46 protein-coding genes, 4 pseudogenes and 1 riboswitch are annotated in these 54,543 nt (G+C 39.2%); of the genes and pseudogenes, 33 read left to right on the forward strand and 17 right to left on the reverse strand.

What is annotated here, in order from left to right:
• The first annotated feature begins 346 nt into the window (after nucleotides 1–346).
• On the forward strand, nucleotides 347–2,269 hold the full coding sequence (locus tag ACOMA9_RS09165) for a beta-glucoside-specific PTS transporter subunit IIABC (RefSeq protein WP_330945332.1): 1,923 nt from the start codon (nucleotides 347–349) through the stop codon (nucleotides 2,267–2,269).
• 157 nt (nucleotides 2,270–2,426) lie between these two features.
• Entirely contained in the window at nucleotides 2,427–3,692 is a 1,266-nt protein-coding gene (locus tag ACOMA9_RS09170) for a CapA family protein (protein ID WP_330945333.1), read from the forward strand.
• A 90-nt stretch (nucleotides 3,693–3,782) separates the two neighbouring features.
• On the opposite strand, the gene ACOMA9_RS09175 is transcribed toward ACOMA9_RS09170, so the two are convergent.
• The 3 genes from ACOMA9_RS09175 to ACOMA9_RS09185 all read right to left on the reverse strand — a co-directional run bounded on the left by ACOMA9_RS09175 (nucleotide 3,783) and on the right by ACOMA9_RS09185 (nucleotide 6,135).
• Nucleotides 3,783–4,619 (reverse strand): C39 family peptidase, encoded by an 837-nt coding sequence (locus tag ACOMA9_RS09175; RefSeq protein ID WP_421425295.1) that lies wholly within the window; start codon nucleotides 4,617–4,619, stop codon nucleotides 3,783–3,785.
• A gap of 86 nt (nucleotides 4,620–4,705) precedes the next feature.
• Nucleotides 4,706–5,251 (reverse strand): HXXEE domain-containing protein, encoded by a 546-nt coding sequence (locus ACOMA9_RS09180; protein ID WP_070670151.1) that lies wholly within the window; start codon nucleotides 5,249–5,251, stop codon nucleotides 4,706–4,708.
• A 14-nt stretch (nucleotides 5,252–5,265) separates the two neighbouring features.
• Complete coding sequence (locus ACOMA9_RS09185) at nucleotides 5,266–6,135, reverse strand: AraC family transcriptional regulator (protein ID WP_022525336.1); 870 nt, start codon at nucleotides 6,133–6,135, stop codon at nucleotides 5,266–5,268.
• A gap of 111 nt (nucleotides 6,136–6,246) precedes the next feature.
• Here ACOMA9_RS09185 and ACOMA9_RS09190 point away from each other — a divergent pair, with 111 nt between their 5' ends.
• Nucleotides 6,247–7,686, forward strand: coding sequence for a glycoside hydrolase family 1 protein (locus tag ACOMA9_RS09190; RefSeq protein ID WP_106083229.1), 1,440 nt, complete (start codon nucleotides 6,247–6,249; stop codon nucleotides 7,684–7,686).
• On the forward strand, nucleotides 7,676–8,062 hold the full coding sequence (locus tag ACOMA9_RS09195) for a VOC family protein (protein WP_022525334.1): 387 nt from the start codon (nucleotides 7,676–7,678) through the stop codon (nucleotides 8,060–8,062). Before ACOMA9_RS09190 ends, ACOMA9_RS09195 begins: the two co-directional genes overlap by 11 nt.
• 288 nt (nucleotides 8,063–8,350) lie before the next feature.
• Here the strand turns inward: ACOMA9_RS09195 and ACOMA9_RS09200 are convergent, their stop codons facing one another.
• The gene (locus ACOMA9_RS09200) at nucleotides 8,351–9,496 is read right to left on the reverse strand and encodes a cobalamin-independent methionine synthase II family protein (RefSeq protein WP_330945335.1); all 1,146 of its coding nucleotides are present in this window, start codon (nucleotides 9,494–9,496) and stop codon (nucleotides 8,351–8,353) included.
• Between the two features lie 358 nt (nucleotides 9,497–9,854).
• On the opposite strand from ACOMA9_RS09200, the gene ACOMA9_RS09205 reads away from it, so the two are divergent.
• The 6 genes from ACOMA9_RS09205 to spxB all read left to right on the forward strand — a co-directional run bounded on the left by ACOMA9_RS09205 (nucleotide 9,855) and on the right by spxB (nucleotide 18,966).
• Nucleotides 9,855–10,688 (forward strand): Cof-type HAD-IIB family hydrolase, encoded by an 834-nt coding sequence (locus tag ACOMA9_RS09205; protein WP_049534143.1) that lies wholly within the window; start codon nucleotides 9,855–9,857, stop codon nucleotides 10,686–10,688.
• A complete protein-coding gene (locus tag ACOMA9_RS09210) occupies nucleotides 10,685–11,317 on the forward strand; it encodes an SGNH/GDSL hydrolase family protein (RefSeq protein ID WP_330945336.1) in 633 nt (210 codons plus the stop codon). The genes ACOMA9_RS09205 and ACOMA9_RS09210 overlap by 4 nt, the downstream gene beginning before the upstream one ends.
• Before the next feature lie 147 nt (nucleotides 11,318–11,464).
• Nucleotides 11,465–12,337, forward strand: a complete 873-nt coding sequence (locus ACOMA9_RS09215; protein ID WP_070670159.1) for a helix-turn-helix domain-containing protein — start codon at nucleotides 11,465–11,467, stop codon at nucleotides 12,335–12,337.
• 404 nt (nucleotides 12,338–12,741) lie between these two features.
• On the forward strand, nucleotides 12,742–13,281 hold the full coding sequence (locus ACOMA9_RS09220; RefSeq protein WP_037613391.1) for an SH3 domain-containing protein: 540 nt from the start codon (nucleotides 12,742–12,744) through the stop codon (nucleotides 13,279–13,281).
• 259 nt (nucleotides 13,282–13,540) lie between these two features.
• Nucleotides 13,541–16,534, forward strand: coding sequence for an LD-carboxypeptidase LdcB/DacB (gene ldcB, locus ACOMA9_RS09225; protein ID WP_330945337.1), 2,994 nt, complete (start codon nucleotides 13,541–13,543; stop codon nucleotides 16,532–16,534).
• Between the two features lie 656 nt (nucleotides 16,535–17,190).
• Nucleotides 17,191–18,966 (forward strand): pyruvate oxidase, encoded by a 1,776-nt coding sequence (gene spxB, locus ACOMA9_RS09230; protein ID WP_247937433.1) that lies wholly within the window; start codon nucleotides 17,191–17,193, stop codon nucleotides 18,964–18,966.
• A 38-nt stretch (nucleotides 18,967–19,004) separates the two neighbouring features.
• On the opposite strand, the gene ACOMA9_RS09235 is transcribed toward spxB, so the two are convergent.
• Nucleotides 19,005–20,837, reverse strand: a complete 1,833-nt coding sequence (locus ACOMA9_RS09235; RefSeq protein ID WP_330945338.1) for a reverse transcriptase domain-containing protein — start codon at nucleotides 20,835–20,837, stop codon at nucleotides 19,005–19,007.
• 441 nt (nucleotides 20,838–21,278) lie between these two features.
• Between ACOMA9_RS09235 and ACOMA9_RS09240 the strand changes: the two genes are divergently transcribed.
• The 5 genes and pseudogenes from ACOMA9_RS09240 (at nucleotide 21,279) to ACOMA9_RS09260 (ending at nucleotide 26,383) form a co-directional block, all read left to right on the forward strand.
• On the forward strand, nucleotides 21,279–22,541 hold the full coding sequence (locus tag ACOMA9_RS09240; protein ID WP_330945339.1) for an RNA-directed DNA polymerase: 1,263 nt from the start codon (nucleotides 21,279–21,281) through the stop codon (nucleotides 22,539–22,541).
• A 186-nt stretch (nucleotides 22,542–22,727) separates the two neighbouring features.
• Nucleotides 22,728–22,961, forward strand: a pseudogene (locus ACOMA9_RS09245) (hypothetical protein).
• A gap of 235 nt (nucleotides 22,962–23,196) precedes the next feature.
• A complete protein-coding gene (locus tag ACOMA9_RS09250; protein ID WP_330945347.1) occupies nucleotides 23,197–24,636 on the forward strand; it encodes a 6-phospho-beta-glucosidase in 1,440 nt (479 codons plus the stop codon).
• 200 nt (nucleotides 24,637–24,836) lie between these two features.
• The gene (locus ACOMA9_RS09255; protein WP_330945340.1) at nucleotides 24,837–25,514 is read left to right on the forward strand and encodes a response regulator transcription factor; all 678 of its coding nucleotides are present in this window, start codon (nucleotides 24,837–24,839) and stop codon (nucleotides 25,512–25,514) included.
• 2 nt (nucleotides 25,515–25,516) lie between these two features.
• Entirely contained in the window at nucleotides 25,517–26,383 is an 867-nt protein-coding gene (locus tag ACOMA9_RS09260; protein WP_421425304.1) for a sensor histidine kinase, read from the forward strand.
• 50 nt (nucleotides 26,384–26,433) lie between these two features.
• Here the strand turns inward: ACOMA9_RS09260 and ACOMA9_RS09265 are convergent, their stop codons facing one another.
• The 6 genes from ACOMA9_RS09265 to ACOMA9_RS09290 all read right to left on the reverse strand — a co-directional run bounded on the left by ACOMA9_RS09265 (nucleotide 26,434) and on the right by ACOMA9_RS09290 (nucleotide 31,624).
• Nucleotides 26,434–27,192: an ABC transporter permease gene (locus tag ACOMA9_RS09265; RefSeq protein ID WP_330945342.1), complete on the reverse strand. Its 759-nt coding sequence runs from the start codon at nucleotides 27,190–27,192 to the stop codon at nucleotides 26,434–26,436.
• A 13-nt stretch (nucleotides 27,193–27,205) separates the two neighbouring features.
• Nucleotides 27,206–28,114: an ATP-binding cassette domain-containing protein gene (locus ACOMA9_RS09270; RefSeq protein WP_059221527.1), complete on the reverse strand. Its 909-nt coding sequence runs from the start codon at nucleotides 28,112–28,114 to the stop codon at nucleotides 27,206–27,208.
• 127 nt (nucleotides 28,115–28,241) lie between these two features.
• Nucleotides 28,242–28,868, reverse strand: a complete 627-nt coding sequence (locus tag ACOMA9_RS09275) for an alpha/beta fold hydrolase (protein WP_106083134.1) — start codon at nucleotides 28,866–28,868, stop codon at nucleotides 28,242–28,244.
• A 209-nt stretch (nucleotides 28,869–29,077) separates the two neighbouring features.
• On the reverse strand, nucleotides 29,078–29,731 hold the full coding sequence (locus tag ACOMA9_RS09280; protein ID WP_247905955.1) for an energy-coupling factor transporter transmembrane component T: 654 nt from the start codon (nucleotides 29,729–29,731) through the stop codon (nucleotides 29,078–29,080).
• Nucleotides 29,728–31,062: an ABC transporter ATP-binding protein gene (locus ACOMA9_RS09285; RefSeq protein WP_330945343.1), complete on the reverse strand. Its 1,335-nt coding sequence runs from the start codon at nucleotides 31,060–31,062 to the stop codon at nucleotides 29,728–29,730. Before ACOMA9_RS09285 ends, ACOMA9_RS09280 begins: the two co-directional genes overlap by 4 nt.
• Before the next feature lies 1 nt (nucleotide 31,063).
• A complete protein-coding gene (locus ACOMA9_RS09290) occupies nucleotides 31,064–31,624 on the reverse strand; it encodes an ECF transporter S component (protein WP_270737010.1) in 561 nt (186 codons plus the stop codon).
• Nucleotides 31,625–31,707: 83 nt separating this feature from the next.
• A riboswitch (TPP riboswitch) is annotated at nucleotides 31,708–31,795 on the reverse strand.
• 264 nt (nucleotides 31,796–32,059) lie between these two features.
• Between ACOMA9_RS09290 and metE the strand changes: the two genes are divergently transcribed.
• From metE to ACOMA9_RS09320, 6 genes and pseudogenes are all read left to right on the forward strand, one after another.
• On the forward strand, nucleotides 32,060–34,309 hold the full coding sequence (gene metE / locus ACOMA9_RS09295; RefSeq protein ID WP_330945344.1) for a 5-methyltetrahydropteroyltriglutamate--homocysteine S-methyltransferase: 2,250 nt from the start codon (nucleotides 32,060–32,062) through the stop codon (nucleotides 34,307–34,309).
• Between the two features lie 338 nt (nucleotides 34,310–34,647).
• Nucleotides 34,648–35,502 carry a methylenetetrahydrofolate reductase [NAD(P)H] gene (gene metF / locus ACOMA9_RS09300; RefSeq protein ID WP_270207613.1) on the forward strand — a complete coding sequence of 285 codons (855 nt, stop codon included), beginning with the start codon at nucleotides 34,648–34,650 and terminating at the stop codon, nucleotides 35,500–35,502.
• Between the two features lie 196 nt (nucleotides 35,503–35,698).
• A pseudogene (locus ACOMA9_RS09305) lies at nucleotides 35,699–37,168 on the forward strand (glycoside hydrolase family 1 protein).
• 12 nt (nucleotides 37,169–37,180) lie between these two features.
• Nucleotides 37,181–38,023, forward strand: a complete 843-nt coding sequence (locus ACOMA9_RS09310; protein ID WP_421425312.1) for a Cof-type HAD-IIB family hydrolase — start codon at nucleotides 37,181–37,183, stop codon at nucleotides 38,021–38,023.
• Nucleotides 38,024–38,034: 11 nt separating this feature from the next.
• Nucleotides 38,035–38,628: a histidine phosphatase family protein gene (locus tag ACOMA9_RS09315; RefSeq protein WP_330945345.1), complete on the forward strand. Its 594-nt coding sequence runs from the start codon at nucleotides 38,035–38,037 to the stop codon at nucleotides 38,626–38,628.
• On the forward strand, nucleotides 38,629–39,231 hold the full coding sequence (locus ACOMA9_RS09320) for a histidine phosphatase family protein (protein WP_003030549.1): 603 nt from the start codon (nucleotides 38,629–38,631) through the stop codon (nucleotides 39,229–39,231).
• Between the two features lie 234 nt (nucleotides 39,232–39,465).
• Here ACOMA9_RS09320 and ACOMA9_RS09325 read toward each other — a convergent pair whose 3' ends face one another.
• From ACOMA9_RS09325 to ACOMA9_RS09335, 3 genes are read right to left on the reverse strand one after another with little or no spacing between them, the layout of a single operon-like run.
• Nucleotides 39,466–39,876: a hypothetical protein gene (locus ACOMA9_RS09325; protein WP_070670199.1), complete on the reverse strand. Its 411-nt coding sequence runs from the start codon at nucleotides 39,874–39,876 to the stop codon at nucleotides 39,466–39,468.
• A complete protein-coding gene (locus ACOMA9_RS09330) occupies nucleotides 39,851–40,756 on the reverse strand; it encodes a phosphodiester glycosidase family protein (protein ID WP_421425316.1) in 906 nt (301 codons plus the stop codon). The genes ACOMA9_RS09325 and ACOMA9_RS09330 overlap by 26 nt, the downstream gene beginning before the upstream one ends.
• The gene (locus ACOMA9_RS09335) at nucleotides 40,753–41,796 is read right to left on the reverse strand and encodes a GtrA family protein (RefSeq protein ID WP_421425319.1); all 1,044 of its coding nucleotides are present in this window, start codon (nucleotides 41,794–41,796) and stop codon (nucleotides 40,753–40,755) included. Before ACOMA9_RS09335 ends, ACOMA9_RS09330 begins: the two co-directional genes overlap by 4 nt.
• A 267-nt stretch (nucleotides 41,797–42,063) precedes the next feature.
• Between ACOMA9_RS09335 and rpsF the strand changes: the two genes are divergently transcribed.
• The 3 genes from rpsF to rpsR are packed head-to-tail and all read left to right on the forward strand — an operon-like array spanning nucleotide 42,064 to nucleotide 43,133.
• Nucleotides 42,064–42,354 (forward strand): 30S ribosomal protein S6, encoded by a 291-nt coding sequence (gene rpsF, locus ACOMA9_RS09340; RefSeq protein ID WP_003026325.1) that lies wholly within the window; start codon nucleotides 42,064–42,066, stop codon nucleotides 42,352–42,354.
• Nucleotides 42,355–42,365: 11 nt separating this feature from the next.
• Nucleotides 42,366–42,857, forward strand: coding sequence for a single-stranded DNA-binding protein (locus ACOMA9_RS09345; RefSeq protein WP_003039831.1), 492 nt, complete (start codon nucleotides 42,366–42,368; stop codon nucleotides 42,855–42,857).
• Between the two features lie 36 nt (nucleotides 42,858–42,893).
• Nucleotides 42,894–43,133, forward strand: a complete 240-nt coding sequence (gene rpsR, locus ACOMA9_RS09350; protein WP_000068664.1) for a 30S ribosomal protein S18 — start codon at nucleotides 42,894–42,896, stop codon at nucleotides 43,131–43,133.
• A gap of 180 nt (nucleotides 43,134–43,313) precedes the next feature.
• Here the strand turns inward: rpsR and ACOMA9_RS09355 are convergent, their stop codons facing one another.
• Both ACOMA9_RS09355 and ACOMA9_RS09360 read right to left on the reverse strand, forming a co-directional pair.
• Nucleotides 43,314–43,991 (reverse strand): DUF1129 domain-containing protein, encoded by a 678-nt coding sequence (locus ACOMA9_RS09355; RefSeq protein ID WP_003039764.1) that lies wholly within the window; start codon nucleotides 43,989–43,991, stop codon nucleotides 43,314–43,316.
• Between the two features lie 15 nt (nucleotides 43,992–44,006).
• A complete protein-coding gene (locus tag ACOMA9_RS09360) occupies nucleotides 44,007–44,951 on the reverse strand; it encodes a magnesium transporter CorA family protein (RefSeq protein WP_003026319.1) in 945 nt (314 codons plus the stop codon).
• A gap of 122 nt (nucleotides 44,952–45,073) precedes the next feature.
• Between ACOMA9_RS09360 and uvrA the strand changes: the two genes are divergently transcribed.
• Complete coding sequence (uvrA, locus tag ACOMA9_RS09365) at nucleotides 45,074–47,899, forward strand: excinuclease ABC subunit UvrA (protein WP_421425340.1); 2,826 nt, start codon at nucleotides 45,074–45,076, stop codon at nucleotides 47,897–47,899.
• A 37-nt stretch (nucleotides 47,900–47,936) separates the two neighbouring features.
• On the opposite strand, the pseudogene ACOMA9_RS09370 reads toward uvrA, so the two are convergent.
• A pseudogene (locus tag ACOMA9_RS09370) lies at nucleotides 47,937–48,692 on the reverse strand (hypothetical protein).
• Nucleotides 48,693–48,839: 147 nt separating this feature from the next.
• Here ACOMA9_RS09370 and ACOMA9_RS09375 point away from each other — a divergent pair.
• The 8 genes and pseudogenes from ACOMA9_RS09375 (at nucleotide 48,840) to ACOMA9_RS09410 (ending at nucleotide 54,096) form a co-directional block, all read left to right on the forward strand.
• On the forward strand, nucleotides 48,840–49,901 hold the full coding sequence (locus tag ACOMA9_RS09375) for a M24 family metallopeptidase (RefSeq protein ID WP_151380093.1): 1,062 nt from the start codon (nucleotides 48,840–48,842) through the stop codon (nucleotides 49,899–49,901).
• Nucleotides 49,902–49,959: 58 nt separating this feature from the next.
• Nucleotides 49,960–50,520: an elongation factor P gene (gene efp, locus ACOMA9_RS09380; RefSeq protein ID WP_003026309.1), complete on the forward strand. Its 561-nt coding sequence runs from the start codon at nucleotides 49,960–49,962 to the stop codon at nucleotides 50,518–50,520.
• Nucleotides 50,521–50,630: 110 nt separating this feature from the next.
• Nucleotides 50,631–51,020, forward strand: coding sequence for an Asp23/Gls24 family envelope stress response protein (locus tag ACOMA9_RS09385; RefSeq protein WP_006269324.1), 390 nt, complete (start codon nucleotides 50,631–50,633; stop codon nucleotides 51,018–51,020).
• The gene (gene nusB, locus ACOMA9_RS09390; protein ID WP_003037723.1) at nucleotides 51,013–51,438 is read left to right on the forward strand and encodes a transcription antitermination factor NusB; all 426 of its coding nucleotides are present in this window, start codon (nucleotides 51,013–51,015) and stop codon (nucleotides 51,436–51,438) included. The genes ACOMA9_RS09385 and nusB overlap by 8 nt, the downstream gene beginning before the upstream one ends.
• 216 nt (nucleotides 51,439–51,654) lie before the next feature.
• Complete coding sequence (locus ACOMA9_RS09395) at nucleotides 51,655–52,128, forward strand: sigma-70 RNA polymerase sigma factor region 4 domain-containing protein (RefSeq protein ID WP_151379785.1); 474 nt, start codon at nucleotides 51,655–51,657, stop codon at nucleotides 52,126–52,128.
• A 192-nt stretch (nucleotides 52,129–52,320) separates the two neighbouring features.
• Nucleotides 52,321–53,139 (forward strand): annotated as a pseudogene (locus tag ACOMA9_RS09400) (HAD family hydrolase).
• Nucleotides 53,140–53,164: 25 nt separating this feature from the next.
• Complete coding sequence (locus tag ACOMA9_RS09405) at nucleotides 53,165–53,668, forward strand: LacI family DNA-binding transcriptional regulator (RefSeq protein ID WP_247906263.1); 504 nt, start codon at nucleotides 53,165–53,167, stop codon at nucleotides 53,666–53,668.
• A complete protein-coding gene (locus ACOMA9_RS09410; RefSeq protein WP_247906262.1) occupies nucleotides 53,647–54,096 on the forward strand; it encodes a type 1 periplasmic-binding domain-containing protein in 450 nt (149 codons plus the stop codon). The genes ACOMA9_RS09405 and ACOMA9_RS09410 overlap by 22 nt, the downstream gene beginning before the upstream one ends.
• Nucleotides 54,097–54,543 lie beyond the last annotated feature (447 nt).

A 54,543-nucleotide genomic window follows, 5' to 3' on the forward strand; every position in this document is an offset into this window, starting at 1 on the left:
GATTTGAACAAGGCTTTATATAATATCAATCACCGACCACGAAAATGTTTAGGTTACAGAACTTCTTGTGAAGCTCTAGAGGATGAGTTCGAATAAATGTTGCACTTATTCTTGCAATTTATCAAATTTTAAAAAAACTTTTAGAAACCGCTTGCATTTTTAGAAACTTGTGTTATACTTAATTCATGGATTGTTACTGGTCATGCAGGCAAAACCTAGACAAATACGAGATATGAAGTAGGGGAACTACTTTCTATTTGGTATGTGTTTAGGTTTTTTTGTTATCGTTGTTCTATATTTATATGTGCAACAACACAGCTGACCTAAAAAATAAAGGAGGTCCATTATGGCAAAAGATTATACTGACTTAGCTCAGGATATTGTTGCTCACGTTGGTGGCAAGGAAAATATCATCAAGTTAGTGCACTGTGTGACGCGTTTGCGTTTTTCTCTGAAAGATGAGAGCAAGGCAGACACGGAATACTTGAAAAATAGAGACGGTATTGTAACGGTTGTAAAAGCTGGTGGACAATACCAAGTGGTGATTGGGAACCACGTGCCAGATGTGTATGCGGCGGTCATTAAGGAAGCAGGTATTTCTGGTGAGGATAGTATTGATGTGGATGAAGGAGATGTTCCGCAAGGAAATCTATTTGACCGATTTATCGCTTTGGTGTCAGGACTTTTCCAACCAATGCTGGGAGCTCTTTCTGCAGCTGGTATGATCAAAGGTGTAGTTGCCATTATGGCAGCTTGTGGTGTTAAGTCGACAGACGGTGCTTATGTCATCTTAAATGCCGCTGGTGATGGATTCTTCCAATTCTTACCATTGATTCTGGCTTTGACTGCTGCTAAGCGGTTTAAAATGGAAAAATTCACAGCGCTTGCGATTGGCTTTGCCTTGGTCTATCCAAATATCGCAGCTAGCTTTACAGCTGCTAAACCACTCTACACGCTATTTGCAGGAACTTTTATTGAGTCAAAAATCTACGCAACTTTCTTAGGTTTGCCGATTATCTTTCCTGCTTCTATTTATCTATCAACTGTATTGCCAATCATTCTAGCAATTTGGGTTGGCTCAAAAATTGAAAAATTCTTTAAACGAATTATTCCAGATGTTGTCAAAGTCTTTGTTGTTCCATTCTTTGTTATCTTAATCACGGTACCGTTATCATTTCTTGTTATTGGACCAGTCATGACATGGGCTTCTGATATAGTCGGTGCTATTTTCACAGGTATTTATAGCTTCAGCCCAATTATTTATGGAATTATTCTGGGTGCTTTGTGGCAAGTGTTGGTTATGTTCGGTCTCCACTGGGGATTGGTGCCGCTTGCAATTTTGGAATTACAAAAAGGACCAGGTGTCATTCTTGTAGCTTCTATTGCTATTTGCTTTGCGCAAGCAGGAGCATTGCTCAATATCTTCTTGCGTACAAAAGAAGAAAAAGTCAAACAGTTGGCTATTCCAGCTTTTATCTCAGCTTTGTTTGGAGTAACAGAACCAGCTATTTACGGGATTACCTTGCCAATGCGAACACCATTTATTATGACTTGTATTGCTGGTGCAGTTCAAGGGGCTTATCTCGCTTTCTTTAATGCCAAAATGCAAGTAATGGGTGGAATGGGACTCTTTGCGATTCCGTCTTTCATTGATCCAAAAGACTCACTATTACTCATTCACTTCCTTGTAGCAATTGCAATCAGCTTTGTTCTTGGATTTGTATTGACCCAATTTACAAAGATTCCAACTCTTTATGGTGGGGCACAAGAAGTCGCTGCTGAAGAAATCAGTCAGCCAGTTGAAGAGATTGCTCCTGAGCAAGTCATCACAGCTCCGCTTAGCGGGAAAGTGGTCGCACTCGAAGATACGCCTGATGCTGTTTTTGCAAGTGGCGCAATGGGTCAAGGTGTAGCAATTGAGCCTAGCGTTGGCGAAGTTGTCGCTCCTGCTGACGGTGTGATTCGTCTGCTTTTCCCAACCAACCATGCGATTGGCTTAGCGACTGATGATGGCGCTGAAATCTTGATTCACGTGGGCATGGATACAGTCGCTCTTGAAGGAGAAGGCTTTATGGCACATGTTACTCAAGGCTCAAAGGTCAAGGCGGGTCAATTATTGCTAAGCTTTGATATAGATGCTATCAAGAAAGCAGGTTATCCTGTTACAACTCCAATCATTGTAACCAATACAGCTGATTATAAGACAGTTGAAGCATTAGCTGACGGCGATGTGAAACTAGGCGATGATTTGCTGAAAGTAAGTAAATAATCTAAGAAAAGGACAAGCAAAACTTGTAGAGTTCTAAACAGTTGGTCGAAAAATCAACTAGAGCTACTACAAGCATGCTTCGTCCTTTTTATTATTTATCATTTCCTGCGTCATGTCTGCTTCTTTGTGCTACAATAGAGCTATAGGAGAGCAGGAGATGAAAAGATCAGAACGGAAAATACAGTCAGCAACTAATTGGCAGTTTATTTTAGGCTTGCTTTGTGTAGTGTTTTTAGTAGCAAGTGTGATTTTAGTAGCTGAAAAAATAAACGATAGCATTACGATTAAGGGAAAGTCGGCAAAAACAGGTGTTGTACAAAAGAAAAAAATGTCTTCTTCCTCAAATGGTGTACAGATGGCTCGTATCATGGCAAATGGAGATTTGCTGTATCATGACCTTCTATATATGAGTGCCTTACAGTCAGACGGGACATATGATTTCACAGAGAATTATCAATATGTCAAACCTTGGTTGAAAAAAGCGGACTTGGTATTAGGAGACTTTGAAGGGACGATTCGACCAAATTATCCTTTGGCGGGCTACCCGCTGTTCAATGCGCCAGAGTCGGTGGTATCCGCTATCAAAGACGCTGGTTATCAAGTCGTGGATTTGGCACACAATCACATTTTAGATTCCCAATTAGAAGGTGTTACCACAACAGTGGAGGCTTTTGAAAAACAAGGCATTACACCAATTGGGGTTTATACTCATAAAAATCGGGATAAATCATCACTTGTCATTAAAAAAGTAAATGGGATTAAAATTGCACTTCTAGCTTATTCTTATGGATTTAATGGCTTGGAAGAAAACCTCTCTCAGGCAGACTACAATCATTATTTGTCAGATTTAAATGAAGAAAAGATGAAAAAAGAAATTGAGCGAGCCGAAAAAGAGGCAGACATTACCATTGTCATGCCTCAGATGGGGGTTGAATATCAATTGGAACCGACACAGGAGCAAAAAACTCTTTATCATAAGATGATTGAGTGGGGAGCGGATATTATTTTCGGCGGGCATCCGCATGTCGTTGAACCATCAGAAGTCGTCGAACAAAATGGACAAAAGAAATTCATTATCTATTCTATGGGTAATTTCATCTCCAATCAGCGAATCGAGACGATGGACGGTGTGGAAAATAAAAAATGGACAGAACGCGGCGTGCTCATGGACGTGACAGTTGAGAAATCACAGAAAGGGACGATTATCAAGAAAGTACAGGCGCATCCAAGTTGGGTTAGTCGTGTGGCGAAAGGAACGTATTCACCAGAAGGCTATCCTCTCTACACCTATCAGACCTATATTTTAGAAGATTTCATTGAAGGTGGAAAATACCGTAATCAATTAGTCCAAGCCACCAAAGAACGAATTGACACTGCTTATCAGGAAATGAATGAGCATGTCAATTTGAAATGGAACGAATAAGTTTATTCCTTTAGAAAAAAGACCAGAGATTCTTGCGTTGAGAATTTCTGGCTTTTTGTTTTTGGTAAAATTCAATAGTATAGAGGATTTTTACCATGCATAGTTTGGCTCAGTACAACTTACCATTGCATTTAGCAATTCTTCTGGACTCACAATTTTCAACCCTCCATAAACAGAATCTTGGACTAAATAAGATGGATCTAAATAATAGACATAAGCAACATCTGAACCATCTTCTGTTAAGACATATCCTACACCGATAACATTATGCTCTCCACTTTTGCCGGGATATATTTTGCTATTATTGAAAGTGTAGTACATTGGATAGCCGCCATTGATATTTTGAATCAGGCGTTTTTTGAATAATCTCATATCTTCTGAATCAGAATTAGGATTGGTTACAGTTGCTAAACGATATCCTGCTTGATTTCCTGATGGTACATCGTAGCCAAACAAATGGCGATTTAAAACTTTTATAGCATTGCTATTATGAGTTCCAAAAGTTTCATCTGTTCCCATTTCATTGGCTAGCTGGGCTTGGTCAACCTGAAGACCTTGACTTGCCAGTATCATAGATACGGTTGCTGGTGCGCAGTAATTCCACCGTCGTTGGACAATTGTAGAGATATTTAGTTGGACCTTTTCCCCTCCTACATGACTTTTTGAGTCGGTACTATCTATAGATTCAGAGGGGACTGTTTTATTAGTAGCTGAAGAATTGTTTTCTCCAGCAGTTGAGGTTTGAGAAGAACTTGTCTGGCTTGAACTAGAAGAATTTTGTTGAGAGGCAGAAAAATGAGAACGTTGTGTTTGCTTGGCTTTAACAGTATCTGATGGTTTTGCTGGTGCTGTGTTTCCATGAACACACGCAGTAATCACAATGAAGGCTAATAAGAAAACAATTGACGAGTATATGACTTTTTTCATAATTCTTCCCCCCTTATTTCTCAAAACTATAATGCCGTATTTCTAATTTTTGTGAATTCGTTTACATTTTTAGTGTACCATTTATGTTAAAGTTTTTCAATTTTTTCCGAGTTGTAAAAAATCTTATTCAGCCACCCAGAAAACTGCCTCCCTAACCAGAGTGCAAAAAAGAGATTACTGATGAGAATGAGAATACCAATGAGACTGAAAAAGAGGAGTTCAACTGTGTTGACATGAAGTAAAGTGCTTGCTTTCCAAATGATGATACTGCTAACTGGTAAGCACAGGATAGAGGTCGCAAGAGCTGGGATATAGCGTCTAAGCCAGATAGCTTGCAGGATATGAACCACCAGATGAAGAGCGAAAGCGACAAATCCGCCCAGCCAGATGAGGTAAAGTAGGCGAGTGTGGCAAATAAGAGCAAAGAACGAGACGAGGAGCACCACGACAAATTCCTCTGCCACAGCTAGCGCGAAACCTTCTGTGGATAAGCCTTTGTGGGTATTTAGAATGAAGACGGCTTTTTTTGCCAGCAGTTTTTCATTTCGCTCTATCCACGGCATGAAGCCAATGATTTCTTCCAAATCATGAAAAATGAATAGCAGCGGAAACAACCAGATAGTATCTTTCATTGAATGTCTCCTTGTTATTTTTTCCGATATTGACTAGGAGTTATTTGGTAATACTTTTTAAACTGACGATTGAAGTTAGAGAGATTGTTAAAGCCAGACTGTGTAGCAATTTCTAGGATGGGCAAGGTAGAGTGTTGCAAGAGTTCAGCCGCTTTTCGCAAGCGAAATTGAATCACGTATTCCATGCAAGACACACCCAGATGTTTCTTAAAGAAATTCATGAAATGTGTATCGCTGTAACTACAAATTTGAGCAAGCTGATCAATCGTGAGCTCCTCTTGATAATGACTACCGATGTAGTCAATAATGGTACGGATTTTTTCTTCCTTGCGATAGCCTTCTAAAGATTGCTCTTTTGAAATCACATAGCCATTTTCAAATAAGAGAAAAAAGAGTTGGTTGAGCTGGGCTTTGAGCTGAAATTCAAAATACTCTGTACGATAATAGCCTGTTTTCATGGCATCAAGTAAACACTGCCGAATGTCTGCATAGGCTGGCTGATTGGGCTTGATGACACGAACAAAATCCAGCTGACCATTATAAAGTGGCTGCAAATATTCAATACTAGCTTGATCCATAGCAGAATAGCCCATTAAGTCCAAATGAAAGTTAATCGCATCCATATAGTGGCGTTGATTTTCAATCGGGTGAATGGAGTGAAGAGCGTTGGGACGAATCAGGATAATATCACCTGCTTCACTATTAAAGTAATCATAATCAATGTGAAACTGCGCAGTTCCCTCATGAACATAAACCAGTTCAACATCCGTATGCCAATGAAAGAGAATGTCCGGCTGACCGTTTTTTGTAATGGTTCGTGTGAGAGAATAAGGAGTGCCTTGATTTTTGTAAACGATATCTTTGTGTAATGTTCCCAGATCCATAAGTGTTGCCTCTTTCGTAGAATAATACCAATTTATAAGAGAATTGTGTTAGAAAATACTCTTGTCTAAGATTATAATATAATTAAGTGAAAAATAAAAGAGGTAAAAGTCATGAGTAAATTTCCAGCAGATTTTCTTTGGGGCGGTGCAACAGCTGCCAATCAATACGAAGGAGCTTACAATGTGGACGGGAAAGGTCTTTCGGTTCAAGATGTGACACCAAAAGGCGGCATGCCAGCTAAAGCAGGTGATCTCAATCCTTTGATTACAGATGAGCCAACACTAGACAATCTTAAATTAGAAGGGATTGACTTTTATCATCGTTACAAAGAAGACATTGCCCTTTTTGCAGAAATGGGCTTCAAGGTTTATCGTACTTCCATTGCTTGGTCACGGATTTTCCCAAATGGTGATGAAGCGGAGCCAAATGAAGCAGGTCTAAAGTTTTATGATGATCTCTTTGATGAATTGGCAAAATATGGCATTGAACCTTTAGTGACTTTGTCGCACTATGAAACACCGCTACACTTGGCACGCAAGTACAATGGTTGGGCAAATCGTGATTTGATTGGCTTTTATGAGCGCTATGTTCGTACTGTCTTTACTCGCTACAAAGACAAGGTGAACTATTGGTTGACCTTTAATGAAATCAACTCCGTTCTTCATGCGCCATTTATGAGTGGAGGGATTGCAACACCAGTAGAAGAATTGTCCAAGCAAGACCTTTATCAAGCAGTTCATCACGAACTAGTGGCATCAGCTCTTGCAACGAAGATTGGGCATGAAATCAATCCAGACTTTAAGATTGGTTGTATGGTACTAGCCATGCCAGCTTATCCGATGACGCCAAAACCAGAGGATGTACTGGCTGCCCGTGAGTTTGAAAATCAAAACTATCTCTTTTCAGATATTCATGCGCGTGGTAAATACCCAGCATATATGAACCGTTTCTTCAAGGAAAATGGAATCGAGATTCAATTTGCACCGGGTGATAAGGAATTGATGGCAGAACATACCGTGGACTTCATCTCCTTCTCTTATTATATGAGTGTGGTTGCTGCCCATGACCCAGAAAGTTATTCTTCTGGTCGTGGAAATGTTCTAGGTGGTCTGCAAAACCCTTATCTGGCAAGTTCTGAATGGGGTTGGCAAGTTGACCCAATCGGTCTGCGTCTAGTTCTCAATGTTTTCTATGACCGCTACCAGTTGCCACTCTTTATCGTAGAAAATGGTCTCGGTGCTAAAGATGTCTTGGTAGATGGTCCTAATGGTCCGACTGTTGAAGATGATTATCGTATTGATTATCTTAAACAACATTTGCAACAGGTCGGCGAAGCAATTGAAGATGGTGTTGAACTCTGGGGCTATACCACTTGGGGCTGTATTGACCTCGTGTCTGCTTCAACAGCTCAGATGAGCAAGCGTTACGGATTGATCTATGTTGACCGAAACGACGATGGAACAGGGACTTTGGCTCGCTACAAGAAGAAATCATTTGACTGGTACAAAGAAGTTATTGCAACGAACGGAGAAAAACTCTATGAAGATTGAGCATGCAGCCCTTTATGTTCGAGATTTAGAAGGGGCGAAATGCTTCTTTGAAACATATTTTGAAGCAAAAAGTAATCAGCTCTACTATAATCAGAAAACAGGTTTTCAGTCTTACTTCCTCAGCTTTGACGAAGGAGCAAGATTGGAAATCATGACCCGAAAGGAAGGTTTAGTGGAGAACAACCAAGAACTTCTCTTTTTGGGCTATCATCATTTGGCTTTCAGTCTAGGAAGCAAGGAAAAGGTAGATGAATTGACAGCTAGACTCCAAGCAGACGGTTATCAACTTTTAAGCGGTCCACGTTTGACAGGCGATGGTTACTATGAAAGTTGTATTCTAGTTTTGGAAGGTAATCAGATTGAGTTGACCGTATGAGTAGCTAAATTTGCTCCTTATAAGCATGACCGAGTCGAAAGACTCGGTCTTTTTCAGATTACACAAATGAACTGAAGAATTGTAACAGAGGGGCAAGGGAAAATGGTTGAAGTGTAAATTGTTATAGTTTTATCTTCAAAAATTTCTCAATAGAGAAATCATTTTAATAGTATTCTTTTTCAGTGGTATTTATTGCTGGAAATCAAAAAGACAAACCTCAAAAAGAAGTTTGTCTCGCATTTTATAAGGGATCACTAAATAGTCACAAGAGCTGTTGTCGCGTACAACTTAATCCCAAAACTTTTTAGCGATTTCTTGACCTTGTTTTATTTTAGCCCATTGTTGTGGAATAGCTAGTTCATTACCTGAATCGCAGGAAGCAAAACCGCATTGATGTGACAGCAGGAGACGTTCCTTAGGAAGGATGGTGCTGGCTTGTTCTAATAAACGAAGCACACGTTCTTCATCATCCAGATCAGTTGTCTTACTAGAAAGAAGTCCAAGAACAACTTCGGCATCTTTATCTTTCAGAGAAGCAAGAGCCTTCAAGTCACCAGATACATCACTGTCCCATTCCAAGAAAAAGCGGTCATAGTGTTGATCACGTAAGAATTTTTCCGCAATCGCTTCATAAGTTCCGCCTGAGGCAGAACGGCTTTCATAATTTCCGCGGCAGTTATGTGTCCAAACTTTGAGTCCTAATTGATGCCCGTAATCAGCTACCTCGTTATTGATCGCAATGAATTCATCAGCTAAATCAGCCAGCGCAGCATTACCGTCGGCAAAAAATGAAGCAGGATTTGATTCGTCAAAAAGTTCCCAAAGGCAATCATCAAACTGGATGATGGCCCCGCCAACTTCTTTATATTCTGTCAAGAATTCTTTGTAGGCCTTGATAAGACCGGCCTTTAATTCTTCATTTGTTTTGTAAACTTGATCATCGCCAGCCAGCCCGTCAAAGATAGCCAGTTCAGTATAAGCATGCGCAGGTCCCCAAATCGTTAATTTTGTTTGCGTATCACCAGCTTCTTCCTTGAGCAATTTGTAAATGTCTAAGAAATGATGATTCTTCCCTGAAAGAGGTTCAGTGATACGGATACCAATGTCTTTGCGAGTCTCATACTGTCCGCCGTCGTGATCCTGGAAAGTGTAACCGTGGTCTGCAATATAGCGTTCAATACCTTTAAGACCCCAAACAAAGTCTAAATGCCACATTGATTTCGAATATTCGCCGTCTGTCAGAATATCAATACCGTTTGCCTTTTCATCAGCAATCACTTTTTTGATTTCTGCTGTCTCTGTCTCATGATAACCAGGAAAATTATCGTAAAATGGATAGCGAATATCATCACGATGTTCGATTTTATTTTTGTAGGCAAGTAGGTTGGCTGGGCGAAGAAGAGAGCCAACAAGCTGAAATTTTGATTGTGTCATGTCAAAAGCCTCTTTCTAAATTTCTTACTTTTTATTGTACACAAGCTAAGCACTTTTGAAAAATAGTTAATTTAGAGGAAGGGATATAGTTTAAAACTATATCTGAAAAGACCAGTCCTTACTTGAATACAATTGTTTCCTCTTCAACTCTCTTTTTGGTAAAATAAAAGAAAAACTTTGTTTACTGGGATATATTTAGACGTAATATAATCCTTTTGAAATAAGATGTAAATGTAGCAAATAATGTTTTGCATTATCCAAGCGGAATTACAGAAATGGCAAAAGGATAGTCATACATTATGAAATAAATGAACGATGAGATTTAAATTTGAAATGAATAATTGTTAGAGGTGATAACATGCCAATTAAGATGATTGTGACTGATATGGATGGCACGCTCTTAGATGAAAAAGGGGAATTCGATCGAAGTCGGTTGAAAAATATATTGGATGAGCTGGACAAGCGGGAGATTCGGTTTGTGGTGGCAACGGGCAATGAAATTCACCGAATGCACTTGTTATTTGGTGATTTGTTGGAGCGCGTGACCTTGATTGCTGCAAATGGTGCGCGGATTTTTGATAAAAACGAGGTACTGCTGGGTACATGTTGGTCTCCAGACCTAGTGGCACAAGTCTTGTCTTACTTTGAAGGGAGAGAACGTGATGTGCACCTCGTTGTCACAGCTGAAAATGGCGCTTTTGTCAAAACGGGAACGATTTTCCCTATGATTGAAAAAGTCATGACAGCAGAAATGGCGCAAGAATTTTACCGAAAGATAAACTTTGTCGAAACATTACGTCCAGACGATTTTCCGCAAGTTCTGAAAATGAGTATGGTGGTAAACGAGCAAGTAGCAGTTCAGGCTACTCGACAGCTCAATCAGGATTTTGCAGACACATTAAATGCAGTCACAAGCGGCTATGGAGCGATTGACATTTTGCAAAAAGGGATCCATAAAGCTTGGGGATTGAAACAACTGATGCAGAAATGGAAAATTCAAGAGCAGGACATCATGGCCTTTGGAGATAGTGAAAATGACATTGAAATGCTGCAATTAGCAGGGATTTCCTATGCTATGGAGAATGCTGATCCGAGAGTAAAAACAGTTGCCGATCACCTTGCACCAGCCAATACAGAGGCAGGAGTCTTAAAAATATTAGAGAACTATTTGAGCAAAGGAGCGTGTATATGACAGTTCAATTACTAGACCAATGGCTTTTAAATGAACAAGAACAAATTAGAAAAAAATACCAAGACTTGAATTGTATATCCATCAAAGATCCCGATGTACTTTTTCTAGGAGATTCTATCGTAGAGTATTTTCCCTTACATGAGTTATTTAAAACGTCAAAAACACTAATAAACCGTGGAATTCGAGGTTATCGATCCGATTTGTTGCTAGAGCATTTAGAATCTCTTTTATTTGGGCAGGCAGTTGATAAGGTCTTTCTCCTCATCGGCACCAATGATATTGGCAAGGAAATCCCGCAGCAAGAAACAGTAAAAAATGTGGAAAATATCATCCAAACGATTACTAGGAATTATCCTCTTGCAGAAGTTTGTCTTTTATCTGTCCTACCAGTAAATGAAACTGCTACTTACAAAAAGCGCGTTCATCGAAGAAGCAATCGAAAAATTCAAAGTCTCAACCATGTCTATCAAGAGTTAGCTTCTGCTTATATGAGTGTGACCTTTGTGAATGTCTATGACAACCTGCTAGACGAAACAGGACAATTAAAAGAAGCATTTACCACCGACGGATTGCATTTGACCGTTGCGGGATACCAAGTGTTGGCAGAGCGAATAGCAGAACAGTTGTAATCTTTGAGTCAACTATAGATTGGCAATTTTGAACTCGTTTCAATAGATATAATACCCAAAAATTATTATTGTCATAAAAATTTAATGTTATATACTTTAACTCATATGATATAATGAAAAATAATTATAAAATGTTGAAGGAATAGTATGAGTACATTATTAGCTACAAGATTAAAAAGTAAGCGATTGGAATTAGGGTTATCTCAAAAAGAATTAGCAGAAGGGGTATGTGAGCAAGGTCAGATTAGTAGAATGGAAAAAGGCAAGTATATGCCTGGTTCGGATCTTTTATATTCATTATCAAAAAAAATGAATGTAACAATGAACTATTTTTTTGATGATAGTGTACTTGGTGAGACATCTAAGTTGGTACAATTCAAAGAGCTGGTAGAATCCTTTCTAGTAAAGCGTGAGTATGATTCATTAAAATATTTATACAGTTTAGAAGTTGATAAACAACATAGATTGCCATTATCAGACCAAAATTATCTTGAATGGATAGGGGCAATTGTTTCATTTCATTGTGATAATAAAAGAGAAGAGGCTATTAAAAAATTAGAACAAATGCTTGTGCGATTAAATAAAGATGAGTTAATGTACCTTCGTATCTCTAATACCTTGCTTAATTTCTTTTTAGAAGAAAAAAATAATGATGAATTTGAAAAATGTTATCAAGCAGTACTACCTAAATTTCAAAGTATTGACTTTACTCATATAATAGAGTTGAAAATTTATATTAAAATTAGATATAATTTTTGTCGCTATCTTTGGAAAAGCTCTCAGATTGAAAAGGGAATAGAGGAAACGCTTGATGTTATTGAAAAATGTAATGAATACAGTTGTAGTTATTTATTAGCAGATTTATACTGTATATTAGCAAATATTAGCGAGGATTTTTCTAGTCAAAGTATTGTAAAACAATATTTTACGCTTTCGCAAGTATTATATAAACTAAGCGGCAATGAAAAAATGGCATTGACGCTTGAAAAGTATCTTCGTGATAATTTTCAAAAAGTGTAAGTTAAAGATAAATTGTAGAAAAACACGAATAATCTTATGTCCAGTTAATTATGGGGATAATTTTATTCGTGTTTTATTTTTGAAACTGCTACCTTAAAACTAAGGGAATATATCCAAGCGCAGAAGATAATTATAGTTATAATTATAAAAAAAATGACTATTTTTATAAAAATCTATTGAAATAGTTTATTCAAAGGTATATAATGTGTACCTAGAAAGGAGATTTAATTCTGTTAAAAATATGAAGAATGTTATCAAAAATTTTTTGTTTCTATCAGGAATATGAGAATAAAGAAAATGTTACAAAAAAATTACAAATATTTCTAAAATGTGTTGATTTTTACAAAACAAAGTTATATAATGACTTTGGAATTTAAAGATTCCTGAAAAAGAAAGGAAATACAATGAAAAAATCATATAAATTGGCAAGTGTAACCATGTTATGCTCCTTGCTTTTACTTGGTGCTTGTCATAAAAATGAAGTCAAAAGTGGGACAAATGGACATTCAGTAAAAACAACGAAAACAACAAAAAGTAGTAGCTCTAAAAAGACAAAAGCTTCTCAAAATAACAAAATGTCTACTAATGATAATAAAACAACTGATAAAGAGCAAGACAATTCGGTTACAAATGCTCAATCATCAGAGATTAGTAATTCAAATAGCCAAAATAGTGCAAGTAGCCAGCAATCTTCGACTCCTTCAATTGTTCAATCTCAAGGAGGAGGTACTCAAGTGACCTCTGGAACTCTTGAACTGTACCAAGACACGCCAGTTTATGCTTCACCAGATAAATCAAGCGAAGTTGCCTATACTTATCCTAAAGGAAATGTTGATTGGGATCAGTATGTTTTTGAAAACGGTGAAAATTGGTATAGTTTTGTAGTTTCTAATGGAACAGAGTCTAAGCGTTACTACATAGCCTATTCAGATGTAAAACACTAAGGATATTGTTGACTTTTCCTCCTCAGGTAATAGAAATATTACAAATAAACTACAAGTGTTTCTATAATATGTCCATTTTTACAAAATAAAACTGTATAATGATCTTGGAATTTAAAGATTCCTGCAGGTATAGCTGATCCTATTACAGGAAATGTCTCTAATACAGATCATATTTTGATTGGGCAAGATGAAAATGCCAATGCACATCCCTTTTATAGAAATTAAGATGATAAACATAAATTAGAAAGTAGGACAAGTGATGAAAAAAAGAATGTTTGATCACGAAGAACAACGTTTTTCCATTCGTAAATATTCGTGCGGTGCGGCTTCTGTTTTGATTGGATGTGTCCTCTTTATGGGCGGTCAAACCGTGTTAGCTGATGAACAAGCCACGACTGGAACAGTACCAGAAGCGGCTCAAGTTGGCACAGTAAATAAGACTCAAAACACAATTGAATCAACTGATGTGTCTTCTCAATCAGCAGCAACTCAAAAAGAAACTGCTGTAACAACAACTGCGCCAACTAGTTCTTCAGCGGATAAAGCTGTTTCTGTAGCTACAGAGACGACACCTTCTCAACCAACGACTGTTGATGCAGCGACACAGACAGAAGACGAAACAACAAATTCATCTGTTGATGCAACAACAAACACAGCTACCCCTTCAACAACTGCAAAAATTGAAAAGAGTCCTGTCGAAAAAGAAGCAGGAAAAGAAGAAATTGATGTTGCGAAATTGATGGATAAAACGCAAACAGCGCACGAAGCACGTCTGGCAGAATCCAAAGTAGCGCAAAGTGTACCTTCTTTACCAAGTCAGGGCTATTACACTTATACGAAACGTACGGAAGTGAAGAATGAACCAAAAGCAAGTGCAGCATTGCAATTTTATGTGAATGCGGGGGATCGCGTTTTTTACGACCAAGTTTTGATTGCAGATGGATACCAATGGCTGAGTTACCGCTCTTATAGCGGAGCTCGTCGCTATGCGGCTATTAATAAGTTGGTAACAGAACCAGTTCAACCTGCAAAGCCAACACCTTCTTCAACAGGAACACTCCCTTCTAGAGGAAGATATGCTTTCTCTAGAACGACAGAGGTTAAGAATGAAGCTAAATTGTCAGCTCCGACACAATTTACCTTTAATAGGGGTGACAGTGTCTACTATGATAAAGTACTGGAAAATGATGGCTATCAATGGATTAGCTATGTTTCATATAGCGGAGTGCGTCGTTATGCAGCTGTTACAAGGTTAGCTCAGCCAGCACCTCAAAAACCAGCTCAAAGTCAAGTGACAGGTACGATTCACATTGAAAACAAGACTTCCCAAGGTTTTGATGTGGTGGTGACAGATGTTAGTTCAACCAAAGGTGTTAAAACGGTGAAGCTGCCTGTTTGGTCCAGTCAAGGCGGTCAAGATGACATCATCTGGTACGATGCAGCCAAGCAAATAGACGGCACCTACAAGTTGAGTGTGGATATACGTCGCCATAAAAATAATCGAGGCGAATACAACATTCACATGTATTACGTTCAGTCAGATGGTAGCTTGCAAGGTGTAACGGGTACCACGACGAAGGTGGAAGAGCCCAAATACAGCGTAACAGGTACTATTAACATTCAAAATAAGACATCTCAAGGCTTTGATGTCCTGATTACAAATGTGTCAGACAGCAATGGAATTTCTAGAGTGAAAGTTCCTATCTGGACAGATAAGGGTGGTCAAGACGATATTATTTGGTATGATGCCACTAAGCAAAGTGATGGAAATTATAAAGTTTCTGTCAATGTTGATAAGCACAAGGGTGAACGTGGCACCTATAATATTCATCTTTACTACATTGAATCAAACGGTAAAGTAAGAGGTGTTAGCGGCACTAAGACAACTGTAGCTGAGCCAAGTTCTGCGAGAGAAATCATTCCGTCTCAAGGAGTTTATACTTTTAAAAAAGAGGTTGAAGTCAAAAATAGTCCCGCAATGGCAGCTAAGACTGAATTTACCTTTGCAAAAGGAGAACGGATTCGCTATGATAAGGTATTAGACGCAGATCATCATCAATGGATTAGTTATGTTAGCTACAGTGGTACACGTCGTTATATCCCAATTGCAACCTTAACAAATGAAGAAGCTTCCAAACCTGTTCAGGTGACTGGTACGATTCACATTGAGAATAAAACTTCGCAAGGTTTTGATGTGGTGGTGACAAATGTCAGCTCGACCAAGGGTGTGAAGACAGTGAAGTTGCCTATTTGGTCCAGCCAAGGCGGTCAAGATGACATCATCTGGTACGACGCTGCTAAGCAAAATGACGGCACCTACAAGTTGAGTGTAGACATTCGTCGCCATAAAAATAACTATGGTGACTACAACGTGCACATGTATTACGTTCAGTCAGACGGTAGCTTGCAAGGTGTAACGGGTACCACGACGAAGGTGGAAGGCCCTCAAACAGGTGCAAAAGAAGTACAATATAATGGCTCCTACTACTTTATCCAAGGTAAATATGATGAAATTGTAGTGGCAAACAAAAAGCATCCGATGGCTGCTAACTACAATCCTGGTGAAAATCCAACTGCAAAAGCTGCCTTTCTTCGATTAAGAAATGATATGATTGTGAAAGGCTATAATGTTGGATATGCTTATAGTGGCTTCAGAACTTATGATTATCAAAAAGTTTTGTATCAAAATTATGTGAATAAAGATGGACAAGCTGCTGCGGATCGTTACTCTGCACGTCCCGGTTATAGTGAGCACCAAACAGGTCTTGTCTTTGATTTAACGGATAAAGCGGGCAATCTTTTAGAGGATACTGCTGCAAGTAATTGGTTGAAGAATAATGCACATCGCTACGGTTTTGTAGTCCGTTACCAACCAGGGAAAGAAGCTTCGACAGGATACATGCCAGAAGCATGGCGTATTCGTTACATCGGTAAGGAAGCTGATGAAGTTTATCATTCTGGTTTGAGTTTAGAGGAATATTATGGCTTTGAAGGTGGAGATTACGCTTCATCAGTAACTCCGTCAAAACCAACGACTCCGTCACCCCAAACACCAGCTATCCCTGCTCAAGGTGTCTATCGTTTTACAAAACGCTCCTCTATCAAAGCAGAAGCTAGAATGTCAGCCCCTGAATTGGCTTATTATGACGCCGGGCAATCGGTCACTTATGATAAGGTTTTAAATGCAGATGGTGCGACATGGATTTCTTACATTGCTTTTAGCGGAAAGAGACGGTATATTGCTATCAGCTGATTCAGCAATCTATAAAGCGAGTTTGGCTTTATTGCCAGACTCGTTTTTTTCTATTTACTAAGAAACTAGTGCAAGCAAATGCTAATAATTGGATAGATTAAGTAGTAGTTTCATAAACTTTCTAGCTATTTTCTTAACAACGTAAGGTATTCTGTAGCATGTCTTCTTCCTCTAAAGCATTGATGTGTTAGTTCATTTTCTACCAAAATGCAGAGCTGTAGTTTCTTTATGGAATTTGAAATCACGATGCAAATATAAAAAGTGATTTTCTCGTCAGCAAGATTTACGACAATGCGATAACAAAAACAATTTCTTAAAAAATTCATGATGATTGTCTTTTGAAATTTATACGCCTCTGGATAAATAGATTCCAATTTTGTGAAAATGCAAACAATATGAAAATATAGTTGAAATTTTTCTGCCCAATAAACTTTATTTCAAGCCTTTTCTGAAATCTATTATAAAATACATTGCAGAATTTTGAAAAATTTAGATATTTTGTTATGTAATAGTTATCAAAGATCTATGAGCATATCCTTATACAAGTCCAGACAAACGTGATAAATTGGTAGAGTAAAGTTTATTAAAACGTTTTCATGATATTGTCTGAAAATTGTTTTACTGAACAAGAAAACATATATTGAAGGAGAGTTATGATGACTCAAGGGAAAATCACTGCTTCTGCAGCAATGCTCAACGTTTTGAAAACATGGGGTGTGGATACCATCTACGGTATCCCTTCTGGAACCCTCAGCTCACTCATGGATGCTTTGGCTGAAGACAAAGACATCCGCTTTCTGCAGGTGCGTCACGAAGAAACCGGTGCTCTGGCTGCGGTTATGCAAGCAAAATGGGGCGGTTCTATCGGGGTAGCTGTCGGCTCAGGCGGACCAGGTGCCACTCACTTGATCAACGGTGTTTACGATGCAGCTATGGACAATACGCCATTTCTGGCGATTCTGGGCTCTCGTCCAGTCAATGAGCTCAATATGGATGCCTTCCAAGAGCTCAACCAAAATCCAATGTACAATGGTATTGCGGTCTACAACAAGCGCGTGGCTTACGCAGCGCAATTGCCAAAAGTCATCGACGAAGCCTGCCGTGCTGCTGTTTCTAAAAAAGGTCCAGCTGTAGTGGAAATCCCTGTAAACTTTGGTTTTGAAGAAATCGATGCGGACTCTTACTATGGATCAGGCTCCTACGAGCGCAAATTTATCGCGCCAACCCTCAACCAAACTGAGATTGACAAGGCTGTTGAAATCCTCAACAATGCTGAACGCCCAGTCATTTATGCTGGTTTCGGTGGTGTCGGTGCTGGTGATGTCATCACAGAATTGTCTCGTAAGATCAAAGCACCAATCATCACAACTGGTAAAAACTTTGAAGCCTTTGAATGGAACTACGAAGGATTGACTGGTTCTGCTTACCGTGTTGGTTGGAAACCAGCCAACGAAGTAGTCTTTGAAGCAGACACAGTTCTCTTCCTTGGATCAAACTTCCCATTTGCAGAAGTTTATGAAGCTTTCAAGAACACTGAAAAATTCATCCAAGTGGACATCGATCCTTACAAGCTGGGCAAACGCCATGCTCTTGATGCTTCTATCCTTGGTGATGCTGGTCAAGCCGCTAAAGCTATCCTTGACAAGGTAAACCCAGTTGAGTCTACTCCATGGTGGCGTGCTAACGTCAAGAACAACCAAAACTGGCGTGATTACATGAACAAGCTTGAAGGTAAAACTGACGGCGAATTGCAATTGTACCAAGTCTACAATGCTATCAACAAGTACGCTGATGAGAATGCTATCTACTCTATCGATGTCGGTAACTCTACTCAAACATCAACTCGTCACCTCCACATGACACCTAAGAACATGTGGCGGACATCTCCACTCTTTGCGACCATGGGAATTGCCTTGCCTGGTGGAATCGCTGCTAAGAAAGATAACCCAGATCGCCAAGTATGGAACATCATGGGCGACGGTGCCTTCAACATGTGCTACCCAGATGTGATCACCAACGTTCAATACGACCTTCCAGTCATCAATGTTGTCTTCTCAAATGCTGAGTACGCCTTCATCAAGAACAAATATGAAGATACTAACAAACACTTGTTTGGTGTGGACTTTACTAATCCTGACTATGCGAAAATTGCAGAAGCACAAGGTGCAGTTGGCTTTACAGTAGACCGTATCGAAGACATCGATGCTGTTGTCGCAGAAGCTGTGAAACTTAATAAAGAAGGTAAAACAGTTGTTATTGATGCTCGTATCACACAAGATCGTCCATTGCCAGTAGAGGTATTGGAATTGGATCCAAAACAACACTCTGAAGAAGCAATAAAAGCATTCAAAGAAAAATACGAAGCTCAAGAACTGGTGCCATTCCGCCTCTTCCTGGAAGAAGAAGGGCTGCAATCACGCGCTATTAAATAAGTTCTGTAAAAAATAGCTTGAAATTTTCAAGCTATTTTTTAATATGTAGATGAGATATTTTCACGTTGTTGTAGTAGTTTATTGATGATGAAGAGTTCAAAATCATACTTATTCAAATCCCAGTTGAAATAAGATGATCTAGTGATATCAAGAAAAATTGGTTCTAGTTTACCAGTTTCTTTAATTTGATTGTCTAGTTTATTTTTTAACTTTTTGTATAACTCATTATTATTTTTTTCGATAAGTTTATAATGTGAAAAATCATTTAAAAAATAGAAGTAGTTTGCATCTAATAGTGGAGATTTCCCATTCATTGAATTAGGAGGGGTAGAAATTAGGCTATCTAATTTGGAAGAAAGTTTCTTCAATACAATTTTGTATCTAGGATTCAAATCATTTTTTCTTTTTTTATCTTGTATATCTTGTATATAATGAGCAACACTGCAAATAGTAAAATAATCTTTAGAATGAAGTTCAAGAATTTCACACAAAAACTGAGAAGATAATTTTTTTTTGAAAGACTCTAAGAATAATATTAAATCGGTTAAGTTATTCAAATTATGCTTGTTTTGTTTTAATATTCTATAGATATGTTCAAATATTTTATTTTCAATATTTAATACTTCTTCTTGATTTACGCCGCTATCTTTTTCTAATACATTGAGACTATTTTTTATTTTTAGCAATATTCTAATATAAGCGTGAGTTGTATCAAAATCTAGATGAGTTGAGTATATAGCAGTAAGAACTTCTAAAGCAGTATATAAATTTTTTATATATGAGAACGAATTAGTTTTTTTGAGTGAAGTAGGATCAATGTCTAACTCTATTGCTTTTAATATGTATAATACAATTTTTCTTGTTGTAGCCGACTGTTTATTTTCCGTTGTTATACGTGAAAAATCGTGATAGAAATTTATCCAGTAACCCGATTTTCCAACAATATGTTCAAATTCTCTCTCAGTAACAGTTACATTTTTAAATTTCGTGGCTAATAATTTTTCTCTGTGTGAATTTAAAATCTCTAAAGCTATCTTTGTATCATCAATCGCAGGTTCTCCGATATAATAAGGAGTTTCATGGATTTCTTTTTTGGAGTGATTTAAAGTGAGATTATACTTTGCTAAATTTTTACTTATGGTTTTTTCAATTTCCTCGACAATCTCTTTTGAAGTAGCAAAGATAAAATAATCATCAATAAATCTAAATATTTCGTAATCTTTTTTGTGTTGAAATTGAATTAAATCATTTTTTATATCAACATCAATAGTTGTTAAAAGAATATCAGAAATTATTCTATTTATTTCAGGTCCAAGTAACATACCGTTTGTTTCATTATTGTTACTTTTCTGTAGCAATCTATCAGTACTTGAAGCAAAAGTACTAGAAAATTTATTGTTACTTAAAGTTTTCCCAAAATCTTTTTCACCAATAATTGCCCATACTAAAGAATGAGTATAGATACTTCCAAAAAAATTTTGGATATCAAGTTTTAAATAATAACGATACTTATTTCTTGAACGTATAAAACTAGGATTTGATATAATGCCCAAGAGCCTGTGGTGTTTAGAATAAGCAAAATATTTTTTTACTACTTTATCAAGATCTTCGTTCGTGATAGTAGAACCAGACTTTTGAATACCATAATCTTGTTCCAGTTTCAGTCGTTTACTATGTAGATTTTTTTTGTCATTGAATGTCAAGTTATTAAATTTTATAGCTTTTCTAATGTTGAAACTAGATTTTTTTAAATGATTTAAAATCAAAAATTCATATTTCATGATGTAAATCATGTTTTCTATTTGAGACAGCGGATGAAGTAAAGAAATTGTTCTTGCTGAAGTGTTGTTTTTAGGGATTTGATAATTCAATGGTATTGTATAATTATTCTGAGATTCTATAGTTGGTATTTTGTCTAAAATGTTGTTAAGATTATCAATAATTGGATAGTTTGAAAAAAAAAAGAGGTATTTCTTGAGGTAGTAGTTCAGTTCTCAAAAAACATGTTTGCTTAAAAAAATTATTCATCATAAACCTCATAGAGTATTGCTTATTATTATATTTTATTGTAACATAGAATTAGTAGGCATGGAAGTGAGATTTAATATTAATTTATATGTCTCGGTATAAAAATAGAATCATTTGCTATATTTTATACCCCACTACACACAAAAAGTCTAAGACATAATTCCGTCGGGATTTATCACACTATAAGTAGGGCATTCTAGATGCTCAGCTTAATGTGAATATCTGTTTTATTACTGTAAAACACAGGTTTGCACCTGTGTTGCCTACTTTAAAAAGGGTAAGGTATGGATCTAAAGTCTAAAATTTTAAAACATAAAAGTAATGGTAGAATTGTGTATTCTGCGAAGGATGAAGCTGTTCATAAAGAATTACAAAAAATCAATCAGGAAATAATTAATAAATATAGTATAAAAATACCAAATAGGAATGCGATAATAAGAACTGTTATACAGTTTTTATCACAAGGTGAGATATATCTTAATCGAAAAGAATTAATTTTTACACCATTGAAATTCAAAATGATAAAGATGGATATAAAAAACTTTTTCCCATCTATTAATAAACATATTTTATATAGTAAGATTGTTAAATCTTCAATACTAAATGATTCGAGTATAGATACAATAAAATCTTTTATATTCTCAGATGAGTATAAGGGAGTGCCTCTAGGACTTTCTTTTTCTAATTCTTTATCGGAATTATATTTAGAAGAGTTTGATTCAACAGTACAATTGAGCTGGAAACCATTGTTATATGTGCGATACGTTGATGACATATTACTGATTGTTAATGAATCAGTTGATGAGCAAAGTGTAATTTCTTTTGTTGAGAATGAATTGAAAGATTATCATTTAGAACTTAATAGTGATAAAACTATTGTTCGAAAAAGTGACTTGACTAATTTTAGATTAACATATCTAGGCTATGAATTTTCTAAATATCAAGTACAGTATACTGACTTAAGTGGAAAAGTAAAGACAAAAGATTATCTTGCTATAGACGTTTCAGAAGAAAAGTTCAATTCAAAAGTTTTGAATAAATTAATCCGATCTTTTAAAAGATTTGAAAATAGCTATCAACAACCAGAATCTTTTTGGATTTTATACTATCGATTAAGGAATCTTATTCAAGGGGTTTCATCTAAAAGTCAAAATAATCAAATTGTAAAATTTGGATTAAGTTATTCCTATATATTTATTAACTCTACTGATAGGATTAAGCGTTTATTGAAGATATATCATCATTTTGTAAGATATTATAGAAAAAATAATTATTTATCTTCTAAACAGACATATTTGCTTCTTGATTTAGTATCGGTGAACAATAAAGTTATCACTTCTGAATCTGTTAGAGGGGAGATGTTACTCTTACTTGATAGTAGGTATCATTATGAAAAATTGTCTATAGAAACTTTAGAAAATATTTGTTTGCGTATAGGTATGTCTATAGATTCTCGAAGTTATACAAATAAATATCTGGAGTATTATAAAATTAATTTACAAAAGAAAATTATGAAGAAATTAAGTTTTCGGTTTGGGAGTATGTAAGAGGAGTACTTGTTAGAATGAGCCATATAAAGAGTCTGGAGAAATCTAGTCTTTTTTGTTGCCATCATAAGATCGTGATAGTTTACATCTTTCTAACAAAACTTGAAAAATCTTGAACAATTAGTAAAAACGTTATAAAATGTTGAATTAAAAAGAAAAAAGATTTTTAAAAAGGCAGAAAAACAAATGGAAATATTGGAATGGTTGCAACCTTTATATCTGTAATGATGTATGTGTCTTATTTCCTGCAAATCATGGATAATCTAGCTGGACAAAAGGGGAATTTCATCCGTTTTAGCGATTAACTGTAGCCTTTGGGTTTATTATGGTCTTTTCAAGAAAGAGCAAGATATTACTCTAGCAGCAAATGCATCAAGTATCACCTTTGGGATGACAATTGCTATTATTATCTTGAGTTAAAAGGAATGGAAGAGACCGGCTTTTTCTTTTTTATTTTTGCAGGAAGACTTATGTTGTATGAGTTCATTGGCGGAGATAAGTTTATTTTAGATGATAGAGAAAGAATAAGAATGACAAATATATTTATAAAAACTAGAATAGTATCACTATTTCGCATCATTCCATAAGTAAAGGTTTTCAAAGTGTGGTACAATATAGGTGAATGACCAATCAAAATAAGAAAGTGAGTAGAGACATGGTTGAAAAATTGACTTTCCCAGATGGTTTCTTGTGGGGCGGAGCGACAGCTGCTAACCAATGTGAAGGGGCCTATAATGTTGATGGTAGAGGTCTTGCCAATGTCGATGTGGTGCCGATTGGTGCGGATCGTTTCCCGATTATTGCTGGTAAGAAAAAGATGTTTGACTTTGAGGAAGGCTATTTCTATCCGGCAAAAGAGTCCATTGATATGTATCATCATTTTAAAGAAGATATTGCGCTTTTTGGCGAAATGGGCTTTAAAACTTATCGACTCTCTATCGCCTGGTCTCGGATTTTTCCAAAGGGAGATGAGCTGGAGCCCAACGAAGCAGGCTTGAAATTTTACGAAGACCTCTTTAAGGAATGCCATAAGTATGGCATCGAGCCTCTGGTGACCATCACCCACTTTGACTGTCCTATGCACTTGATTGAGGAATACGGAGGCTGGCGCAGCCGCAAAATGCTGGAATTTTACGAGCGTCTCTGCCGCACTCTTTTTACCCGCTACAAGGGGCTAGTCAAATACTGGTTGACTTTCAATGAAATCAATATGATTCTCCATGCACCGTTTATGGGAGCAGGACTTTACTTTGAAGAAGGGGAAAATGAAGAGCAGGTCAAATACCAAGCAGCTCATCATGAATTGGTAGCGTCAGCTATTGCGACCAAGTTGGCACATGAGATTGACCCTGAAAATAAGGTTGGCTGCATGCTGGCAGCTGGTCAGTATTATCCAAATACAGCCAATCCGGCAGATTACTGGGCAGCTTTGCAGGAAGATCGGGAAAGCTATTTCTTCATCGATGTCCAGTCCAGAGGAGAATATCCAAACTATGCCAAGAAGAAATGGGAGCGTTTGGGTATTGAGGTTGAAATGACAAAAGAAGACCTAGACTTGCTCAAGACCTATACGGTGGATTTTATTTCCTTCTCTTATTATTCTAGCCGTGTGGCTTCTGGTGACCCAAAGGTTAATGAAAAAACACAGGGAAACATTTTTGCTTCGCTTAAGAATCCTTATCTGGAAAGCTCTGAATGGGGTTGGCAGATTGACCCGCTGGGCTTGCGAATTACCCTCAATGTCATCTGGGATCGTTATCAAAAACCCATGTTTATCGTGGAAAACGGTCTGGGAGCAGTTGATACACCGGATGAAAATGGTTATGTCGAAGATGACTACCGCATTGACTACCTAGCTGCCCATATCAAGGCCATGCGCAATGCAATCAATGTAGACGGCGTAGAACTTCTAGGCTATACCACTTGGGGCTGTATTGACCTAGTTTCTGCCGGAACTGGTGAGATGAAAAAACGCTACGGTTTTATCTATGTAGACCGTGACAACGATGGAAACGGCACACTCAAACGCTCCAAGAAAAAATCTTTTGATTGGTATAAAGAAGTCATTGCGACTAATGGGGCAAGTGTGAAATAGAGCAATTGGGGCGTGAGACAGAATTTAAAATCATTTTAATCGGCTCTCTTATTTCAAGAATTCGGTGAGAGTGGGACAGAAATCAGTAGCTTCGTAGAAACTTGATTTCGTCATCCCACTCTCTTTTTTGCGTTCCGTTGACTTCCGTCTTTTTCCTTGTTACACTATGGATAAGAGATTTTGCTGGAAATGGATGTAATATGGCTACTATTTTAATCATCGAAGATAACAACGATATTCATGATATTTTAAAAGATTTGTTTCAAGCTGAACATAGAGTTTTTTCAGCATATTCTGGAACGGAAGGACTTCTTGTTTTTGCGCAGGAAAAGATTGATTTGGTGCTGTTGGACATTATGCTGCCAGGGAAAAATGGTGATCAGGTCTTGGCAGAAATTCGCAAAAGCAGTCAGATTCCGGTGGTCATGCTGACAGCTTTGGGTGAGAAATCGCTGGTCAGTCAATATTTGTTGGATGGTGCCAATGACTATATTGTCAAACCGTTCGATCTGGATGAGGTTTTTGCACGTGTGACCGTGCAGTTGCGTAACCACCTTTCACAAGAGCAAGCAACGGAAATTCAAGGGATAAAAAATATCCGTCTTTCACCAGATACATTTGAAGTGGTCAATGGCGAGAAGCGAGTTCGTTTGGGGAAGAAGGAGTATCAGATACTTCAAACCTTGCTTCGTCATCCGAAGAAAATTTACACAAAAGAAGAATTATTTGAATTGGTTTGGGGAGAACCCTACCTGCCGGGAGATAATACACTGAACACTCACCTTAGCAATCTTCGTAAAAAATTGGCCCAAGTAGATGATTCGGAAGAATATATCGAAACGATTTGGGGACTGGGTGTACGACTTAAGGAGGACTGAGAATGCTTGAATTTATACTAATTATGTTCATCGGTCTGCTTGGGTTCTTGCTCGTGCGTTATCATGTTGCGGTCCGTAATTTTTCACAGCAGATTCGTGAGAAACGAGAAACTGGTAGTCAAATTCGTTTGGCACCTCAAAACCACACCCAAACGATTGTTGAGTTGGCAAATGAAGTTGAAAAGCTCTTTCAAGAAGTAGAGCAGACACGTTTTATCGCTCGTCAGGAAAAGAAAACCTTGGATATGGCCATTAGCAATATTGCTCACGATATTCGCACACCTTTGACCATTGCTAGCGGTTATACCCAACAGCTTATAAAAGGAAAAGAAGAAAATGAACAGCTGTTGAAAATTGCAACCAATCTGTCCGTTGTTTCCAATCGTTTAGAAGCTCTCATGGAATACCGCCGTCTTATGGAAGGTGCAGTTCGACCACAATTTCGGCAAATAGACATTTCCAAACTGGTTGCAAAGCAAATGCTTCCTTTTTATGATGCCTTTCAAAAGCAAGGAATTGAATTGCAAGTAAATTTGCAGGAGGGGTTAGTAATAAAGACAGATCCAGAAATTTTGGAGCGAATTGTCCAAAATATGTTGAGCAATGTCCTCAAGCATGGAAAGGAAACTGCCCAGCTATCTTTAATCCGAAAAGATGCGGCTATTCTTTTAAGTGTAAAAAATATAGTCCGTCAGCCAATTCAGCATTTGGAAAAATTAACCAATCGCTTTTATTCTGAAAATCTCTCTAGCACGGAAGAATCCTCTGGTTTAGGACTTTATATCACTCAACAACTGGTAGATATTCTTGGCGGTGATTTAACCATGAAAGCTGAAGGAGAATGGTTTGGATTGCTTATCCGTTTGTGAATATTTTATACAAAAAAACAGCTAATCATTTGACTAGCTGTTTTCTTTTGTTATAAATCTTTTCTTTTGAATACCTGTATACCACTAAATGTAAAAAGAAGTGTGATGAGAAGAGCGATGGTTATGGTTTTGACCACCATATCCTGTTTAGAAACCATGTCAAAATAGAATTGCATGTTCAAGTATTTCAACCAGTCAATATCTGGGTAAAAGGCAGTTGGCAGACTTAGCAGGGAAACACCGATCAAATAAGTGAAAATAGCAGCTATAATAGAGTTGGTAGCATACAGTACGAAAGAAACAAGGCTGACCCAAGCTAGGGTACAAATAAATTGAACTCCTATCGTAATGAGAAAATTAGAAAGAAAATGTTTGGGTGCGGTTCCCATACCATTGATGAGCGTAGCTGGAATAAATGAGGAATAGGTTAGAATCAATTGAAGTACGATGAGAGTTGCCAGAACAAGGAATTTAGATAAATAGAATTCTGCCCGTGAAATACCACTAGTAATAGAATTTTTATATAATTTCTGAGTGAGATCAATTCCAATCAATAAAACAACAAGGATAATAATAAAAATAATGGTATTACTAAGATTATCAGAGGTTTTAGTGATAGCCTCAAAGCCAGTCCAGCCTCCGTTATCACCCAGTTTTTCAAAAGCTTTTGTATCTGTATGAACTCCGATACTTCCCACAACACCGTAGAGCACACCTAATAAGAGTGTGATGATAAAAAGGATTTCTGTAATCCAAAAACCTTTTGAACGAAAAAGACGATAAAAGTCTGCTTGAATAATATGAAACATGATAAACCTCCCTCTATTCTACTAGATCTGTAAAGTATTTTTCTAAATCTTGACGAGCATAGTAGATTTCATTGATAGCAATATTCGCCTTTCCTAGCTCTTGAATAATCTTGTTGATTTCGTGCGAGTGAGTGAAAATATGCAGCTCGTCTGTTGCATTTACAACTTTGAGGCGGTAGCCTAGTTGATCGTGAAGAATTTTGCTTGCTTCAGCAAGATTATTTGTTTTCAAAACGATATAATCTTCATTATCTTCTTCAAATTCTACTTTCGTAATTTCTTTGATGAGATGACCATTTTCAATGATGCCGAATTTTGTAGCGACCAAGTATAGTTCACTTAAAATATGACTGGAAATGATGAAGGTCATATTCAATTCTTCATTGAGGCGTTGCACCAACTGGCGGAATTCTTTGATTCCGACAGGGTCAAGCCCGTTAATCGGTTCATCCAAAATCATCAAATCTGGTTTTGACAGAAGAGCAATGGCAATGCCCAAGCGCTGTTTCATTCCAAGAGAAAAATCTCGGAATTTTTTCTTGCCAGTATTGGTCAAGCCCACGTAAGAGAGAGTTTCTTGGATAACCTTATCCGCATTTGGGATATGCCGTATCTTGCAACAATAGTTTAAGTTTTCATAGGCCGTCAAGTGATTGTAAGCAGCGGGTGCTTCAATGACAGAACCAACTCGCTTGAGAGCGTGCGTCCATTCGGAGTTATTAGAAGAGCCAAAGAGAGCGACCGTACCGCTATTGGGCTGAATCAGCTGGGTAATCACTTTGATAAGCGTTGTCTTACCAGCTCCATTTTTTCCAATTAGCCCGTAAATTTCTCCTTGCTTTACGGTGAGACTGACATCATTCAAAGCGAGTTGTTGTCCAAATCTCTTGCTGATGTGTTTCACATTTACAACAGTTTCCATAACATGACCTCCATTTTTTCTATCGTAGAGTTTTCCCTCTTTTCACTATTTAGTATACAAAATGCTTGTCAAATAAGTCTCAAGCAATTCTCAAATATTTCTAAAATTTAAAAAATCTGAGAAAACCTCAGATTTCACAATTTTGTAGGATAAATCTTTCAATCATAGTGGCCATTTCTTGAGGATGGTCTGTGTTAAGTGTATGATTTCCACCTGAAAGTGTCACAAAATCTGCTTGTGGTAAAGCTGCAGCTAATTTTTTAGAGGAAGGCAGGTTAGGCCAATCTTTGCTGCCACAGATGATGAGGCTGGGAAGTTGTATTGCACTTAGTTGACTTGATAAATCTAAATTTTTCAAGTCTTTTAACAGGCCAACAAAAGATTTTTTATGAAGCCCCTCTTTTTTGAATAGGGAGTCTGGTAGGCAAGAGAAGATAACCAGCTGGAGTTTATAGAGTAGATTGGAGCTTAGTTTATATTGAGTTCCTGATAAAACGAGTGCTTGGAGCTGAGGAAATTGTTGCCCCACCTTTAAGGCAAGAGTTCCACCGAGGGACAATCCAACTAGAACAAATGGTTCGTTGATGGCTTGAAGTTCCTGACAAAGGTGTTGTTCTAGCTGAGAGACTGTAATGATGTTGTTATTTGTGTAAAAGAGGTCTAAAGCCTCGGTGTCATATTGTGGCAGAAGTTCACGGACTTTATCCCAAGAGTGTTTATCCTGTCCAAGACCGTGTAAAAAAATGATTTTCATGAGTGATTCCTTTTTATTTTCAACAAAAGAGATGGGAACGATTGTAAGAGTAAACCTATTAAAATCTATCATAAATTGGATTACTTGATATCATTATAGCATAAAGAAGGTGCTTGTGTTGCGATAGAATTAGACGATGACCGACTTTAAGTGGATAAAAAGACCTTCTAAAAAATAAAATTGATTGTAGTGTTTTTTGTATCAAATTCCTACTTTGGGATAAAAAGGGTTAGATTGATAAGGAGGAAAATCAAGAAGCAAGCAAGGGTAGTGCTTTTTGGTGTTTCTAAATGTCGGTAATAGCTTCGTTTGACAGTCTCATCAAAGCCGTGTGCATACATAGCTTCTACATAGGAATCTCGCCAGTTGAAAGCGATAAAAATTGCTTTGATATAAAAGATTGGCGACCAGAAATGTAAGGTTTTGCCTCGCAAAAGACTGGCTTCGCGAACAGCTTGGATTTCTTTTTGAATAACTGGAATAGCGTTTAAGACAACGAGCAGCCCGTAGGTAAAATGACCCGGAAGTCCTTTTTGATGCCAGTAGCGCAAGAGTTGATTGAGATTGACGCCGTATAAAAAGGTCATTCCCAGAGCTGCTAAAGCAAAAGAACGTGTAAAAAGAACAATCGCTTGACTTTTGTCACCGTGAAGCTGAATAGCCCAGAAATTTGCTAACGCCGGAAGTAATGGCAGAAGGAACACCCAGAGAATACCCCACCATTTCCTAATATAAATAAGGTAGATAAGTGTTCCTGCGACAATAGCGCAGTTGAGCCATGTTGAGCGGACAAAGGAGATTTCTAACGTCAAGGCAATGAGAAGGAGCAAGAGTGCTAGGACATTTGTTTCTTCTTTTTTCATAGCGCTCTCCTTTCTGTCAACCCGTGAGACGTCAACTCTACCAAATAATCACTAATACCGTCTAATGGCTCTAAGCGATGAGAAATGATAATAAAGCTCTGTTGTGCAGCTTTTTCCTTAATCCAATTAGCAAAAAAATCACAGGCTTTTTTATCTAAGCCAGTAAAGGGTTCGTCCATGAGTATGACAGGAGTTTCCAAGGACAGGATAGCCAGTAACTGAATGATTTTTTTCTGTCCGCCGCTCAAGTGGAAAAGACCAGAATCCATTTTGTCCTCTAAGCCAAATAAATCCAGGGCTTCTTGTACCTTTGCTTGGTTTTCATTGGAAAGAGAGGGCAGGTTTAATTCCTCTGCAGGGGTCGTCCGAATGAATTGCTTTTCAGCATCTTGAACAACAGCAGTAATATGGCGATATAACTTCTTGTTCTTCTTAATTTTTCGGCCCTGATAACGCATGCTGCCTTTGTATTTTTGCAATTGCAAAATGGCACGAAAGAGAGTGGACTTGCCGACACCATTAGCTCCGATGAGAGTCGTAATACCTTGCTGAAAAGTAAAATCCTCAATCGTAAAAAGTATTTTTGAGTCAAATTGACAGGAAACATGTTGCAATTGTAAGAGAGGACTTCGCTGGGTATTTTTACGTACCAGTTGATAGCTTGGGAGTTCCTTTTTTAAGAGAGCTACATCTCGTTTAAAAAGTTCGCCATTTTTTAACTCAACAAGGTGGTCAACGCAGTCAGCATAGAGACTGCGGTCGTGGTCGCACAGAATCACCGTTTTCCCCATTTTTGTCAAATCAGCTAACAGATGAATCAAGCGCTTACGTGCTTCTTGATCAACAGAAGCAAAGGGCTCGTCCAATAGAATAATCTGCGAATCCATAGCTAACAGAACCGCCAGAGAGACTTGTTGCTTTTCTCCACCAGATAAGGTCAGAAAGTCTCGATGAAGCAGGTGCCCTACTTTGCTAAGTGCAATTGCATGCTGGATTTTTTCATCAATCTGATCAGCGGGTGTTTGGAGATTTTCCAACGTAAAAATCAATTCTTCATAGAGAGTTGGCATGGTGAATTGACGGCTTGGATTTTGAAACATCATACTGAGGTAGATGACTCGTTCATGAATAGGTAAATGAGATAATAGTGTATCACCTAGTTTGACCTCTCCAGAGAAGTCTAATTCGTTGAAATTCGTTAAAATCCGAAAAAGGGTTGATTTGCCAGCACCGGTATCACCAATCAAGAGCGTCATTTTTCCTGTTTCAAAGGCGAAGGTTAAATCTTTAAAGACATCTCTAAAATAAATGTGCTCTAATGTTAGTTTCATCTTATTTACCAGCAGCTTGGTTAATCTTGTCGTAAAGATTCATAATAATTTTGACTAGAACGGCGCAGAAAAAGAATACAGAGAAGAAGCGAACAATAAGCAATGCTAAGACAAAACCGGGTTTGAAAGCGTAGTAACCAATTTTGAAATATTCATAGGTAAAGCTCAAAAGGGTCGTACCAATGGCGCTATAAGTCAGAGCTAGCCAGTCGTAGCGTTTGTATCGCGTCGCAGCAAACCCAAGCTCGCTACCAAAACCTTGAATGAGCCCAGAAATCAACGTGCTCATGCCAAATTGGCTGCCATATAGTATCTCTGCGAGGGCTGCAAGCACTTCTCCAATCGTGGCGCTACTAGCTTTGCGAATGAGCATAGCTGACATAGGAGCTGCCATACACCAAAGACCAAACAAAACTTCGTTGGCGAAAGGCTCTAAACCTGCCGGCGCTAAAATAGCTGTCAAAATGTTGTAAAGAAAACCTGAACCGACAAAAATCCCACCGAAAAGAATAGCTAAAAGAGCTAAGAGGATAACATCTCGTAAACTCCATTTTTCAAACATAAAAAAACTCCTTCTAACAGAGCAGATGAGGAGTTTTGGCACGACAAAATAAAATCTAATCACATAAATGATTAGAACGGTTTGGTCTTTCTTATACATTTCCCTGCGGCAGCATTAACTGTATCAGGTTCCATGGGTATAATCTCAGCCTCAGCACCCCAAATGTTCTTTTCTTTTTATTATGTTGCTATTCTAACATCTATTTTCAAAAATAGCAAGCAAAGGATTTTCAAAAATTTTGATGCATGCGGCTGATATAGCCTTAAACTATATCAAATCATAAAATGTTAAACGACACGCGATGAAATCAACGTTTAATATATATTTGGAATCTTTCCATAGTTTTTAACTATAGCAAACTCCTAGAAATTCCAATTATACAGAGCTTAGATTTTCTGTTAAGATAGTGTCAACAAGAAATTTTGGAGGATGACTATGTCAACTACGATTATTGGCTTCCCGCGTTTGGGAGAATTCCGCGAATTAAAATTCACTACTGAAAAATACTTTAGGAATGAAATTTCAGCTCAAGAGCTCCTGGCTGCTGCCAAGGACCTGCGCGCCAAGCACTGGAATATCGTCAAAGAGTACGGGATTACTGAAGTGCCGTCCAACGATTTTTCTCACTATGATAACGTTTTGGATGCTGCCTTCCTCTTTAACGTAGTGCCGTCCTCTGTTCAGGGCTTGGACCTGTCTGATTTGGAGCGTTATTTTTCCCTGGCCCGCGGCTACCAAGGGGAAAAAGGGGACGTCCGTGCCCTGCCCATGAAAAAATGGTTCAACACCAACTACCATTACATCGTTCCAAAGTTTGAAAAATACACTGAGGTCAAACTGGCCGGTCACAAGATTTTTGACGAATACCAGGAAGCCAAGGAACTGGGTCTGGATACCCGTCCGGTCCTGGTAGGTCCCTTTACCCTTCTGCAGCTGTCCGACTTTGAAGAAGGGGTAGAGGCTGCCCAGTTTGTGGCTGCCATGGCCAAGGCCTATCAGGAAGTCTTTGCCAAATTGGCCGACCTAGGAGCTGAGCGCATCCAGCTGGATGAGCCAAGCCTGGTCAAGGACCTGTCCGCCGAAGAGAGGGTCCTCTTCCTTGATCTCTACAGGAAAATCCTGGCTGACAAGAAGGGACTGGAAGTCCTGATTCAGACCTACTTCGGCGATGTTCGGGATATCTACTCTGATTTGATCGAACTGCCGGTAGACGCTATCGGTCTGGACTTCGTCGAAGGCAAGAAAACCCTGGAGCTGGTCAAGTCCGGCTTCCCGGCCGACAAGACCCTCTATGTCGGGATTGTCAACGGTAAGAATATCTGGTGCAATAATTATGAAAAGAGCCTAGCTGTCCTGAAGCAGGTTCCGGCTGAAAAGCTTGTGCTGACCAGCTCTTGCTCCCTCCTACATGTACCTTTCACCACAGCCAATGAAGACTTTGAAGAAGCCATCCTCAAGCACTTTGCCTTTGCGGCTGAGAAGTTGAATGAGCTCCGGGACCTAGATGCCATCCGCAATGGTGGCGGAGCAGAAGCCCTGGCTGCCAATAAGGAACTCTTTGCGACAGAGCGTGTCGGTCAAAATGCTGAATTGGCAACTCGTATCGCTGGATTGACAGATGCAGACTATACTCGTCTGCCGACCTTCGCAGAACGCGAAGCCATTCAGAAAGAAGCCTTCAAACTGCCGGCCCTTCCGACGACAACCATCGGTTCCTTCCCTCAGACCAAGGAAGTTCGGGCCAAGCGCCTGGCCTTCCGCAAGGGAGAACTGTCCCAGGAAGACTATGACAAGTTCCTGGCTGAGCAGATTGACGAATGGATCAAGTGGCAGGAAGAAGTTGGTTTTGATGTTCTGGTTCACGGGGAATTTGAGCGTAATGACATGGTAGAATACTTCGGTCAAAACCTCTCCGGCTACCTCTTCTCCAAGAACGGCTGGGTGCAGTCCTACGGTATGCGTGGGGTGAAACCGCCGATTATCTGGGGCGATGTAACCCGCCTCAACCCGATTACTGTTAAATGGTCCAGCTATGCTCAAAGCCGGACTGACAAGCCGGTTAAGGGAATGCTGACGGGACCTGTAACTATCCTCAACTGGTCCTTCCCACGGGAAGATATTTCCATCAAGGACTCTACCCTGCAGATTGCCCTGGCCATCAAGGATGAAGTTCTGGACCTGGAAGCTGCCGGCGTTAAGATTATCCAAATCGATGAAGCTGCCCTGCGTGAAAAGCTGCCGCTCCGTCGTAGCGACTGGTATGAAGACTATCTGGACTGGGCTATTCCGGCCTTCCGTCTGGTCCACTCTACCGTAGCACCGAATACCCAGATCCATACCCACATGTGCTACTCAGAGTTTACCGATATCATCCCGGCCATTGACAACATGGATGCGGATGTCATCTCTTTTGAGGCCAGCCGCTCCAACCTGAAAATCCTGGATGAGCTCAAGGCCAAGAACTTCCAGACAGAAGTGGGACCTGGAGTTTACGATATCCACTCTCCTCGTGTACCAAATGAAGAGGAAATCGACCACACCATCGAAGCCATCCTGACCAAGGTGCCGAACTGCAAGCTCTGGATCAATCCTGACTGCGGTCTGAAAACGCGTGGCATTACTGAAACCAAGGCCAGTCTGGTCCGCCTGGTAGAGGCAGCCAAGGCAGCGCGTGAAAAACTTTAATCAAAAAATAAGAGCTGACAGAAGGGCGGACCTGAACCTGCCCTTGCTGTCTTATACTCTTCGAAAATCAACATGATACTTTGCCAGTTTCAACAGTCCAGTGGACTGTTGAAAGTTGCGGATAAAGGGAATGCAGTTCCTGTCAAAAACTGTCTGGGAGACTGTGAGAGGTTGCAAATAAAGAAAGCGAAGCTTTTCTCTTATGTAACTCCAGTACTTTTGATGCAAACTAGGTTTGCTTTATCTGCAACCTCAAACTCTTTCCCAAAGAGTTTGACCGACTCGCTTTCGCGTCTAATTTTGATTTTCATTGAGTATTAGCAAAGGAATTGTAAAACATGTCTATCCAAAGCCCGTCTCTCTCTTTTGAAGTATTTCCTCCCAATCCAGCAGTAGGCAATGAAAAGATTATGGCGGCCCTGAAGGAAATGCAGGATCTGGTGCCTCATTTCATCAGTGTTACAGCGAGTAATAATAAGTTCAATATTGAAGAAACGACGGTGCGTCTGGCGGACTTTATCCGCAATGACCTGCACATCCCGACCATTGCCCACCTGCCTGCGGTTTATCTGACTAAGGAAATGGTTACAGAAACTCTGACAGCACTTGATAAGGTAGGTGTTCATAAAGTATTGGCGCTTCGAGGAGATATTTTTCCAAATATGGAGCCAAAGAAAGATTTTACCTATGCAACAGATTTGATTGAGTATATTAAGAAAGAAGCTCCTCACTTTGAGATTGTGGGGGCCTGCTATCCGGAAGGTCATCCGGACTCGCCCAATCAAATCTCAGATATCCAAAATCTCAAAAAGAAGGTGGATGCCGGCTGTTCCAGCCTTTTAACACAGCTTTTCTTTGATAATGAGAGCTTTTACGATTTTCAAGATAAATGTATCTTAGCAGGGATTGAAGTGCCCATCCATGCAGGGATTATGCCGATTTTAAACCGTAATCAGGTTCTACGTTTGCTCAAAACCTGTGAAAACATTTATTTACCACGAAAATTTTGCTCTATTCTAGATAAATATGAACACGATCCAGAGTCGCTCAGAGCAGCAGGATTAGCTTATGCGATTGACCAAATTGTTGACTTAGTCACTCAAGATGTGGCGGGCGTTCATTTATATACGATGAACAATTCCGATACTGCTCATCGAATTTATCAAGCGACGCATACATTTTTTGATAAGTAAGGATGTCCTGACCTTTGTTGTTCTGCAGTTGAGCTAGAAACCTTAAAAGAGTGCTGAAAATGCGCTCTTTTTGGTTTTCTGATTGATAGGGAATATTAAGTGATGAAAGAATAGTATCACTATTTCTGACTATTCTACAAGAAAAGGGTTTCAAAAAAGAGTATAATAGAAGTAATCAAAGAACGAGGTGAATGAAATGACAGAAAAAAGGTTTCCGAAGGGCTTTTTGTGGGGTGGTGCGACTGCTGCCAATCAATATGAAGGTGGCTGGGATTTAGGTGGGCGTGGTCCGGCTACATCGGATACAGCTAAAGCAGTGCGACCTGAAGAACGTCAAAATTTAGAAGGTTTCTCTGCGCCCATGACCAAAGCAAAAGTAGAAGCTGCTCTTAATGACAAGGAAGGACTCTACCCTAAGCGCTGGGGCTCTGACTTTTATCACCGTTACAAGGAAAACATCGCCCTCTTTGCGGAAATGGGCTTCAAGACTTTCCGTCTGTCTATTGCTTGGAGCCGGATTTTTCCCAAGTGAGATGAAACCCAGCCTAATGAAGAAGGCTTGGCTTTCTATGACGCAGTTTTTGATGAACTCAATAAATATGGCATCGAACCTTTGGTGACCCTGTCGCACTATGAGACACCGATTCATTTGGCATTAGAGTACGGTGGCTGGAAGGATCGCCGAGTTATTGGCTTTTTCGAGCGCTATGTGCGGACAGTTTTTGAACGTTATAAAAATAAGGTGAAATATTGGCTGACGTTTAATGAAATCAATATTATGGGCATTTCTGGCTATGTTGGCGGCGGACTGCTTTTTGAAGACGGGAAACAAAATTTCCAAGACTTGTATCAAGCAGCACATCACCAGTTTGTAGCTAGCAGTTTAGCAGTCAAAGCAGCGCGAGAAATCAACCCAGACTTCAAAGTCGGTATGATGCTTGCTCGTATGCAAGCTTATGCGGCTACCTGCAATCCTTTGGATGTCATGGAGGAGATTCAGAAAGATCATGAAAATCTTTTCTTCTCGGATGTACAAGTCAGAGGGAAATACCCAAGTTATGCTCAACGCTTTTTCAAACAAAATGGTATTGAATTGCAGATAGAAGATGGTGACTTGGAGCTTCTAGCACAATACCCAGTTGATTTCATGTCCTTTAGTTATTATATGTCCTCTGTGGTACGCGCTCAAGAGGAAGCATCTGGTGAAAAGACTGCCGGTAATTTCTCAATGGGAGAGAAAAATCCTTATCTAGAAGCCTCTGATTGGGGTTGGCAAATTGACCCAGTGGGTCTGCGCATTACCCTCAATAAGCTCTATGACCGCTATCAAGTGCCACTTTTCATCGTGGAAAATGGTCTGGGAGCGTTGGATAAGATAGAAGCAGATGGTGCTATTCATGACAACTATCGAATCGATTATCTCAAGGCGCATATTAAGCAAATGTACGAAGCGATTGAGGACGGAGTGGAGCTTATGGGTTACACGCCTTGGGGCTGTATTGACTTGGTTTCTGCTTCCACTTCTGAGATGAGCAAGCGCTATGGATTTATCTATGTGGATGCAGATGATGAAGGAAATGGAAGTTATGACCGCTCCCGCAAGGATTCCTTCTTCTGGTACCAGAAAGTGATTGAAACAAACGGGGCAGCAGCCTTAGAAGAATAGAAAGGTCAACAGATGAGCAGAAAAATTATCTTTTTAGATGTAGACGGAACTTTGGTGGATTATGACAATCGCATTCCAAAATCTGCTATTCAGGCTATTCGTCAGGCGAGGGGAAATGGGCATCTGATCTATGTCTGTACGGGACGTAGTAATGCGGAAATGCCTCAGGAAATCTGGGATATTGGTCTGGACGGTATGATTGGCGGGAATGGTTCTTATGTGGAGCATGAAGGCCAGGTTATTATGCATCAGCTGATTCCTTTAGAAGTGGAAAAGAGAGTTGTAGACTGGTTGCATGAGAGAGGATTGGAATTTTATTTAGAAAGTAACAACGGTCTCTTTGCTAGTGAACATTTTCGTGACGCAGCACGTCCGGTCATGAAACTTTATGCCAAGAAAAAAGGCAAAACAGATGCGGAAGTTGAACATCAAGAGGTTGAAGATGTGATGCACGGCATGGTCTTTGGTGGCGAGCTTTACCGAGATGATCTGAATAAGATCAGCTTTATTCTCACTTCTTATCAGGATCACTTGGACTCTAAGGAAGCTTTTCCAGAGCTCAAGGCTGGTACATGGGGTGGTCGTGGAGAGGAAGCTCTCTTTGGCGATCTAAGAGTTAAGGATATTACGAAGGCACATGCGATTGATGTACTGCTAGAGCATTTGGGGGCAAAAAAAGAAGATACAATTGCTTTTGGAGATGCCAAGATTGACATTCCGATGTTGGAATATTGTCAAATTGGGGTTTCTATGGGCAATGGCGGCCCAGAAATATTAGCCATGGCGGATATGGTGACAGATGATGTGGCCGAGGACGGTCTCTACAATGCCTTTGAAAAATTAGAACTTCTTTAGAGGAATATTTTATGACAAAAACACTTTATTTGATGCGACACGGACAAACTTTATTCAATAAGCGGCATCGGATTCAAGGCTTGTGTGACGCCCCTTTGACGGACTTAGGAGTGTATCAGGCTCAGGTGGCTGGGCAATATTTTAAAAATGCAGGAATTACGTTTGATGCGGCTTACAGCTCAACATCTGAGCGAGCTTGCGATACTTTAGAAATTGTTACAAATGGTAGTCTTCCTTATCAGCGAGTTAAAGGCCTCAAGGAATGGAATTTTGGAACCTTTGAAGGAGAAAGTGAAGACCTCAATCCTCCTTTGCCATATGAAGATTTTTTTGTGACCTATGGTGGCGAATCTCAAGACCAAGTTCGAGAGCGCACGGCTGCAACCATCCTACAGCTCATGCAAGAAACGAAAGGCAAGTCTGTTCTCATGGTATCTCACGGTGGTGCTATGGCTAATTTTGCTCGTGCTTGGAAAGATAATTGGCAACTGGATGAGTTGGGTCACATGACAAATTGTGGTATTTTGAAGTTTACTTTTGGACATGACCAATTTTACCTAGAAGAAGTGATTGGTCACGATTTTAGCGGCTGGGAGGAAGCGTAAATGAAAGATTTATATTTGATGCGGCATGGACAGACTTTTTTCAATCAAGAGGGCTTGGTGCAGGGAGTGTGTGATTCACCGCTGACTGATTTAGGTATAGAGCAAGCCAAGCAAGCGCGAGCTTTTTTCGAGAAAAATGGCATTGAATTTGGCGGTATCTACTCTTCCACTCAAGAGAGGGCTTCTGATACCTTGGAAATTGTGACTGGTCGAACAGATTACACCCGTCTCAAGGGGGTGAAAGAGTGGAATTTTGGACTTTTTGAAGCTCAGCCAGAAAGATTGCAGCCTAAGTTTCGAGCTGGTGCGGTGTCTTTTGAAGATTTATACGTGCCTTATGGGGGTGAAGACGTGGCTCAAGTAGGAGAACGCATGCTGACCTCTCTGACAGAAGTCATGAAAAAAACGCCTGCTGTTGAGAATCCAACATTGGTCGTCAGTCACGGTGGCGCTATGTGGGCTTTTTATCTAAAAGTAGGCTATTTGCCTGATCCTAATATTTATTTCAGTAACTGTGCCATTTGTCATTACCAATATGAAAACGACCAGTTTCTGCTTCGACAAGTTATTGACCCATTGGCTAAAACGGTCTATGACTTGTAACGGCAACTTACTTATTATCGCTTAATCTCTTATAGAGAAAATAGCATAGAGTGACTGTTTAATAGTTGAATAAAAGAAAGAAAATGATGACCAAAACCATCATTTTCTTTCTTTTTATATGTAATTTCTCAAATTTCCTTTTTCTGTAGGTGATTGCATTAGTAAACTATCCTGAGCTCAAGTATTTTACGAAAAATCTCGAAGAATTTTTCGAGATCTGCAATATTATAAAAGCTATTCTTCTGTCACCCACACGCTTCTGGTGAAGATTATGGAGAGTAGGGCTAATCCAGCAAGTCCTACTCCTACGTACCAGTAGGGGAGGTCCATTGTGGTGGAGCGTCCAGACAGGTTGACAATGCCACGAAAGAGCACACCCGTAGCAATGGTTGCGACCGCAGAATTCCAAAGATTGAGACTGAGCCGTGAAAGATTAGGAATCATTTTTTGGAAAATCAGAAGCACCACTCCTCCTATTAGTGGCACTCCAAAGAGATAATGCATATAAACTGAAGTCTCACCAAAGCTGAAGTGCTCGTAAATACGACTAAAAATGAAGAAAAATATTGTGATTAAGGCATAGACAACGGCTGTCTTTTTGAACCGTTTCTTGCTTGCTTTAGTAACCGATGTAGACAATGTCACTCACCGCCCTTTCTGAAATTGTTCCGTTTGTTGTTGGTTTATTGATGACCTTACCATTGAAGTAAAGAGTAGACGATCCTCCTCCGTCAAGGTTATAAGCTGTTTTCACCCCGTAAAATTTCATAACTTCTGCGAGTTCATAGAGAGAAAGTCCCGCGCTTTCTGAAGTTCGACCGTCTGATACAACGATAATATAGTGATTTTTTTTAATCATTCCAATAGCTGTACGCGGATTGGAAGACATGGATTGCCCCACTTCCGAATTGCTTGAAACAGCAATCTTACCGTTTTCAACCAAAGTTGGACCAAAAGCGAGAAGGTTTACAACACCTTTTTTAACCAAGTCATCAGCATAAACATCATTTTCGTAAACAATTCCGAAGCTCCCGTCTTTATAAATTGCTAAGTCACTGTTGCTAGCATCTTCTCGTACGGTATTTCGATAGACAACACCGTTACGGATGACATAGCCAGTCGTGTTGGCTCCGTAGTAGTCTCCGTTGATAGCAAGAATGGCATTGTTATTGGCTGCTGTGACAGAAGTCTTAGCAGTCACGTTATTTCCATAAGTATTTTGCGCTAGAGCGGTTTTGAGATATTCAGGCGAGCTGACCGTAATATCTGCAATGTACACTTTCGTGTTGCTGACGGTTTTTGTAGTAATCTTTACTGAAATATTATCGTCTTTATAGCTTGTATCAGTCGTTGTAGCATTTGTTGTGGCTTTAGCAGCAGTTGTACTTGTCGAGCTTGAAGAAGATTTTACAGTTGTAATAGACTCTGACAAGACAAAGGTTTTTAGCATTGAATAGGTAAATGATCCTGTTAGCAAAATACCAAAGAGACTGGCATAAGCATAGGATTTTTTAAATAATTTCATAATAAGGTATGAGTCCTTTCCTTGAAAATAATTTTTTTTTGCACGAGCCAAGATAGGCAAAAGAGCAACGCTCCGACAATGATTTTAACAATCAGCAAATTGAGACCGAAGCTGGCATAAAAGAGTCTAATCAAAAGGGTGTCAAGGATAAACAGGCCCAAGGCTAAACCGAAATAACCAGTCCCTGTTTTGGCGACACTGTCTTTATTTTTAAAGACCAGTTTTTTATTTGCGGAATAATTGAAAATCGAGCTCGTGACACGAGCCACTCCGTTTGCCAGTAAAATTTTGAGACTAGTTGGTACCGCAGCAAGCACCAAAAGGGCTAGCGCATAGACGATATAGTCAACCAAAAAACTACTAATTGAAGAAAGAGCAAATTTAAACATATCTTTATAAATCATAAGCCCATCTCGTACCGGTCTAAAGTGAGAAGCTTGATTGTCATTGATATAAACCGTCTCAATTGGAACTTCAATGATAGGGTATTCTTTGGAAGCAGCTAGTAACATATTCATTTCATATTCATAACGCTGCCCTTCAACCTCCAACATAAATGGAATCATGTTGGTTGTAAATCCGCGAAGTCCTGTTTGGGTGTCTGTCACGGAAACACCAGTCTGTTGCTTAAACAGAAATCGTGTTAATTTATTTCCAAAAGCCGAACGTAAAGGAATGTTGCCAGAAAAAGATCGAGTTCCCAAAATCAACCGATTAGGGTTTTCTTGAGCCTTTTTGCTCACTCGGAAAATATCCCAGACTTTGTGTTGACCGTCTGCATCAGCTGTGACCACTGTCCCATATTGACCTAAGGAATCGATATAAGAAAAAGCTGTTTTCAGCGCTTGCCCTTTCCCTTGATTTGTTGTATGGCATAGAATAGTAGCATATTTCTGTGCTTCTCGAAAAATGGAATCATCGTTAGCTGGACTGCCGTCATTTACCACGATGATTTGCAGCGAGCTCTTTTCCTTCACCTTTTGCAACAAATGAATAAGATGAAGGTCAGGTTTGTAAGCAGGAATGACTAAATAGTTCATGCGTTTACTCCTTTCTTAGAAAAGTGATAGAAAATTTACACAACAGTATATAGAGCATAGCTTAAAACTAACTGATATCAGCTTTTTTTAAGGTTTTGAAGTGGAATGGGTAATGGAGTATAGGAAAAAACTGTGCTTTTTACAAAAACAAAAATCGAATTTTTCTTGCTATTTCCCAGAATGTTTAGTATAATAGTTATTCGTGAGAAAACCTCACTTACCCCTTGCAATGTCTGGGGGTCATTAGACCAAAAGGAGGAAAAATCAATGGCTAAATACGAAATTCTTTATATTATTCGTCCAAACATTGAAGAAGAAGCAAAAAACGCTTTGGTAGCACGCTTTGACTCTATCTTGACTGACAACGGTGCAACTGTTGTTGAATCAAAAGACTGGGAAAAACGTCGTCTTGCATACGAAATCCAAGATTTCCGTGAAGGACTTTACCACATCGTGAACGTTGAAGCTGAAGATGCTGTCGCTTTGAATGAATTTGACCGTCTTTCAAAAATCAACGCTGACATTCTTCGTCACATGATCGTCAAACTTGACGCATAAGAAGGGTTACTATGATAAATAACGTTGTACTTGTGGGTCGTATGACCCGAGATGCCGAACTTCGCTATACTCCGCAAAATCAAGCGGTCGCAACTTTTACTCTTGCTGTCAATCGCAACTTTAAAAATCAAAGTGGCGAGAGAGAAGCAGATTTTATCAACGTTGTGATTTGGCGTCAGCAGGCAGAAAATCTTGCAAATTGGGCTAAAAAAGGAGCACTCATCGGAATTACTGGTCGTATTCAGACACGTAACTACGAAAATCAGCAAGGTCAACGTGTCTATGTGACAGAAGTGGTAGCTGATAATTTCCAATTGTTAGAAAGCCGTGCCAGCCGTGAAGGTCAATCTTCTGGTAGCTATACTTCTAATAACTTCGGAAATTCATCTTCCAATTTTGGGAACTCAACTTCTGTTAACCAAGTACCCAACTTTTCTCGTGATGAAAATCCATTTGGGAATACCAATCCAATGGATATCTCAGATGACGATCTACCATTTTAATGGACAAACAGAATAAATATATAAAGGAGAAAGAACATGGCTCAACAACGTCGTGGCGGATTTAAACGCCGTAAAAAAGTTGATTACATCGCAGCAAACAAGATTGAATATGTTGATTACAAAGATACTGAGCTTCTTAGCCGTTTCGTTTCAGAACGTGGGAAAATCCTTCCTCGTCGTGTAACCGGAACTTCAGCTAAAAACCAACGTAAAGTAACAACAGCTATCAAACGCGCTCGCGTAATGGCTTTGATGCCTTTCGTAAACGAAGACTAAAATATAAAAATGAGCATGAATTTCATAGATTCATGCTCATTTTTTAAAACTCAATCAGCAATTAAATAGGTTGCTTTTCTTATGCTTAAAATTATTTGAAACGGTTACTAAAAATATTTATCAAATCTTATTCAAAACATCCACCTGTTGAAACAAGCGGATGTTTTAATAAAAATATGACTAAAGTTGTCTTGGTGCGGTTAAAGCACTGCGGATATTGAATTTCTTTTTGAGATAGAAACGAAGGGCTAAGGTTCCTCCGCCGAATACTAGGATAAATAAATTTGGTAGTTTTGGATTTAAAACTGCTGGCAACAGGAAGGTTGTTCCGTAAAGAACAACAGCCCACAAAATCGTAGCAGCTGAAATGATAAGAAGCGATTTGAAGAATGGTGGCTTCTGACTTTGGTCTTGGTCGGCATAATAAAAACGGTAAATAAAGTAATACATTCCGTAAAATACGAGTGCCCCCACCGCGCTACCAAGTACAATCGTCACAATACCATAATTGCTAGGATTTTTGGAGAATAAGTTAACACTACTATTTAAGATAGCAAATAAACTAAAGACAAATAAGAAAGCATCCATAATCATGAGATACGGGTTGGTATTTTCTTGAACGGTCTGAGCTTCTTTTTGTTTTGCTTCTGAGAAATTGGCTGCCCAAACAGTAGGTGCTCCATAAAGTCCGCGAGCGGTAATTCCTTTTGCTTGATTTTCAAGAATCGTGGGAATAATTTCTTCTAGTAAAACTTTAATTTCTTCGTCTGTCTTTCCATCTTTGATGAGTTGATGGGTTGCGATGCGGATGAATTCTTGATTCTTTTTGCTGAGTTTATCCAAAGAAACTTGTGTCATAAGATCTCCTTTTAATTAAAATAATTTTTTGTGAATAAGGTAAACAGTCAGAGAAACACTTATCGCAAAGGCGATAAAAATAATAATCCAAAAAGCGTGCGGTTCCCCGTTGAGTGGCAAGTCATTGTTTTTGAAGTTCATTCCATAGGCTGAAAAAATCATGGTTGGAATGGACATGACAATTGTCACCAAAGCCAGAGCTTTCATGATGTTATTTTGATTATTTGAAATGATAGAAGCAAATGTATCGGTCATGCTGTGCAAGATATTTCCATAAATATCTGCCATCTCAATCGCCTGCTGGGTCTCGATGAGTGTATCTTCCAGCAAGTCCTCATCTTCTAAATATTTCTTAATATTGCTTGTAGCGCTAGTTAATTTTTTAATCACACGCTCATTGGTTTTTAAGGACGCTTTGAAATAGACAATCGTTTTTTCAAGCTCCATGAGTTCAATCAATTCTTCATTGCGAGTGGACTTGTGCAGTTGACTTTCAATCTGCTCACTCTTGCGGTCAATGGAGCGCAGCGCTGTCAAATACAGCTCGGCGTTTCGGTAAAGAATTTGGAAAATAAAGCGCGAACGCATGAAAGTATAGAAATTACGCAGTCGTCGATTGATAAAAATATCCAATAAAGGGAGTTTTTCCAAACAGGTGGTAATAATCGCCTCTTCGGTAATAATAATCCCTAGAGGGATGGTTACATAGTAAGTCTGATTATTTCGCTCCTCTGTAATTGGAACGTCCACGATAATCAGGGTGTACTCATCTTCAATGGTAACACGAGACATTTCCTCTGCGTCAAGGGGTGCTCGTAAGTCCGTAATATCAATGTCAAAGGCGTTGGCAATTTCAGTAGACTCACTTTGAGAAGGGTTGACTAAATTGATCCAAGTCCCCGACTCAAGCGTATCAATTTCTTTAAGTTCAGTTGTTGTTGATAGAAAGACTTGTTTCATGTTTTCCTCCTTCAGTTATTTGCACACCGTACTATTATACTATAAAATTCCGAGTTTTTGGGTAAAAGATTGTAGAAAATTTTGTTATAATAAAAAGAAGTTTAAAATAAAGTGTGGTAAGAATGCAGGATAAAATTATCATTCATGGAGCACGAGCTCATAATTTAAAAAATATTGATGTTACGATTCCGCGGGACAAGCTGGTTGTCGTGACTGGTTTGTCTGGTTCAGGCAAATCTAGCTTAGCTTTTGACACTCTCTATGCAGAGGGGCAACGTCGCTATGTAGAAAGTTTGTCTGCCTATGCCCGCCAATTTTTGGGCAATATGGAAAAACCAGATGTGGATTCAATTGACGGACTTAGTCCAGCTATTTCTATTGACCAAAAAACGACCAGCAAGAATCCGCGGTCAACGGTTGGAACAGCAACAGAAATCAACGATTACCTTCGTTTGCTCTATGCACGTGTGGGTACTCCTTACTGTATCAATGGGCATGGAGCTATTACTGCTTCTTCTGTGGAACAAATCGTCAATCAAGTTTTGGAATTGCCAGAGCGTCAGCGGTTGCAAATCCTAGCACCCATTGTTCGCAAGAAAAAAGGGCAACACAAGACAATTTTTGAGAAAATTCAAAAAGACGGATACGTGCGTGTGCGCGCGGACGGAGATATTTATGATGTCACAGAAGTTCCAGAGCTTTCTAAAACGAAAAAACACGATATCGAAGTAGTGGTGGACCGAATTGTTATTAAGGACGGTGTACGCAGTCGGTTGTTTGATTCGATTGAAGCAGCCTTAAGAATTGCGGACGGTTACGTGGTGATTGATACGATGAATGGCAAGGAATTACTCTTTTCCGAGCATTATGCTTGTCCAGTCTGTGGCTTTACGGTACCTGAGTTGGAGCCTCGCCTCTTTTCTTTTAATGCACCATTCGGCTCTTGTCCTGATTGTGACGGTCTGGGTGTGAAGTTGGAAGTGGACTTGGATATGGTGGTTCCTGACAGTAGTAAAACCTTGCGGGAAGGCGCCTTAGCTCCGTGGAATCCTATTTCTTCAAATTACTATCCTCAAATGCTAGAGCAGGCAATGACCGAATTTGGTATTGATATGGATAAGCCATTTGAGGAACTGACAGAAGACGAGCGGCAGCTGATTTTCTTTGGCTCTGAAGGGCGAGAATTTCATTTCCATTATGAAAATGAATTTGGTGGTGTGCGAGATATTGACATTCCTTTTGAAGGCGTCGTGACCAATATCAACCGTCGCTATCATGAGACCAATAGTGATTTCACCCGTACCCAGATGCGGCTTTATATGAATGAGCTGACGTGTGCAAGCTGCCATGGTTATCGACTGAATCCACAAGCCTTGTCTGTTAAAGTGGGGGGTGAAGGTGGTCTTAATATTGGCCAAGTATCTGATTTGTCTATTGCAGATCATTTAGAATTACTTTCTCATCTGACTTTGACTGAAAATGAAGTGGCCATTGCAACGCCGATTATCAAAGAAATCCGAGATCGCTTGACTTTTCTTAATAATGTTGGACTTAATTATCTAACCCTATCTCGTTCTGCAGGTACGCTGTCGGGTGGTGAGAGTCAGCGGATTCGCTTGGCAACTCAAATTGGTTCCAATCTCAGTGGTGTTCTTTATATCTTGGATGAACCCTCTATTGGTCTACACCAGCGGGATAACAATCGCTTGATAGCCAGTCTCAAAAAAATGCGTGATTTGGGTAATACCCTCATTGTGGTTGAACATGACGAGGACACCATGCGCGAGGCTGATTGGTTGATTGATGTTGGACCTGGAGCAGGTGTTTTCGGTGGCGAAATTGTTGCGGCAGGCACGCCTGATCAAGTTGCGAAAAACAAAAAATCCATTACAGGTCAATACTTGTCAGGTAAACGCAAGATTGAAGTTCCGCTAGAACGCCGAGTTGGAAATGGGCGCTTTATTGAAATCACAGGTGCGCAAGAGCACAATTTGCAAAATATCACAGCTCGTTTCCCTTTAGGGAAATTCATTGCTGTGACGGGGGTTTCTGGTTCCGGAAAGTCTACTCTGGTTAATTCGATTTTGAAAAAGGCGATTGCGCAAAAGCTCAATCGAAATTCAGATAAACCAGGGAAATTTAAAAAGATTTCAGGCATTGAGCATATCGATCGTTTGATTGATATTGACCAAAGCCCGATTGGACGGACTCCTCGCTCCAATCCTGCTACTTATACTGGGGTTTTCGATGATATTCGTGACCTCTTTGCTAAGACTAATGAAGCCAAAATTCGCGGTTATAAAAAAGGACGTTTCAGTTTTAATGTCAAAGGCGGACGTTGCGAAGCCTGCTCTGGAGATGGGATTATCAAGATTGAAATGCACTTTTTGCCTGATGTCTACGTTCCTTGTGAAGTTTGTCACGGCACTCGCTACAATAGTGAAACTCTGGAAGTGCATTATAAGGATAAGAATATCGCACAAGTTTTGGATATGACAGTCAATGACGCAGTCGAATTCTTCAAACATATTCCGAAAATCGAGCGCAAATTACAAACGATTAAAGACGTAGGACTAGGATATGTAACGTTAGGACAACCAGCCACAACTCTTTCTGGTGGGGAGGCTCAGCGGATGAAACTAGCCAGCGAACTTCACAAGCGCTCAACAGGTAAGTCTTTCTATATTCTGGATGAACCAACTACAGGTCTGCACACGGAGGATATTGCGAAACTTCTCCAAGTGCTATCACGTTTTGTAGACGATGGCAACACGGTTCTCGTCATCGAACATAATTTGGACGTTATTAAGACAGCCGATTACATTATTGACCTTGGACCAGAAGGTGGTATTGGTGGAGGTACTATTATTGCAACTGGCACACCAGAAGAAGTAGCTACAAACTCTGCTAGCTATACTGGCCAGTATCTAAAAGGAAAGTTAAAATAAGATTTAAAAGACTCTGCTTTTTTAGGCAGAGTCTTTTTTATAATAAATTACGAATTTTTTCTTTTATAAATGGGTTAAGAGGATAGTGTTTATCCAGATATTCTAGGAGTGCTTGAGCAGACTCAGAAATGCGTTCGTAACCTTGCAAAAAGTGAGGCAATTGCTTGGCTTCCTTGGGATAACCTTCTTCAAATCGTTTGTTGGTATTAAAGATATCTATAAAATTAGATCTAGAAGTTGTTTCCAAACTGATTAGTTCAGTCCAAAGCTTGACGGATCTGTTTTGGATGAAATCATAAGTAGCTAATTTTTCGCCTCGCTGATAGCGACCTAGCCCTAAATATAGATTACATGAAATTTCTCCCAACAGCCATTCACGGTCTCTGTTTTCTTTTGATGGCAGTCTTTGTGGCTGACAGATTGTTTCATCAAAACCGACCTCCTTCTAGATAATCTTGCCTTCAGTGAAGGGAATGTTTACTAGTTCATGAGCTTCAAAGACAGCAAATTCACAAAAAACATCATCTTCAAATAGAACTTTATGTCCGTCCACTGTATTTTGGTAGTGAAATGCAATTGGTTCTAGCTTACTTAACCAGGTTAGGTCTTGGATATAGGTCTGCTTGTAGCCATCTTTTACAATAACAAAGAAGTATAAATCTGAGTATTGATCTAATCGTTCTCTTTCTGTTCCGCAAGAACCAAGTGCCAGCAAAGCTAGTGCTTGTTTCGAATCTTTTAGAGACTAACCAATCTCATCTAGTCTTTGTAACAGTAATTCTGTTTTATTCATATCGTTACCTCATTCTTTCTTGTTTAATAAAAATTATACATTTAGCGCTTTCAAATGTCAATTTCATCTAATCCTAATTATATAGATTGTATTATTTTCGGTATTTTTTTGCTATAATAAATTGAATCATTTTACGGAGGTTTTCTCATGTTATCAAGAGTTGAAAAATTTGAAGTAGCCTTAAAACAGACAGAGTGTGATGCTGTTTTAGTAACCAATCTGAAGAATATTTACTATCTAACGGGTTTTAGCGGAACAGAAGCGACAGTTTTCATTAGCAAAACGCGACGGATTTTTTTGACAGATTCCCGCTATACCTTGATTGCCAAAGGTGTGGTCAAAGGATTTGATATTATTGAAACGCGTGATGCTTTGGGGGAAATCGCTAAAATCATTAGGGACGATAAATTAGAAAAAATTGGCTTTGATGATCAAGTGTCCTATGCCTACTTCAAAATGCTGAAAAGCGTATTTGCAGCCTATGAACTGATACCTATGAGCAGTTTCATCGAGAATCTGCGCATGATAAAAGATGCAGAAGAAATTGATACGATTCGAAAAGCTTGTCAAATTTCAGATAAAGCCTTTCTAGATGTATTAGACTTTATCAAACCAGGTGAGACAACTGAGTTGGCAGTTATGAACTTTTTAGATGCTCGCATGCGGCAACTTGGCGCGTCAGGAGCCTCTTTTGACTTTATTATTGCATCAGGTTACCGCTCTGCCATGCCGCATGGGGTTGCCAGTGAGAAGGTAATCCAGACTGGTGAGACGTTGACCATGGATTTTGGTTGCTACTACAAGCATTACGTCAGCGATATGACGCGAACTATTCATGTCGGTCATGTGACGGATGAGGAGCGTGAGATTTACGATATTGTATTACGGAGCAACCAAGCTCTGATTGAAGCGGCGAAAGCTGGTATGAGTCGTATTGAGTTTGATCAAGTACCGCGCAAAGTGATTAACGATGCAGGTTACGGACAATATTTCACGCACGGGATTGGGCATGGGATTGGTCTTGATATTCATGAAATTCCTTACTTTGGTAAGTCCTCTGAGCCGATTGAAGCGGGTATGGTCTTAACAGATGAGCCAGGCATTTATTTGGACGGAAAATACGGTGTGCGGATTGAAGATGATCTTGTCATCACGGAAACAGGTTGCGAAGTATTGACCCTTTCCCCAAAAGAGCTAATTGTAATTTGAGAATTGTCAATCTTTATGATAAAATAAAGAGAAATCTATTTTAAAAGAGGTAATAATAATGATTGAAGCAAGTAAGCTGAAAGCTGGTATGACGTTTGAAACAACGGATGGGAAATTGATTCGTGTCCTTGAAGCAAGCCACCATAAACCAGGTAAAGGGAATACTGTTATGCGTATGAAACTACGTGATGTACGTACAGGTTCAACTTTTGATACAACTTACCGTCCAGAAGAAAAATTTGAACAAGCGATTATTGAAACACGTCCAGCACAGTACTTATACCAAATGGATGACACGGCTTATTTCATGGATACAGAGTCATTTGAGCAATATGAAATCCCAGTAGCAAATGTAGAGCAAGAATTGAAATTTATCCTTGAAAATTCAGAAGTGAAAATTCAATTCTACGGAAGCGAAGTTATCGGTGTTACGGTTCCAACGACTGTAGAATTAGTCGTAACAGACACACAACCTTCTATTAAAGGAGCAACGGTAACAGGTTCTGGTAAGCCAGCTACTCTTGAAACAGGTCTTGTGGTCAACGTACCGGACTTTATCGAAGTTGGGCAAAAATTGATTATCAATACGCAAGAAGGAACTTACGTTTCTCGTGCATAATTTATGCTAAGAACTAGAAGTTCTTAAATTACTATCAAACTCAGACTGAGAGCCTGACAAATATTGTGCAGACTCCTTGAATGTCTTTGTGTCTTAAGAAAGGACAAGTTATGGTAACTGAACAATTAGGCGAAATCGTTATCGCACCACGTGTCTTAGAAAAAATTATTGCCATTGCAACGGCTAAAGTGGACGGTGTTTACTCTTTCGCAAATAAAAGCATGTCTGACAGTCTTGCAAAACGTTCTTTAGGACGTGGCGTCTATCTTCATACCGCCAGTGATGGCGAAGTAACTGTTGACATTTATTTATACTTAGAATACGGTGTCGGGGTGCCAGCAGTAGCTGTTGCTATTCAAAAAGCCGTTAAAAGTGCTGTTTCTGATATGGCAGAAGTTGAATTATCCGCAGTGAACATCCATGTGGCGGGTATTGTGCCTGAAAAAACACCAAAACCAGATTTAAAAGATTTGTTCGATGAGGATTTCCTCAATGACTGATGTACAACTGGAAGCAAGAAGAGAACTACGTGAACGTGCATTTCAAGCATTAATGAGTTTGGAATATGAAAAAGATATTGTAGAAGCGTGTCGTTTTGCATATCTCTATGATAAAGATATGACAAACGATTCTGATGTGGAAATTCCAGCCTTTTTATTGAACCTCGTCACGGGTGTTGAACAGTCTAAAAACGAGTTGGATGACAAGCTTAGCCAGTACCTAAAAGAAGGTTGGACTTTGGAACGTCTTACATTGATAGAAAAAAATATTCTTCGCTTGGGATTGTTTGAGATGACAGAGTTTGATACACCTCAACTAGTCGCAATCAATGAAGCAATTGAGCTATCTAAAAAATTCTCAGATGAAAAATCGAGCAAGTTTATCAATGGCATTTTGAGTAAATTTGTTATAGAATAACTTTTAAGAAGAAATGAACATAGAATTGAGAGGACGAATTTCGTTCTCTCTTTTTCAATTTTTTTCGCTGAACAGTTTCAGAAAACCTCTGAAGTGACAGGAATGTTGCTCACGAGACCCAAAAGAGATGCACTAAGATAAAAAATAGATAGAAGAAAACCAAAGGGTTCTCCTTCATGTTATCCTTAAAAGGTAAGTAAAAGGAAGGAGAAGGAAATGGAGTTCAAGGAGTTATATGCCAAGGTGAGAGGAATTGTGCTGAAGTGTCGGAGGGAATATTATGTCCACCTGTGGGAATTAAGCGATTGGGACCAAGAGGGTATGTTAGTACTCTATCAGTTGGTAAGTCGCTATCCGCAGCTAGTAGAAGAAGATCATCAGCTCTATGTTTACTATAAGACCAAGTTCCGCAATCATATCCTGGACATCCTCCGTAAACAGGAAAGCCAAAAACGCAAACTCGACCGTCAAGCTTATGAAGAAGTGAGCGAGATTGGTCACAAGCTCAGCCTGAAAGAGTTGTATCTGGATGAACTGGTGATTCTCCGAGACCAGCTAAAGAGCTATCAAGTTCAACTGAGTCCAGAGAAACAAGAGCAGTACGAGCGCTTACTAGCTGATGAACGGTTCAAAGGCCGCCAAGCTATGATTCGAGAATTAAGGGTCTACTTAAAGGACTATAGCGATTAAGATAAGTCTGAACTTTCCCCTTTTCAAAGGTCATTTTCATTTTGCTACCTCTAGAAGATTTAATTCACTTTTTTTCATTTTCCTCTTGACATGAAACGCGTTCCAGATTGTACAATGAAGTCAAGCTAGCGAAGAAATAAGATTTGAACTTGGAGTGGAGCGCAAATCCATAAAGAAAAGGAGAGAAAAATCATGCAAACAAGAACGATTAAACGTATTTTTACTGATATGGATGGGACGCTTTTAAATTCAAAGGGGCAAGTTTCCGAAAGGAATGCCAGATGCATTCGCAGAGCAGCCATTCCGATTACGCTGGTCTCTGCGCGTGCGCCAATGGAGATGCGTGAGGCTATTGAATTGTTGGGTTTGCAAGGTCCGCAAGTGGGCTTTAATGGTGGTTTAATTTATGAGGTTGTCAATCATCAAATTCATCCGCTGCACACCAAGATTGTTTTCAAGCAGACCGCGGCAACGATTTTACAGGCTGTGCGGTAGCATTTTCCACAGGTCAGTCTCAGTTATTATGACTTGAATCATTGGTATTGTGATACAATAGATGAAGGAATTCGTTACGAATACGACTTGACTCATCAGGCACCGACCCAAGTTCATGATGAAGATTGTTTTCTTTCAGCTTGTGATAATCTTTTTAAAATCATGATGATTAGCTTTGAAGAGGAAGAAATGCAAGATTTGCAGGCTTATCTGAATAGTCTAGGACTAACTAGTGTTACAATTCTGCGTTCTGGTCGATTTTATTTAGAAATCACTAGCAAAGAAGCTCGAAAATCATCAGGGATTGATTACATTAGTCGGAAAGAAAATCTAAAAAAAGAAGAAACGGCTGCCTTTGGTGACGGTCACAATGACATTCCGATGCTAGAATTGGTTGGCTTTCCGATTGTCATGGCCAATGCCTTTAAGGATGTGAAGGCACATGCTTTTAAAATTACCAAGAGTAACGATGAGGACGGAGTTGGTTACGGAATTCACAGGTATCTCGTCAGTTAAGTGTTGAAAATCAGAAAGGAACTTGATGACCAATATTCGAGAAATAGCGAAGTTGAGCGGCTATTCGGTGTCCAGTGTGTCGCGCGTGCTCAACAATCACCCATATGTGTCAGATGAGGCACGGGAGAAAATCCTACAAATTGTCAGAGAACTGGACTATACTCCAAATCTAGTCGCAAAAGAACTGAGTTTGGGCAATACTTATAAAGTGGGTGTAGTCATTCCTCATGTGCGTCACACTTATTTTACCAAGCTCATCAACGGCATGTTGGATCAAGCGCAGAGAAGTGCCTATAATTTGCTGCTTTTGCTGTCTCAGTATGATAAAGAACTAGAGATTCAGTACCTGGAACAATTGCGAGGTCAGGCTTTTGATCATTTGATTTTCACCTCACGAAGCATAGATTTGGAAACCATTGCTTCCTATGCTAAGTACGGAAATATTGTCTGCTTAGAAACGGTAAATCATTCTCAACTGAGTAGTGTCTATGTGGATCGCAAACCAGCTTGCAGAGAAGCTTTTCGCTAGTTGAAGGAACTGGGTTATCAACATTTAGCCCTTATTTCACTCGTAAAGACAAACGCAGTTCCACCTATCGTATGGTCAGAGAGGCTTATGATGAAGTCTACGGATTGGAGCATGAACCGGTGATTATCGAAGGAGTTGCTATAGAAGAGGATGCTTATCAGAAAGCTTCCAAACTTTGGCAACACCCGGAGATTGACTGTATTTTTTCAAATGGGGATGACATGGCAGCAGGGTTTTTGCAGGTTTATGAGGAAGCTGGGAAACAGCTACCCTTCATTATGGGGCAAGAAAATATGCTGGCCGGACGTCTCTTGGGTCTCTCTACCATAGACAACAAATCCTATCAGCTGGGTCAGAAAAGTTTCAAGCAGGTTTTATCTGAAGAGAAAAGAACCATTGTACTCAAATCGGAATTTATAGAACGGTGAAAATTCTGTAGTTTTGCAAAAAGATATTGTTTGTAGTCTAACTTGTATCGTTTTTTATTTGAGGTGATGCAAAGTCTCATTAGAGTGAAGTCAATCCTGATAACTTTGATGTAGGAATGTTGTGTTTGATCTAAGCCTAGAAACGGCTGATATCACGAATTTAGAATGACAGGCATAAACTGGATTTTAGAAGCTACGAAAGGATGTGTTTAGTGAAATTAAATTTAAGAGATAAAAAACGAATCCTTAAAAAGTTTCTTGATTGTATTCTATAGCAATTCCCCTGACAGAATATAGAATTCTGTTAGGGGAATTTTTGATATGATAAATTGCAAGAATAAGTGCAACATTTACTCTAACTCATCCACTAGAGCTTCACAAGCCGTTCTGTAAGCTAAACATTTTCGTGGTCGGTGATTGATATCATATAAGGCCTTGTTCAAAGCC

Origin of the sequence: Streptococcus atopicus, from assembly GCF_049166725.1 — a bacterium.
GTDB classification, from domain to species: domain Bacteria; phylum Bacillota; class Bacilli; order Lactobacillales; family Streptococcaceae; genus Streptococcus; species Streptococcus hominis.

Excerpts from the sequence above, each read along its gene's own strand:
- ACOMA9_RS09405 (WP_247906263.1), top strand. The coding sequence starts at position 53,165 with ATGACCAATATTCGAGAAATAGCGAAGTTGAGCGGCTATTCGGTGTCC.
- ACOMA9_RS09220 (WP_037613391.1), top strand. The coding sequence starts at position 12,742 with ATGAAAAAATCATATAAATTGGCAAGTGTAACCATGTTATGCTCCTTG.
- ACOMA9_RS09205 (WP_049534143.1), top strand. The coding sequence starts at position 9,855 with ATGCCAATTAAGATGATTGTGACTGATATGGATGGCACGCTCTTAGAT.
- ACOMA9_RS09265 (WP_330945342.1), bottom strand. The coding sequence starts at position 27,192 with ATGTTTCATATTATTCAAGCAGACTTTTATCGTCTTTTTCGTTCAAAA.
- metF (WP_270207613.1), top strand. The coding sequence starts at position 34,648 with ATGTCTATCCAAAGCCCGTCTCTCTCTTTTGAAGTATTTCCTCCCAAT.
- metE (WP_330945344.1), top strand. The coding sequence starts at position 32,060 with ATGTCAACTACGATTATTGGCTTCCCGCGTTTGGGAGAATTCCGCGAA.
- ACOMA9_RS09215 (WP_070670159.1), top strand. The coding sequence starts at position 11,465 with ATGAGTACATTATTAGCTACAAGATTAAAAAGTAAGCGATTGGAATTA.
- ACOMA9_RS09195 (WP_022525334.1), top strand. The coding sequence starts at position 7,676 with ATGAAGATTGAGCATGCAGCCCTTTATGTTCGAGATTTAGAAGGGGCG.
- ACOMA9_RS09280 (WP_247905955.1), bottom strand. The coding sequence starts at position 29,731 with ATGAAAAAAGAAGAAACAAATGTCCTAGCACTCTTGCTCCTTCTCATT.
- nusB (WP_003037723.1), top strand. The coding sequence starts at position 51,013 with ATGACTGATGTACAACTGGAAGCAAGAAGAGAACTACGTGAACGTGCA.
- ACOMA9_RS09260 (WP_421425304.1), top strand. The coding sequence starts at position 25,517 with ATGCTTGAATTTATACTAATTATGTTCATCGGTCTGCTTGGGTTCTTG.
- uvrA (WP_421425340.1), top strand. The coding sequence starts at position 45,074 with ATGCAGGATAAAATTATCATTCATGGAGCACGAGCTCATAATTTAAAA.
- ACOMA9_RS09360 (WP_003026319.1), bottom strand. The coding sequence starts at position 44,951 with ATGAAACAAGTCTTTCTATCAACAACAACTGAACTTAAAGAAATTGAT.
- ACOMA9_RS09270 (WP_059221527.1), bottom strand. The coding sequence starts at position 28,114 with ATGGAAACTGTTGTAAATGTGAAACACATCAGCAAGAGATTTGGACAA.
- ACOMA9_RS09250 (WP_330945347.1), top strand. The coding sequence starts at position 23,197 with ATGGTTGAAAAATTGACTTTCCCAGATGGTTTCTTGTGGGGCGGAGCG.
- ACOMA9_RS09190 (WP_106083229.1), top strand. The coding sequence starts at position 6,247 with ATGAGTAAATTTCCAGCAGATTTTCTTTGGGGCGGTGCAACAGCTGCC.
- ACOMA9_RS09330 (WP_421425316.1), bottom strand. The coding sequence starts at position 40,756 with ATGAAATTATTTAAAAAATCCTATGCTTATGCCAGTCTCTTTGGTATT.
- ACOMA9_RS09240 (WP_330945339.1), top strand. The coding sequence starts at position 21,279 with ATGGATCTAAAGTCTAAAATTTTAAAACATAAAAGTAATGGTAGAATT.
- ACOMA9_RS09290 (WP_270737010.1), bottom strand. The coding sequence starts at position 31,624 with ATGTTTGAAAAATGGAGTTTACGAGATGTTATCCTCTTAGCTCTTTTA.
- ACOMA9_RS09255 (WP_330945340.1), top strand. The coding sequence starts at position 24,837 with ATGGCTACTATTTTAATCATCGAAGATAACAACGATATTCATGATATT.
- ACOMA9_RS09395 (WP_151379785.1), top strand. The coding sequence starts at position 51,655 with ATGGAGTTCAAGGAGTTATATGCCAAGGTGAGAGGAATTGTGCTGAAG.
- efp (WP_003026309.1), top strand. The coding sequence starts at position 49,960 with ATGATTGAAGCAAGTAAGCTGAAAGCTGGTATGACGTTTGAAACAACG.
- ACOMA9_RS09355 (WP_003039764.1), bottom strand. The coding sequence starts at position 43,991 with ATGACACAAGTTTCTTTGGATAAACTCAGCAAAAAGAATCAAGAATTC.
- ACOMA9_RS09385 (WP_006269324.1), top strand. The coding sequence starts at position 50,631 with ATGGTAACTGAACAATTAGGCGAAATCGTTATCGCACCACGTGTCTTA.
- ACOMA9_RS09200 (WP_330945335.1), bottom strand. The coding sequence starts at position 9,496 with ATGACACAATCAAAATTTCAGCTTGTTGGCTCTCTTCTTCGCCCAGCC.
- rpsR (WP_000068664.1), top strand. The coding sequence starts at position 42,894 with ATGGCTCAACAACGTCGTGGCGGATTTAAACGCCGTAAAAAAGTTGAT.
- ACOMA9_RS09335 (WP_421425319.1), bottom strand. The coding sequence starts at position 41,796 with ATGAACTATTTAGTCATTCCTGCTTACAAACCTGACCTTCATCTTATT.
- ACOMA9_RS09210 (WP_330945336.1), top strand. The coding sequence starts at position 10,685 with ATGACAGTTCAATTACTAGACCAATGGCTTTTAAATGAACAAGAACAA.
- ACOMA9_RS09170 (WP_330945333.1), top strand. The coding sequence starts at position 2,427 with ATGAAAAGATCAGAACGGAAAATACAGTCAGCAACTAATTGGCAGTTT.
- ACOMA9_RS09275 (WP_106083134.1), bottom strand. The coding sequence starts at position 28,868 with ATGAAAATCATTTTTTTACACGGTCTTGGACAGGATAAACACTCTTGG.
- spxB (WP_247937433.1), top strand. The coding sequence starts at position 17,191 with ATGACTCAAGGGAAAATCACTGCTTCTGCAGCAATGCTCAACGTTTTG.
- ACOMA9_RS09285 (WP_330945343.1), bottom strand. The coding sequence starts at position 31,062 with ATGAAACTAACATTAGAGCACATTTATTTTAGAGATGTCTTTAAAGAT.
- ACOMA9_RS09165 (WP_330945332.1), top strand. The coding sequence starts at position 347 with ATGGCAAAAGATTATACTGACTTAGCTCAGGATATTGTTGCTCACGTT.
- ACOMA9_RS09180 (WP_070670151.1), bottom strand. The coding sequence starts at position 5,251 with ATGAAAGATACTATCTGGTTGTTTCCGCTGCTATTCATTTTTCATGAT.
- ldcB (WP_330945337.1), top strand. The coding sequence starts at position 13,541 with ATGAAAAAAAGAATGTTTGATCACGAAGAACAACGTTTTTCCATTCGT.
- ACOMA9_RS09315 (WP_330945345.1), top strand. The coding sequence starts at position 38,035 with ATGACAAAAACACTTTATTTGATGCGACACGGACAAACTTTATTCAAT.
- ACOMA9_RS09320 (WP_003030549.1), top strand. The coding sequence starts at position 38,629 with ATGAAAGATTTATATTTGATGCGGCATGGACAGACTTTTTTCAATCAA.
- ACOMA9_RS09375 (WP_151380093.1), top strand. The coding sequence starts at position 48,840 with ATGTTATCAAGAGTTGAAAAATTTGAAGTAGCCTTAAAACAGACAGAG.
- ACOMA9_RS09345 (WP_003039831.1), top strand. The coding sequence starts at position 42,366 with ATGATAAATAACGTTGTACTTGTGGGTCGTATGACCCGAGATGCCGAA.
- ACOMA9_RS09185 (WP_022525336.1), bottom strand. The coding sequence starts at position 6,135 with ATGGATCTGGGAACATTACACAAAGATATCGTTTACAAAAATCAAGGC.
- rpsF (WP_003026325.1), top strand. The coding sequence starts at position 42,064 with ATGGCTAAATACGAAATTCTTTATATTATTCGTCCAAACATTGAAGAA.
- ACOMA9_RS09310 (WP_421425312.1), top strand. The coding sequence starts at position 37,181 with ATGAGCAGAAAAATTATCTTTTTAGATGTAGACGGAACTTTGGTGGAT.
- ACOMA9_RS09175 (WP_421425295.1), bottom strand. The coding sequence starts at position 4,619 with ATGAAAAAAGTCATATACTCGTCAATTGTTTTCTTATTAGCCTTCATT.